Raw genomic sequence first — 57,671 nt, forward strand, 5'->3', positions numbered from 1 at the left:
TCCATTGGCGGGGATTGAGTTACAGCGTCAACTGGAAAGCGCGGCTTATGTGTTGGGTGGTGAAAATTATGATGCCCCTGCACAGTTGGTAGGGGACTATTTGGCGGGTAAATCCTCTTCTCAAGTGGGCAAGGTAGAGCCTTCCTATAAACCGGGCATCAAACTAACGGATATGACCGATATATTGCCTGCTTACTGTCTTGAGGCGATTCGTGAAGCCATTCCGGCTTTCAATAAAAAAATCCGTGGGTTTGCGATGAGGGATGCATTATTGACGGGTGTTGAAACCCGTACCTCATCCCCTGTAAGCATTAAACGTGGCGCGGACTATCAAAGCATAAATACCAAGGGGTTGTATCCTGCGGGCGAAGGCGCGGGTTATGCAGGGGGTATTATGTCAGCGGCCATTGATGGTATTCGAGTGGCCGAAGCCATGGCGCTTGCAATCAATAAAGCGGATTAAATAAAGCTTGTTGTTAAGCGAATGAATGGTTTTTACCGCGAATGCGCAGTCACTTAACTTCAATAGAACATAATTTAAAATAAGGTGATCAAATATGGACTTAAATGTATACCTTTCAGGTGAAATACACACGGACTGGAGAGCGAAAATAATGGAAGGGTGCAAAGCAAATAATCTTTCTATCTCTTTTTCGTCAGCCATCACAGACCATGACGCGAGTGATGCAGCGGGCGATGTATTAGGCGGTGAAGAAAAGGGCTTTTGGCGCGATCATAAATCAGCCAAGGTAAACGCCATTAGGACGAAAACGTTAATTGAAAACTGCGATGTTGCCATTATTCGCTTTGGTGACAAATACAAGCAATGGAACGCTGCTTTTGACGCAGGGTATTGCGCAGCTCTGGATACGCCTTATATTACGCTTCATGGTGAAGATATCATTCATCCGCTTAAAGAAGTAGATGCCGCGGCACTCGCATGGGCAACCACCCCAGAACAAGTCGTGGATGTTTTGAAATATGTGATTGGAAAGTAACGCAGCATCTTGAACAACTATTCATCAAGCCGTCAGAATCATTGGAATAGAGAGTCTAAAGTAATGTGACCAGGCCTGGTCACGGCTTATGAAGCTTATTTTTTAAAAAGGGCAAGGGTTTATAAAGTAATTTATTTTAATAATAAACGGCAGTCAAATGCTTCACTGTGTACATTTAACCTATTGCACTGGCCATGGATTGTAAAGCGCAATGTCTGATGGTCTTACCGTTGGATATCGAATTTTTAGAGGTTAACAGTACTAACTATTTGTTTTACCTATAAAACCCCTTTTAACCCTATTTAAAGTACTGTTTTATGTATTAGTTTTGTGTATGAATAGCAAGATAGAATCTGTTCAAATATGCACTCAGACAGATCTTGATTAAGTATGATGCTTAGCATGTTTAACTGAGATAGAAGTCATATGAAAAAGCAAATCCTAAAAAAAGTCCTACCTGCCGCAATTATTGCAGCCAGCTTATCCACATCCGCACAAGCCGCTAACTGGCTAATGCTCCAAGGCACTGAAAAAGCCAACCAAGCACCCCGTGCAAAAGTATGGGGATTCATGCAACTGGATTACCAAAAAACGGACGATAGCAGACCACCAAGTGGGCTCAAAGCGGCTTTTAACCAAATGGCGCCCAACTTAACGACTTCAGAAGGATTTAATGTTAGACGTGCTCGAATTGGAGTCCGCGGTAATAATTTTCCACTGGATTCGAAGGTGAATTATTTCTTATTAAGTGAGTTTGGCAATAATGGAATCACCACTGGCAAGGGCGCATCTCAAGGTCAACTCACTGATGCAAGTGTTACCTTAAACCACATTAAAGGTGCTCGTATCCGAATGGGGTTATTTAAAACACCTGGCTCTGAAGAAGGCATGCAAAGTGCAACGGTTGGCAACTATATTAACTTTTCAAATGTAACCGATCGTATTTCAAATGAAAGATTTTATGATGAACCTACCAATAACAGTGGACGTAATGGTTCTGTTTCTGCTTTCCGAGATCTTGGTATACAGGTCTTTGATTCATTTGATATAAAAGGCTGGGAAACCAGTTATGCCTTAATGTTGGGTAATGGTAACGGACTTGCACGCACGGATAATAATCAGTTTTTGGATACCTATGCTTATTTGTCTACGGAGAAAGTGTTTGGTAAAAGCGAAGGTGGACGACGTCACGGTTTTAAGCTTTATGCCTGGAATCATGAAGGCAAACGTACGTTTAAAACCACGCCTGGTGAAAAATCATTGAGCCGTTCTGGTTTAGGAACGACTTATGCAGATGGAAAGTATCGTGCTACGGCCGAATATATTATTGCTGACGGCATGATTTACGGTGGGTCAGCGGGCGCTAAAACACCAGCAGATGGTGCACTTTTCAGCACTCAAACAGATCAAAAAGCCAACGGTTATTATGTTGACTTAGGTTACCGCGTCAAGCCAAATGTTGAACTTAACCTACGTTATGATCGCTTAAACAGTGGCACTGAAAAAGATGCTAATTCCGGTAAAAATTCGGATGTTCAAAGAGAGTTTTCAACGACGACTCTAGGCGTTCAATACTTCTTTAATAAGAAAACAACCTTGATGGCTAACTATGAAATTCGTGATGTTAAGGCACCAACGGCCCCTTCGACGGCACCTGTTCATAAAGTACTAGATGCTGTTGATAACCGTATCGCCCTACAAGTGAGAGTTGTCTATTAATAAGATTTTGTGATCCTATTTTCTCTGTCGAGTGCACTGCTCGACTGAAGGGGAACATCTCGACAAACGGCTGATTCATTCGAAATCTAATGGATTAGCCATGATGATTAGCCCCTTTCTCCATTCTCTGCCTCTAACCATCTGAATACTTCTCAATAGACGACCTCTCGACAAGCTAGCAGCATCAGTACTTCTTCGATAGAACCTGTTCAATAGTGGCTCATCTAACCGTTCTCTGTGTCTCAGTACCATGCGTTCGAGTCAAAATGGATTGGTTTTAACTCTTTGTCTGCAAGTACATTTCTTTTTTAAAAAGGACAAGAGCATACACCACTGATTCGTTTACCCGTAATAGGATGGTCAAATTCAATTGTGGTGGCGTGTAACATTAGGCGGTTAGCCATAAAAAATGCCTCATCAGAAGCATACAGGTCGCAGCCCAAAATAGGGTGGCCGAACGCTTCGCTATGCACTCGTAATTGATGGGTTCGCCCAGTGACGGGTTTGAACTCTACTCGAGTAATTCGTTTCTCTTTATCTTCATACCGCTCCATCACTTGATAATTTGTTAAAGCTTTTTTCCCCGTTTCGTAACAGACTTTCTGTTGTGGGAACGTACCTTTACCAATTGGAAAATTCATGCTGCCAGAGTCTTTGTGTAAGTGGCCATGCAAAATTGCCGTATAGCTTTTAGTCACGGTACGCTCTTGAAATTGAGTGCCAATCGCGGCATTAATGGCTTTATTTAAAGCCACAATCATAATGCCAGACGTTCCAAAATCCAGACGATGAACCAGTGTAGGCGTCGGAAATGCCTTAGCTAAACGTGAATGAACCGAGTCTTGATTGTGTGGTGGTTTACTCGACAGGCTTAACAGTCGGGTGGGCTTATTAATCAACAGCAGGTATTCGTCCTGATAGAGAATTTCAATCTCTTCATGGCAAACGGGTACGATAAATGGATCAGCTTGAGGTTGCATAGAGTATCGATAAAGCACTAAGTTTTGGGCAAGAGCGAATTATACCAAAATAAGCACACGGCCTTTTAAGGGAATAGATTAGGCTTATTACTATGGGTGTCCCTCTATTTAAAAAAGAATTCACCAGGCCTGGTCGGTTTATAAAATAATCAGAAATGTACTCATTTATGTCTATTTTGTGTGCATTTTAAGTCATCGTTTTGAATTTATTATGATATGTTTAATCAACTTAAATAGATGCATAAGATCCATGGGGAGAGAAAGTGCAGAGACGAAAAATTCTAAGCCTGTTTTTGTTCCTATTAGGGAGCAGTTGGTTACCTCTGGCGAATGCTCAAAATCCCCAAATTGAACTGCCTAGCTACGGTATAAACAGCCAAAATTTAGCGGTCATTGTGAAGCGGGGTGATTTACTGTCCGAACAAACGGCTGAATACTATCAACAGCAACGACATATTCCCATTGAGCATCTTTATACAGTGGATCTTCCGGACACTGACTCAATGGACTCAACTCAATTCAAAACCGTGTACAGGACGCTTCTACAGGAGATGCCAGATGATATTCAAGGCTTGTTGCTGACGTGGCAAAAACCTTACCGAGTAGAGAGTATGTCAGTGACCAGTGCCTTTAGCTTTGGATTTGATTCTAAATATACTCAGCCCTCTGGGAAAGGCTGTCAACCGACGGCGAAGAGCTCATATTTTAATAGTTTCAGCACACAGCCATGGCAAGACTTGGGCATGCGACCTAGTATGCTGTTAACGGGGCGTAATTTTGAAGACATAAAGCACTTGATTGATCGAGGCGTGGCCTCTGATGGAAAAATGCCAGTAGGCAGTGCATATTTAGTGCGGACCTCTGATCAAGCGCGTAGTACTCGCGCCAGTGCTTTTAAAGCATTGGCTGATCACTGGAACTATAACGATGAGTTACGGGTAAAATATATGGATCGTTCTCAAAAGGATGAGCCGGATTATTTGCAAGGCATAAAAGACATCATGCTGTATCAGACGGGCGGGGTTGATATTCCATTCCTTAATGATAATACCTACCTCCCTGGCGCGATCGCTGACCACTTAACGTCAGTAGGAGGTGCGGGTTTAGGCGTTGAAGGGCAAATGAAAGCGTTTCGCTGGTTGGAGGCGGGTGCAACGGGCAGTTATGGAACGGTGATTGAGCCTTGTAATTTCCCCGCTAAATTTCCAAATCCGATTTACATATTGCCTCATTATTTGGCTGGGGAAACCTTATTAGAGTCTTATTGGAAATCGGTTGAACAACCGGGAGAGGGGTTATTTGTAGGAGAGCCATTAGCGAGGCCTTTTGGCGCTCAAAAATTGCTCTATACGGACAAAACAGTGCTTATTAAAACCCGTTTGTTGAAAGCGTTAATACCCTATCAGGTATTTGTTTGGGATAAACAGGGTCAAAAATATAAGCGTATCAAAGCCAAAGTAGGGGTTGATAGAAAGACTAAAAGTGTGGTGATACAGTTTGACCGTGTACGAGATGATATCAGTGTTGACATCAGGCCTGATCATTACAAAATTGTCGATCCCACGATGGAAACAGTCTCTCATTAAGTTTATTCTTTGCGTTGCCAAGTATGACTGATTTCATTCAGAATCCAGTGTTTGAGATGCGTTTTTAAATCCATTAACTGCTTACCATCAATCACACCAACATTCAGCAGATTGGCTTTATTGAGGTTGGCACCAATGTCTTCAGTCGTCACCAAAAGCCCATGCGCGGTTACGCCTCCAAGTCGATTTTTTAAACTGTCTAGTCTTTGTAAATGTAAGTTTACATTCACGTTCGCCCCGGTTTTACATTCCACAATAAACAGTTGATTGTTGGCTATAAACAACACATCAGCTTCATCATGGGCGTTTTCACGCTGTAGCTTGACGCCAAACGCGACGTCTTTCAGCTTAGGAATTTCTGCTTTGAGTTCTAATATCGCACGATAGGTATAGTACTCTAACCAACCGCCTTCAAAAAAGGTGCGCCTCCATCCATCGTGTTCAGCTCTAGGACTGATTTCATTGTCGTTCATGTTTAAGCAGAGTATGTTTTGATTATGCAGTTTACGCAGAAAGCCCACTAATAAATCGGCGTTGATTCGTGTGTGAGAATTGATTTCATTTAAATAATAGTGCTCATTGTGTAAGATCAATTTAAACGATTTACCTCGCGCAAAGTGCGTTGAAAAAAACTGATAAGTCGTCAGTGCATGTTGTTGCAGAATGATTTTTTGAATGGCATTCACCAAACCATTGGCAAAGCTTGCTTGGCTGGGTGTTAATTTAACGGCATCCATTTGTTCTATTCCATGTGCATGCAAAAACTCTTCAAGCTGAAGGTTGTCAGCAATATTAAACTCAGCCAGACCATTGGGTTGAATCCATTTGAATTGGTCGTTCGGCAACAGGTAATAGAGCCCAACAGGGGTATTTTCAAAGGCCTTGAAGACACTGAGCGTATACATTTTACTGGCACAGCTGATATTAAAGGCGAGCTGTTCGTAGGGTATCTCTTTTACCAGATTTTTGAGGTCACTGACGATGTCGCTGATCTCAAAAGCAGGTTCTATTGGCCGCAGCTCGGCCTTGATGTTATGTGCATTGTAGATCGTTTTGAGTCGCTTGGCATTTTCAATGAGGTTGGGTGTATAGGCAATCAAAACATTCTTAACAATCAACCGTTCATCTAATATAGGTCCTAGATTCGGTGTCATTTCGCGATCGGCGAAAACAAGATGAGTGCTGTATTGATTAATCATGTCGGAGGGCTTGGTCGGCATTTTGAAGGCTTAATCCGTTTGAAACGAGGGGGTTAAAAGTAGCGACCATGACTTGGTTTCTACCAGATTGTTTCGCTCTGTAAAGAAGTGAATCGGCTGTGCGCACAGCTTCGATAATACACTTATCCGGTGTTATATGGATAGAAACACCAATGCTAACAGTGATTTTGATCGGTTGAGTTTTGTCTAAAATTTCCATATTTTCAACCGTTGACCTTATTCGCTCTGCAATCTCTTTTGTTTGGTTAACCTGAGTGTCGGGAAGAAGAATAAGAAACTCTTCTCCGCCAAGACGAAAAATATAGTCGCTGGTTTTAATTGAGTTTTGCAGTAGCCTCGCGATTCTTTGCAAAACGATGTCTCCCGTTTCATGTCCATAAGTATCGTTTACCAATTTAAAAAAGTCGATATCAATCATCAAAGCGGACAGTTGTGTGTGGTGAATCTTATTGGTGAGACTCTGTTCTTGATGGCAAATGTCGTTATAAGCTCTACGGTTGGGCAAATTCGTTAGCGCATCGGTTTTGGCAAAGAACTCAGCAATTTGCTTATCTTTTTCATTGATTTTTACCCGATTGACTAAGGCAAATGATAGTAAGATTGAATCAACGACCATGCCAATTTCTATCGCTTGATAGCCAATGCGAGTGTAAGGAACCAGTGCCATGACAGTGAGTGCTGTTATGGAGGTACCAATCAGCCCAGCAGTGGTTCCAAGTAAAAAGAAAAGTGCAGATTGATTCCCATTTAAAAGTGATAACAGCGCAATAGAAAAGACATAAATGCTAAATAAAATTGCCATAGTGATGGCGAGTATGATGTGTATATGGTATCCAAATAGAGCAGAAAAAAGCATTGTGCCTATAAATATTAAAATAAAAGCATTCATGCTTTTTTGAGCCGAAGGTAGATATTTTTTTAGGTTTAGAAAGGATTTGGCAAACAGTAATCCGGAAATTGAAAATAAAAAGATGGTTGTCGATTGTAGCCAATTTTGAATGGTGGGGTAATCACCCAAAAGAAATTGAAAGGTATAACCATGATAACTGACGTTCGCCATTAAGAAAATGGCTAAATAGAGTGCGTAAAAAGCATAGTAGCGTAACTTAATACTGACAAAAAGAATCAAATGATATAGAAGCATCGCAATAATAATACCGTACATAAATGCAGTTACACTAACGTGTAAAACTTGATCTTTGAACAGGGTTTCACGGTCGATAATCGAGATTGGTACGATAAACGGATCACGGGTCTTCACTTGAACATAAACCGTCGAAATACCGGGTTCAAAAAGATGTTCTATATTTGGGTAAGGGTGGGCCACAGCCCTTTGGCTAAAAGGATAAATGTTTCCTGTCGTGTATTGCTGTATTGTTGAATTTGGCGAAATTACTTTAATTTTAATGTCATCCAACCAAGGGGTTTCAAAGACCAGCAGTCGACTTAAGGATTGAGTTTGAGGGTTGGTGACATCAAATTTATAATAAAAGGTTGAGTTGGTAAATAAGTGTGCGCTAACATCCTGTTTCAGCGGCTTGAAGTTGTCTATTGGCAATTCGGTTATATGGGAGAATTCGACGTGGTGGTTGACATCTTCGTAGAATGAGATGGCATGACCGATTTGATGATTGGGTTGTGTAATGTCCACGGTCGGCAAAGCAGCGCATGCTGGCGATAAGAGTGTGAAAAATAGAATAAAAACACTGAATAATTTAAACATTTGATTGGTAAACAATAAGTTCATGTAGTGACGTTTTAAAATAATAGCATAAGTGATGGTCAAGCTTGGTAACTTTAAAAATCAACTGAAACCTATTTTGGAACTTATAAGGTATTTGTTACACACTTAATCAGTGGAATTTAGTAAAAATATATAGGATTATTTGGCGCTCTGCTTTAGCTAAAAAAGCTTGAACGAGAGGAGTGATTTGCCAAACAAATTGAAACAAGCTTTAAAGCAATCATGGGCGCGTGTATCATATCGTTTACTATTTTCTTTAGATTCTATGGCAGTGCTTTTAAGTTAAAGAAAAGCCCCTAAATATATCCAAATATATCCAACTAAAAGTATTAAAGGTGAGCATTAATGGCTAAAAAGTTTTATGTGGTTTGGCAAGGTAAAGTGCCGGGTATTTACACTGACTGGAATAGCTGTAAAAGTCAGGTTGATAAATTTGCGGGTGCAAAGTATAAGTCATTTCCAACCTTAGCAGAAGCTGAACAGGCTTATGTTGGCGTGCATACGCAATCCCGTTCAACATCCACGGCTTCCAAAACAACGCCGGTCAAAAAGAAAGCCCCCTCAAAAGCAGCTACTGTCAAAACCTATACGGCGGCTGAAATCGCCACCATGCCAATCGACGTTAAGATTTATACCGATGGTGGCTGCGATCCAAATCCAGGTAAAGCTGGTTCGGGGATGGCGGTGTATCGTAATGAAATGATAGCGGAACTTTGGTATGGATTGTATAACCCAATGGGCACTAATAATACAGCAGAGTTAAACGCTTTACATCAAGCTCTCATGTTGGCTCAAATTGAGAGCAATAATGATAAGTCAGTCGCCATTTTTTGTGACTCAAAGTATTCTATTCAGTGTGTGACACAGTGGGCGATTAACTGGCAGAAAAAAGGCTGGAAAAAAGCTGGCGGTGAAATCAAAAATTTAGAGTTGATTAAAGAGATGTTTGCTTTGCATCAGCTGTTAAAAGATAGGGTGCAGGTGTTGCATGTCAATGGTCACGTGGGAGTGGAGGGCAATGAATTAGCGGATAGAATGTCTATTTTGGCGATTAAAACCAAAGAGGCTAAATTCAGCTGCTACCAAGAAAAAATTAACATTGCTGAGATTCTAAAAATGACAACGGGTTAATAATGACGTTATAACTCATTTCATTTGTTTGTCATAAAGCCGTCATCTCTTTGTTATCAACATCTTTTAAACTACGTTGGTCTTTATTTAATGTGATTTAAAAGGTAAGAAAAATGAAAAAATTATTAGTCGCTTTATCCGTTGCTGGCATGATGACCGGTTGTTCTTCTGTACCAGAGAGTAACTCAACTCAAGGTGATGCAAAAGTGGTCGAAAAAACTGCTGCTGCATCAAGTTTGAATAACGAAGATTTATTTGTGGTTTATGAAGAAGGCCGAATGAATATTTTTTATGATGCTGACCTTTATAAAGATTTCCTTCAGCTTGGTGAGACGTCTTTCCGTAAAACGTTCATTGGTGCGGGTCCTAAAGGGGAAACGCTTATGTACGGTTTGACGAAGGCGGATAAGAAAAAGCTAACGGGGATTCCTTCGATCGAAATGATGGAAGGTCGTTTAGCGCCTGCTAATGATTTTTATGGCGAAATTATTGCTGATGGTCGCATTAATGTCTTCGATGATTGGAAGTTGTTCCAGATGTTTATGGCTCATGGTGAAGTTCCATTCCGTCTAACGGATATTGGCGCAGGCCCTAAGGGTGAAACCGTGGTTTATGCTTTGACTAAGGAGACTAAGAAAAAACGTCCTGAAGCATTAATTGCTAAGTTCAAAGCGTTTCGAGCGATGTAATTGTTATTATGATAAAGCTTGTTTAAAAGCTCTATCGTTATGACATAAGAAAGCCGGGTTTATCCCGGTTTTTTTATGTCGGCAATAAAGTCTATGCCGTTTAAGAGATTCACCAGGCCTGGTGGGTCATACGGTTTAATGTACAGTCTATAATCCACTGCTTGTTTAAAGCTTATTCGACACGCTGTTCAATAGATATGTTGTCTTCCACCGCTTCGCTTGGATGATTGACAATCAATTCACCTGCGCTAATGCCCTGAATAATTTGGGCTTGGAGACCGTTACGCTGTCCAATAGTGACTTTGCGACGTTTTGCATGATCACCTTCAATCACAAAAAGCGCCCAGCCATTATTGTATCTAAATAGACTGCTGGCAGGCACTTGCAGCACATCTTCTTCATGCCATAGAACAAAGCTTGCCTCAACTCGATAGCCATCTCCTAAGCGTTGCCATTGCTCGGCGGGCGAGGTGAAGTCAGAGATAATCAGCACACGTTGCTCTTCCACACCCAATGCAGAAGTTTTAGTGAAACCGACCGGTTCTATCACTCGCACTCGACCTTCTAGTGCGTGTGATCCTCCCCAACGGTTTAAAAAGACTTTCATACCCCGTTTGATTTTGACGGCATCAGCGGACAAGACATCGACCTCAATTTCTAAGGATCTTGGGTCACCGACCTCTAACAAGGCTTCACCGGTACTTACAGGACCTTCACAACTGCGTGCTACTTTGAGTATTTGACCGTTGATGGGGGAGCGTACTGAGACACGTTCTACGGGTTGATCAGCAGCCTGTGTATCTGAATACTCTACGGTCATTTTGGCTGATTCTAACTCATGGCGGGCAACTTCTACAGCGAAATCAGTTGAGCGCTTGGTGGCTGATAACCGTTGTGCTTGAGTTTGTGCTGTATCGAAAACACCTTGAGAAATCAAACCTTTTTCTAATAAGGGTTGATAGCGTTTGAGCTCCTTATTAGCGAGCTGTGCCGACACAGCAGTAGCTCGTGCTTGTTCTATTGCTACTTGTAATGCAGACTCGGCGACAAAGACCTGCGTTTGTGCTAAGGCACGACTACGTGGATCAAGTACTTGAGAAGCAAGCGGGGTAATACTTAATAATGTTTGTCCTTGCTCAACGGTATCTCCAACCTTAAGATGTTGCAGGCAGGTAATTCCATTCACCGGTGCGGCAATGGTGTAGTGATCAATAATTCGGGTGCGGCCTTCCTCTTCAATCGTTATGGTCAGAGGAGCGTGTTTCGCTGTTGCCGTCTCAACTAGAATGGGCTGAGGCCAAAATCCCCACACCAATAATGCACTTATCAGCAGACCACTAACGATTACTCCTGGATGATTTCGTAATTGCACAAACATGAATTTATTCCTTCGCTTTAAGGGCGGCAACCATATCAAGATGTGCCAAGTTACGCCAAATCATAATGGCTGAAATCAGTGAGGAAGCAATGACGACCAAGGCGGCAAAAGAATAAACCTGAGGGCTTAATACCAGTGGGATTCGGTAGAGATCAGACTCAAATTGTGATGCTAAATAGGCACACAAGCCATAACCAATTAAAAACCCTAAAGGAATTGCCACCAGCGTCAAAAGAAATTGTTCACCTAATAATATATAAGCAATTTCGCTCCGATGAAAGCCCAATACTCGGAGACTGGCTAATTCTCTATTACGTTCTGATAGCGCGATTCGCATACTATTGTAAACCACCCCAAAAGCAATGCTACCCCCAAGCAGTGTGCTGATAAAGGTAAAGAATAGTATGGATTCATTCATGGTTTCGTAAAAGCCTTTAATGGCTGAGCGTTGCTCTATCACGCCCGCGATTCTCGGCATCTCTTTCAGCTTGTTATAGACAAGAGATTGATCGCGTTCATCAACTTTTAATAAGGCGCCTGAAATAATAGAGCCTTCCTTTAATAAACGATTAAGCATTTTTTGCTGTAAATAAACATTAGCACCTAGATATTGCTTAGCGGTGCCGATAACCGGAACTTGCAGGGTGGTACGTTGACCTTCCAGAACTTCAATGGTGAGCATATCTCCCGGCTTGATGTGTAATAGCTCAGCCAGGTAATCCGTTAAAATGACACCTTTTTCCGGCAGATCAATTTCCTTAAGATCCGTGTTGAGTAATCGCATGAGCTGGCTGCTTTGGGGTATGCCATTGACTGATGTTCGATAAGAACGATGTTCAAAGCTTAATTTAGCTGACACATTACGAAAACCTTCAACATACTCTACACCCTGTAAATTGCGCAATGAATAGAGTGATTTTTGAGAAGTGGGTTCCGCATAGAGTGCAATGATATCCTCACGTTGGCTCATATTGTATTGCACATCAATCATCTGGTTTATGGCACCTTCCTGAAATCCGCCCACCATCATAATGCCACATGCCATACTAATGCCCAATGTTGTCAGTAGGGATTTAAAGGGACGGCGTTCTATGTTGCGTAAAATCATTCGAGAAGGTTGTGAGAAAAAACGTTGAAGACCGAGTCGCTCAATCACTGTCGTATGATAAATGGTCGGTTGTTCGGCACGCATGCCTTGTGCGGGTGCGAGTTTAGCGGCTTTGTAGACAGCAAACAGAGTGCCTAATATAGCGACTAAAACACTAATGAACGCTGCAAAAAAAATGACCTGTGGTTTGAGTGTGTAAATCATGTAAGGCAAACTATAAAAATGCATATAGATATTACTCATGCCAATACCCATCCAAGTACCCGCTCCGATGCCAATGATTATACCTATCGACACAATCATTAAAACGAGCTTAATATAATGTAAACCTATGGACAAGTTGCTGTAACCAAAGGCCTTCAAGGTTGCGATCTGTTCGCGTTCCAGGCTAATAAGACGGCTAATGACTACATTTAATAAGAAGGCTGCAACACTGAAAAAGATGATGGGGAATACGGTTGCAATGGTGTTTTGTTGCTTGAGTTCTTCTGTTAAAAAACGGTTTGAAAGTTGGTCTTTACGTGCGATGGCACCAATGCTGCCATAAGGTCTGAGTATGTCATCCAACCGGTCAATCACATCTTCTGAGTGTGCGCCTTTGCTGAGGGTGAGAGAGATATTATTAAAGGCGCCTTTCATATCATAGGCACTTGCAAGAGGGGTGCGTGCCATCCAGAGAACCCCGTAGCGTTGGTAGTCTGGGAACATGGCGCCAGGTGCGATTTGATAAATGTACTCAGGAGAGAGTGCTGTGCCGACTACGGTTAATGCCTTACGTCGACCATTGATGGTGGCGAATATCTTATCGCCTGCTTTTAACTCGTGTGCCTTGACAAACTCGTCACTCAGTAGAACCTCATTATCCCTACCGGGTTCAAATAAGCGGCCACTGCGCAGATGGACTTGATTGAGCAGGCCACGACTGTTGTTATCAGGTAAGGAGATTAAATGTCCACTAATAGGGTCGTTAAAGTCGGCCACGTCTAAATTGATATAAGCAAGTACTCGAGTTTCAACTTTGTCAACGCCTGGAATTTTCTCAATGCGGGGCACTAGTGATAAGGGTGCGCGTTTGAGTGTAGCGAAGACATCAGCGAAATGATTGTCTCGGTAGTAATTATCTCGAGTTTTGGTGAGTGAGTCGAGCGTGCTCAGTGACATAATAAAAATAGCGACACCACTGACAATCACCATCGCAATAGCCAAAGCTTGCAAACGCATTGCCCAAAGTTCTCGCCATAATTTTTTGTCGAGCGCATTCATAATGGTTTACCAGCTTAACTGATTAGGTTGAACGCGTTGGGCGTTCACGTGAATATCACTAATCAAACCGTCTGTTAAATGAATGACTCTATTTGCCATTTGCGCAATCCCTGCATTATGAGTGATGACGGCAGTAGTTGTGCCCAAGCTTTCATTCACTCGTTGCAACGCTTCAAGCACCATAATTCCTGTTTGAGAGTCCAAAGCGCCAGTGGGTTCATCGCATAATAATACGTCTGGGTTTTTGGCGATGGCGCGGGCAATCGCAACGCGTTGTTGTTCGCCACCTGAAAGTTGGGCAGGGAAGTGGTCCATGCGATTTCCTAACCCTACTAAAACCAAAGCATCTTCAGGTGTCATGGGTGCTTTAGATATTTCGGTCACCACTGCGACATTTTCTCGTGCGGTTAAACTTGGGATAAGATTGTAAAATTGAAAGACAAAACCCACGTGATAACGACGGTATTCAGTTAAAGCATGTTCGTCAGCGAGCGTTAAGTCTTGCTTGCCATAGAGGACTTGACCTGTGGTTGGAGTATCTAAGCCGCCCAGAATATTTAATAAGGTTGATTTTCCACTGCCTGAAGCCCCTAGTAGAACTGTGAACTCGCCACGATAAAGGTTTAAATCAACCCCACGTAGAGCATGCACCTCCACTTCACCCATCTGGTAGGTTTTGGTGACTCCCTTGACATGAAATACCACTTCGCCATTCAATTTTTGAGCTATTTTCACTGCGCCTCAGCCATCTTATTAAGCTTCTCCAATAAAAGTATACCAGAGCATTAAGTGTGGGACTTTACCTAATGCATTAAGCATAATCATTAGGAGTAAACGTAAAGTTACGGAACTATGTAGAGAAGAAGGTGTTATGTATATTATATGTAACATTTAAGCTTTATTCTGAATAAGGGTGGTTGTTTATGTGAGGAGAATTACTTATAATTAATCTGGTTAACTAAATTAATGGTTAGCAAAATCTCACTATTTATGCATTTTGTACCTGAGCACAGTAAATAGTATTTTTACAGGGCAAAATAATAGTATTTACTTAAATAAGTTTAGACGCACTCTTAACTTAGAATGGATTGTTGGAGAATCAGAATGAAACATTTAATGCATACTAGCCTGATGACCGCGTTAGTTGGTTTTTCGAGTCTTGCTCTAGCGGCTCCGGCTCCAGTGTTGACGGAAATTGTCAGTCAGAAGACAGATATCACGGTTGCAGGTCAAAGCTATGCGACTACCTTTAATCCAACAAGTTTTTCATTGAGTGATTTTACAGGGTTAGAAGTGTCCTTTGACATACAGGGTGATTATAATTATTATCAAAATGAAAGTTTGAATTTTAAGCTTGATGGCGGTCTGTATGAGTTCACACTGGATCTAAATTCAGCTCAAACGGTTCAGGCAATCAATACGACCTTGATTGGACCTGGGAATTACTATCACTTAACGGGAACGTACAATATTACTGGCAGTGAATGGGATGCTATTGCAGCAGATAATCAACTCAACATTGCTTGGTTTAATGCACCTAATGTCGGGAATATTGAGACTGAGGAAGGTAATAATCCATACTTTAACTCTCAAGGTGATTTCGTTTCTTACTCCATTGCCGGGATTGCCACGGCAGTACCAGAACCTTCTACATATGCCCTTATGTTAACTGGATTAGGATTGGTCGGCTTTATGGCAAGCCGCCGAAGAAAATTTAAATTTAAGCTCTAAAACCTCACTGAAAAAGCCTTTCTTGGTACGCAAGGAGGGCTTTTTGGGTTTAACACTGACGTCGTATTTATTTATCAAATTACGTTGGCTTCTCTCTCGAAAATTTATTGCTTTTCCTACTGAAGGTTTATAACCTTTAACCGATATAAATATATATTTAGGGGGGCTAGGCATGATAGGTTTTAGCGCAGAATCTGAAAAGAAAGAGTGAGTATGATGACGCTTAATTAAACTAAATATGCTTTTAACCTGCTGTGTGAATAATGGACCAAGCGTCCATCTTGACATGACTCTGATCGCTTTTAATCTAGCCAATCGTAGAGAATATAAATTATTCAGGCAGGACTTTAGAGCCGATGACTATTTTAGTTTGGCTGGTAAATTAGACTGGAGTGTTTATGTTTGGAAGATGTGAAGAAAATAGCGGCCTAGTTTTAGAATCATAGTGGTCACGGTTACTCAAAAAAACATCGATATTCTCTGTTTAATTTTTGTGGTTTGAGAGATGTGTATTCTTAATCACTATAATAATCAGTCAGTTGACCATCAATCACAATCTGCCAAGAGTCATTGATTCCATTTAAAGCTTGAGTGTGTACATCCACGTAAATAGTGCTGATATCTCCGCCTGTATCACTGCCATTTGAATCAACCGTTATGATGGTTTTGTCTTCACCTTGAACACTGGTTTCTTCAAAGTTTAAATACTGACCTAAATCATTACCTGTAACAGTGCCTTCTATAAGGTCTGATAAAATAAGAAAGTCATCATCGAATGCATAATGCGTGATGCACGTGGTGCCGCCGAGGATCAACGTTAGGTCAATGATTTCGATTTCACTTTCACTGGTCGGATAAAGTACACCAAAGAAATCCGCAGAATCCGTGCCGACAATTTCTTTATCACATAAGGGTTCAATCGGGGGTTGAGTTGGAGGTTCAATAGGGGGTTGAATAGGAGGTTCAGTGGGAGGTTGAATAGGAGGTTCAATGATGGCGTCTGGCTCTACAGAAGTCGGATTTTGAGTTTCTGCTAAACCAACTGGAGTCGTTGCGGTCTCAAAACCGCTCGTGACGTCACCCTCTAGTCCCAAGCGATCTACTATGTTTAATGGACCTGCGTTGGCACTTGAATTGGGTGTTGCTTCACCTCCGGCGGCTGTTGCTTCAAGGTCTTCAAAGTTACCTTGCAAAACGGCAAGTTGTAATGCTTTAACATCAATGGCACCTTCGGTCGCTGAATCAGTCATAGCAGCTGTGCCAGTGACATCTTCATTGAGTGTCATTTTCATGTCACGACCCAATGCCAGCAAATCACCGTTAGTCAGATTAATTGTGATGTTACCGTCAGGTGAGGTCATGATGACATCATCAGCAAATACTTTATCGCCTAGTTTTAAAGTCGTTACAACACCTGTGATTGGATTTTTAACTTGAACCATTCCTGTGATGGTAGCGACTTTTCCAGCAAGAGTAGCCATTCCATTTCTCCATTGACTAAAAAGTTATTTGTTTAATGACTTACATTATACGTATTTTTACAGTCATAAGGTTGGGTTTAAAAAAATTTTTATCAAAAATAGTGAAGTCTACTTTTTACCTCAGTGGGAAAGGTTTTTGGTGTCCAGTTGCTTAAAGGGTGTGGAGAGTTGATATTGTATTTAAAACAACCGTCGCGAGGATTTCTCAACGATCTTGACGGTCGTTGGATAAGGCTTTTTGTGAAAGAATAGACGTTATCTTAATTCTCTAGAATAGAGTGTGATCTGTTATTTGTTTATTTCTCATGTCTTTGATTAAACACGGTTTTTATTAAAAAACAATGAATTTCAGCCGCGCATTTTATCTAAACCTATCTCTTTTTATTGAAAAGCGTACAATGAAATTTAGATATTAAATTATCTTTAACACTATTTTTTGGGTTATCAAGTCATTGATAATAAGTTAAATAAACGATTATTATGGAGAGCAGATTATGAAATCAGTATGGATTCTTGTGGCAGATAGTAGTCAGGCACGTATTTTTAGTGCACAAAATTCACAGGCAGATTTGATAGAAATTGAGACATTAATACACCCAGAAGGGCGCTTGCACGATCAAGATCTGGAAAGTGATTCACCGGGCAAAATCAGTGGACCCCAAGGAGCAGGTGGACATGCTTATAGCGATGAAAACTCCCCTAAAGAGCAAGAAGAGATTAATTTTGCCCTCCGCGTTGCGCATCATCTGTCCGATGAATTAAATCAAAATAAATTTGACCGACTTTACATGGTCGCTGCCCCGTCTTTTTTGGGAGATTTACGCAATGCCCTTTCGAGTCGAGTCGAAAAGCATGTTGCTTTCAGTTTAGGTAAAAATATCGTGATGTTATCCCCGGAAGAGATTAGGACCCATTTGCCGCTGTCACTCGCTTCCTAACAAGCGTACTGTGTGATTAGACACAAAAAAACCGCGAGTGAGTCAGCGGTTTTTTGGGTTTCTAAAGTGTTTATTTAAGCTGGCTTTAAAAAATCTAAGCTTTCTTTAGAAAGGCTGAAATGAGTACGATTTGTGTTCCATTAACTTTGCCTTCAATATGCAAAGGATTGTCAGTTAGGTGAATGCCTCTGACCACCGTGCCACGTTTTGCAGTAAAGTTAGCACCTTTAACGACTAAATCTTTAATCAGTGTGACATTATCACCTTCTTGAAGAGTCGTACCATTACTGTCTTTAGTTGGTTCGTTGTCATGATCCGACTCTGCAACTAAGCCCGCGTCCGCCCAAGTTTTAGCTTCATCATCTAGATACATCATATCTAATAAGTCTTGGGGCCACCCTTCACTACGTAAGCTGTGCAACAAACGGTACGACATAACTTGTACGGCAGGAACGATAGACCACATACTGTCATTCAAACAACGCCAGTGGTTTGAATCCATCTTTGCTGAGTCTTCAATTTGGCTTTTGCAAGTGATACAGACTAGAATTGCTTGTTCAGCTGAACCATCAGAAGGTGTTACTTCCATTACGCTCAAGTCGTCTTTTGCGCCACAAAGCTCGCACTTGCTACCACTACGGGTTTGTAAAGTTTCTTCAATGCTCATAATTGTTTACTCATTTTATGCAGGTTATTGGTCGATACTGGAAACCTTTAGTACGTTAGAATCAACCTTTAAATTTTGTGTGCATATTATGCCTTCTTTACAGACAAAAATCAGCATAAGTTCGGTTCTTGTTGGGCTTTTTATGGATGGGTTATGCACTTAATACATAAATCTAAAAGCATTTTTAAATGGAACGGGCTTGGTTAATAGATTTAGACAGAGTTATGCTGGTTTTTGGCTTTTGTTTTGTCCATTCAACGGTTAGAATTTGGATAAGAAAGTTAATAGTTTTGGATGCATTAAAGAGTGCTTGGATAATGGTTGTTTAAAATTGAATAGTACATACGATTTATCAATAGATTATTTTGCTGTCCTTGGTGTGCATTATGGTGCCTGTGAGAAGACGGTCAAGATGATGTATCGTAAAATGGCGCGACGTTATCATCCTGATGTATCAACCATTCACGATGCTCAGAAAAAATTTCAAGATATTTCTGCCGCGTATGAAATTTTAAAAAAACATCGTGATGCGTATTGTCTCGATCATGAACGTCATAAAAAGAGTGTTTCAACTCATCGAAGTCAAGCAAAATCGCAAGCCGGTTCCAGGGCGAACAAAGCTAGTTATACCGAACCACCCGCGAGCTCAAGTCCTCACTCAGAGGGTAGACAGAAGTCTGAAGATTACTCTGGGCAAACTTACCGAGCACAAAAACCAATAAATGGTAAAGACCGAGTTATTGTTTACCCTTTGACGTTGCGGTATGCGATTCGTTTACTAAAATTAGGTACTTTTTATATTCCCGGCTTAAAAGTCAAAATGAAATTCACCCGTGAAGCGTTTGATGGCAAAACCTTTCGTTTAGAGGGAAAAGGGTATAGCGGTGTATTTGGCGGTAAAAAGGGTGATTTTCTAGTACGCTTTAATATTAAGCTTGATAGTGTTCGATTTCATTTAAAAGCAGGTGATATTTATGGCGAATTTTCAGTGCCTACAGGTCTTTTACAAGAGGGTAAGAAAGTAGAGCTTGAGTCACCAAGTGGTCGGTTGAATTTGACGGTACCGATCTCTTACTCCCCCAACGATTATATTAAAGTACCGGCCATGGGCTTGCCTGCAGATGCGATGATCGCCGCCGGTGATTTCTATGCCCGTTTGGTGACGGCGTAATTGGTTGTCTAAATGATGGTTTTTCTAATGTTGGCCACTTTGACTTAATAGGTATAACGGGTACCGTCAGAGAGTACGCTGCTTGAAAAATCTCTGCTAGCCTATATAAATAGAGAGATGATATTTAACACGATGTCTTTATTGTGGAGTCACCCATCGAAGCTTCTTTTAGGGTCTGTTTTAGAAAGAGCTCTACAGCAAAATAAATTTAACATAAATAAATATATAATTATTAAAATAGAAAGGTTTTGAATGCCCCATTCACATGAACATGACGACGGTAATTTACTGTTAGAAACGGCTAAACCCAAAGTGGAACTTCCAAAACGCTATCAAGTCGTTTTATTAAATGATGATTACACTCCTATGGATTTTGTAGTGGATGTCTTACAGCGGTTTTTTGGTTTAGATGAACAGAAAGCAGGCATGATTATGTTGGCTGTTCACCGCGATGGTAAAGGTGTTTGTGGAGTCTTTAGTCGCGAAATAGCTGAGATGAAAGTACAACAAGTAAATAGTTATTCTCGTGAAAGTAAACATCCATTGATGTGTCAGTTGGAGGTCGCTTAATATGTTGAGTAAAGAACTACAAATGACATTGAGCAATGCATTTAGTGTTGCGCATGAGTATGAGCATGAATTCGTCACGTTAGAGCATCTTTTATTAGAGTTATTGGGTGTCCCTTTGGTTCAAGAAGTTATTGTTGCCTGTGGTGCTGAAATATCCGTGATTGAAGAGAGTCTTGAACGCTTTCTCGAGTCTGAGATGATCAGTCGTAAACCGGATGAACTACAGCCAACCATGAGTTTTCAGCGTGTGATTGAGCGAGCGATCTATCTGGTGCAGTCGAATGGCTACCCAGAGGTCACTCCCGTCCACGTACTGGCTTCTCTATATGCCGAACAAGATTCTCAAGCGGTTTATTTATTAGAAAGTAATGGCGTAGAGCGAGTAGATGTCTTGAGTTATTTGTCACACGGCGTCATTGCCTCAGAGGCAGATGACTTTTTATCATCCACCCCGGATGCTGGAGGGGGCGCAGAACTTGGTGAAGATTCAGAAGCTAAACAATCGCCTTTAGAGACTTATACAACGAATTTGAATGCCGAGGTAGAATTGGGTCGAATTGATCCGATTATCGGTCGTGAATGGGAATTGAATCGTACTTTAGAGATATTGAGTCGTCGTCGAAAAAATAATCCTTTATTAGTCGGTGAGCCAGGTGTAGGAAAAACGGCCGTTGCCGAAGGTTTAGCTTATCAAATTGTGCATAACCAAGTACCGGATCTGTTAAGCGATGCGGTAGTCTATAGTTTGGATATGGGGGCTTTATTAGCCGGTACGCGTTATCGCGGTGATTTTGAAAAACGTTTTAAAGCTTTGTTAAATGCATTAGAAACGCAGTCACATGCTATTTTGTTTATTGATGAAATTCATACGGTGATTGGAGCTGGTGCTGTACAAGGCGGCGCTATGGACGCTTCTAATTTGATGAAGCCTGCTTTGTCGTCCGGAAAAATTCGCTGCATGGGTGCCACAACTTATGAAGAGTTTAGAGGGGTGTTTGAGAAAGATCGTGCCCTGGCTCGTCGTTTTCAAAAGGTCGATGTCAAAGAACCATCCATTCAAGAAACCTTTGATATCCTCAAGGGTCTTAAAACCAAGTACGAAGAGCACCATCATGTTAAATATACTCTACCAGCTCTTAAAGAAGCCGTCGCACTGTCAGCACGTTATTTAACAGATAGACATCTGCCTGATAAAGCGATTGATGTGATTGATGAAGCAGGTGCTAAACAAGCATTGGCGATTGTCAGTAAGCGTAAAAAACAGATTGGCGTGCCTGAAATACAGCAGGTCATTGCCAGTATTGCACGTATCCCTGTCGCGCAGATTACTCAAAAAGAAAAAGATAAATTACATGATTTGGGCGATAACCTTAAACGGGTTGTTTTTGGCCAGGATTATGCGGTTGATCAATTAACGTCTGCAATTAGATTGTCACGTTCAGGATTGTCTGACCCTAATAAACCGACGGGTTCATTCCTGTTTTCAGGGCCGACAGGGGTCGGTAAAACCGAGCTGACACAACAGTTGGCCAAACACCTTGGTGTGGAAATGCTACGTTTTGATATGTCGGAATATATGGAGCGTCATACTGTGTCACGTTTGATTGGCGCGCCACCAGGTTATGTAGGTTATGACCAAGGTGGTTTATTAACCGAAGCGGTCAATAAGCATCCTCATGCAGTTGTCCTGTTGGATGAAATTGAAAAAGCCCATCCAGATGTGTTCAATATTTTATTGCAAGTCATGGATCACGGTACCTTAACGGATAATAATGGTCGCAAGGCGGACTTTAGAAATGTCATCTTAATTATGACCTCTAACGTGGGTGCAGAGCAGATGGCTCGCGCTAGTATGGGCTTCTCGGTACAAGATCATACGCTGGATTTTGATGCAGAGTTGAAAAAAGTATTTACCCCAGAGTTCCGTAACCGTTTAGATGGGGTGGTGCAATTTAATCGCCTCACTGCGGCTTCCATGGGCTCTGTCGTTAATAAGTTTATTTATGGACTAGAGAATGCATTAGCAGAGAAAAAAGTGACTTTAAAAGTCACTGATCGCGCGCGTTCTTGGCTGGCTAAAAATGGCTATGATCCTTTGATGGGTGCAAGACCTATGGCGCGCCTAATTCAAGAAAAGGTGAAGCAGCCTCTGGCCGATAAATTACTGTTTGGTGATTTACAGAAGGGCGGTGAAATTGTGGTGGATTGTGAAGAGGATGCCTTAATCTTTAATAAGGTGTAGTCACTTGTTTGCTCATAATTAACCACTAGATTGTTGTTAGCCCAGTCATGATTTATGACTGGGTTTTTTTATGCCTGTCGTGTAGATCACCGACCTAATAGCCATCCATGAAACAGCATGATTAAGGAAGTAACGATCTGTTTCTGTTAACTTGATTGACGGCTGGTGAATTGCTCTTTCGTTGCTAAATGAAATTCCTAATTAGGGTTCGGTGGTCCTTTTTTAAAGTGTGTATATAGACCCTTTTATAAGATAGAATGTAAGTATCTTAAGTGTGTTAAATAGGTTTTTTATGGGAAAAATATTTAAGGATAATCGACTGTCTTGTTTGTACATTATTGACGGTTCAGAGTTGATTGAAGAGCTCAAACTTCATTTAGCAGCACAATTTCAAGATTATAAAATTGCTAAGAGTGGGGCAGAGGCTGAAAAAATTTGTGTCATTGAACAGCCGCATATAATCTTATTTGGGACAAATCACCTTATCAATTCAAGTGAGATTTATCTGGATCTAATGGTCAAACATAAAGATTTAGAGTTTCATCGATCCATCCTTATGGTGAAAGCTGAAGATGCAGCAGAAGCTGCGAAGTTGTGCACTGATCGGGTATTTAATGATTATATTATTGTTAAGCCTTTATATGATAAAGAGGTGTTTAATTCAGTTATTCGCCGTTGTATAGAAGTGATTGCCGAGCATGGTAGCTTGGAAGAGTTATCAGATGTCGAGCTAGAGCTCAGAAATGTACAAATAAATGGTCTTGAAAACCATAAAACAGAAACTCTTTTACAGAATAAAACACGGACGACTCAACAACAGTTTAAAACTGAAATGTCCAGTGATATTGACGACTTCACAGGTAAAGTGATCCATGATCTTGATGATGGCAAAGATGCACAACACATAAAAAAGTCCATTACCAATCTCTCTGAAAAGCTGCACCACTCTCTCGAAAGAGGTGATAAGGATATGAACTCGGCACTGAGTGAGTGGGAAAAACTTTCTGCCATCACCCAGAAACAACTTAATTCAGGGTTATCCTCTGCGATTAAGGCCACAAAAGTACAAAGAACGATTCTTATTATTGAAGACGATGAGTTTTATTTAAATGTATTGGCAGCGGGTCTTGAAACAGAAGGATATTGTATTAAAAAAACGTTAACAGGTAAACTTGGCCTTGAAATGATTAATCAAATTCGTCCGGATTTGATTATTTTGGATTGGAACTTGCCAGATATCATGGGTTCTTTTGTTTTAAAAACCATTAAAAGTAGTATTAAATTTTGCCATATTCCCGTTATTGTCTTAACAGGACACAGTCAAGTTTCAATTATCAAAGAGGCTATGGCTTTAGGCGCTTCTGATTTTATCGTAAAACCTTCGGACAAAAAGCAGATGCTAAATAAAATTCAACAAGCTATTTTTGGTAAAAGCACCACTCATGCAGGGCCAGCCTAGTGTTAAGCAGAGTGTTTAAACGTAAGGAAAAAATCATAGCTTTTATCTTCTTTATTTCTATTGGTAGCGCATTAGCTTTAATTGAATATCAATTATTTACTACGGTCGAAGAAAAAACCGTTGAGTCTGAAGTTAGACAAAAATCAGATGTGAGAAAGTCGGTCATTATTAATGCGTTTCAGAATTAAATTATTGATTTAGGCACATTACTCGTACAGTTGAAACAGAAAAATGATTTAGTATTGGAAGATGAATTTAAACAATTTTTGCATCAAACACACTCTTACACTAAAGCATTGCAGGATGTTTTAATTTTAAATTATAAAGTGGAGCAGGATCATCCAAAAAATCAGGTAATGAGTGAAGGTCAATTGCAAGCACACTATTTTCATGAACATTTTTTTAATCGTGCCACGCCACTTAAAAAGGATGTCGGCCCCAGTAAATCTACAGATTATGAAAGAGCTCACAGTAAATGGTTTGAAAAGTTTAAAAACCCTGTTTTATTACAGAAATTACAGCTTGCTAAAGAAAGTGGAAAAATACAGTTTTATATAGAACATTTAACCCCTCCGATAACGTCAGATCAATCGAGTGTCTTCAAAGTTATTATGCCAATTTACTGGTCTCAAGATAATGAGTTTAAACAAGTTATTGACCCGGAAGATTTCACAGGTTTTGTGATTTTAACCGTAAATTTAGGCGAGTTGGTATTGGATGCTTTGAACAAGTATATTAAAACCCCAGGTGGCTTACATATTTTTATTTATGATCAAGACATTACACCCGAGAATCTTATTGCTTATCATGGTAGTCGAGCCGTCCCCGGGATAGCAGATACCGTCTTGGATGAAGCGATTTTAAGAAAAGAGTCCTTGTTGGAGTTTTCGGATGCGGAATACTTTGTTTCAGAGGTTCAGCTCTTTGAACAGAAATGGAAGTTTGTCTTTATTAATTCTGAAATGGGTTTTATTTCAAAACGAACATTTATTCCATTAATTGCCAGTGGTTTGACTCTTCTATTTACCTTGTTAATGACGGGTTATCTTGTATTTTCAATTCGTGCTAAAAATAAGTTGAAACAACAAGTAAAAGAACAGATTGATGTCGTTAAAGATAAAGAAGCTCGGGTTCGTGGAATTGTGGATACTGTTGCTGATGGAATTATAACGATTAGTAAAGATGGCATTATTGATTCAGTTAATCCAGCAGTTGAAATGCTATTTGGGTATCGATCAGAGGAAATGATAGGCCATAATATCAGCATGCTAATGCCATTATCTTATGAAGGAGCGGATCTTTTTTTGAAATATCAGGAGGAGTTGGCTAAGGAACAAAGCAGTGGTATTGAGAAGAGTGTAAATGGCCGACGCAAGGATGGCTCTATTTTTGCAATGGATTTAGTGGTTGGTAAAATGCGAATCTCTGGGAAAACCATGTTCACAGGCATTATTAAAGATATTACTAAACGCAAGTTGGCGGAAGAAGCTCTCCTAAAAGCGAAAAATTCTGCAGAGCTGGCCAATAGAGCAAAATCCGAATTTTTATCGAGTATGAGTCATGAGTTGAGAACACCCTTAAATGCTATTTTAGGGTATTCTCAAATGATTAAATATGACAAAAGTTTGCCTAAAAGTATCACTAACAATATTTCTGAAATACACCTAGCAGGAGAGCATCTGTTAAATCTAATTAACGATGTATTAGATTTAGCAACGATTGAGACTGGTAATATAGAGCTTCATCTAGAGTGGTGTAATATTGATACAGCCATCCGTCAAGCGAGTTCCTTAGTGAAACCCTTGGCGGATAAACATGGTATTTTATTGGAGTTTAATAACCGCGATTCAGAAAGATGTGTCTATGTTGATAAACGTCGTTTAAAACAAATAATTTTAAATCTGATCTCGAATGCTATTAAATATAACCGCAAAAATGGTTATATTGAAGTGTTCTGTGAAGTAGATGATTCAGAGATGCTTACTTTAGCAGTAAGAGACACTGGTTTAGGAATCTCTGAAGAACGTCAAAAACAATTATTTACACCCTTTAATCGTTTAGGAGCTGAGTCGAGTGACATTGAGGGCAGTGGAATAGGTTTAATCATCACCAAAAATCTGATAGAGGCAATGGGTGGGACGCTAGGTTTAGACACAAAGTTAGGGTTTGGATCGACCTTTAAGGTATCGTTTCTGTCTCAAAAATGCACTCTCAGTGAAACTAATTTACAGCCCAATGATAGCGTTATTGCAGAACATTTCTCTCAACAAGGCATTCATCAATTCAAGATTTTGGTGGCTGAAGATAATGAGATAAACCAACATGTTATAACCCAGCAATTAGCCATGCTTGGTTATAAGTCTACGGTGGCTGATGACGGCTTGGCAGCGTGGGAATTATATCACTCCGGGCATTATGATTTATTGCTAACAGACATGAACATGCCTAGGATGGATGGAAATACTTTAGTCAAAAAAATACGATTATGTGAACAGAACTCAACAGCTCACCTCCCGATCATTGCTATTTCAGCTGATGCTATGGACAACTCAAAAACAACCTCTCATGAAGCGGGTATTGATGATTATTTGGTCAAACCTGTAGACCTTAAAGATTTAGAGCAAAAGCTTAATTATTGGCTGAGTTTTCAGATGGACCCATCGGAAAAGGTTCAAGTATTAGATGATCAAATAGAGTTAACCTCTACCAAGAGTGAATTCAGTCAAGAAACTCCTTGTGTAAATATTAAAGCGTTACATGGATTGGTGGGCGACGATATCGAGCTTAACTGCAAAATTCTCCAAGATTTTAATGAGAAGACTCCTCCTCAAATTGTAGGTATTCATCAAGCTTTATTAGAAGGCGATTTTAAAAAAATTGCTGATATTGCGCATAAGTTGAAATCCTCTACGCGAACCATCGGTGCAATACCGTTGGCTGACATTGCTGATCAAGTCGAAAGTACTGCAAAACAAAGTGATGTCGAAACTCTTCAAGAGCTTGTGCCCTTGTTGGAGCCTAAATTGGGTGAGGTTATTGTGTTTATCAACGCCTATTGTCAGTGTGTTTCTGAGCCCAATTCAGTTGTCGATATTGATTTGAATGACTTTCCATTATCAAACTTGAATATCATGGTCATTGATGATGATTCATTCATATTAACGCTTTTTTCCAATTTCATGGAAGAGCTGCACATTTCAAAGAACTTTTTATCTGCTTCCGGTTCAGATGGATTAACCTATCTGTCACAGCAAACAGAAGCCGTTGATGTTATTTTTTGCGATTTAAATATGCCTGAGATGGATGGCATGGAAGTATTGAACCAACTGGCTTTACATGAGTTTCCAGGCGCTATTGTGCTAATCAGTGGGGAAGGTTTGAACGTTTTAGAAGCCGCCAGTCACTTAGCGAAGCAGCATAACCTTAATGTTATTGCAGAACTGGAAAAGCCGATAAATCTTCCGTCCATTGTCGATTGCTTAACGCAATTAGTATCTCCCACGAAGTCTGTTGCCGTCGAACCGGCGGATGAGATTACTTTTACCCGAGATGAAATTTTTGCCGCAATAAACGAAAATCAATTAGAGGTTCATTTTCAACCCAAAGTCTCAATGAGTAGCAAAGTGCCATTAGGTATGGAGGCTTTGGTGCGTTGGAATCACCCCAAAAATGGCTATATTAGTCCATCAATATTTATCCCAATGGTCGAAAAAGAAGGCTTAATTGGTGAACTTACTGAACAAGTTATTAAGCAGGCCTTTTTGTTTACTGGAGAGTTGATTCGGGAGGGGTATGCTCTAAAAGTTTCGGTTAACATTTCAACCTCTTGTTTAGCCGATTTGTCTTGGTATGATTTCTTGTTATTAGAAGCGGATGAAACACACCTCTTTATCGAAAATATTATTGTAGAAGTTAATGAAAGTTCAATCATGATGAATTCCGAAGTTGCATTGGCGGCTTTAACACGCATCACCCAACAAGGCATGGGGGTCTCTATTGATGGTTTCGGTATTGGATTCTCATCATTAAATAAGTTGCAAAACATTCCTTTTACAGAGTTGAAGTTGAATCATCGTTTCGTTCATAACTCAGATAAAGATGAGGAGTCCAGCAATGTTTTAACAGCAATCATTGAAATGGCAAAAAACCTAAATCTCAGTGTGGTTGCGGAAGGTGTTGAAACACCTGAAGAATGGCGTTTGGTCAGCGAATTAGGTTGTGATATGGCCCAAGGTTATTTAATTGCTAAACCAATGAATAAGTTGGATTTTCGAACTTGGCTATCGTCATGGATGGTGGATATTAAAGGTTCTTGAAATATATAAAATAATTAAAAAAGAGTAAATTATTCGTCGAGAACATTTCACTATATATGTTGATTATTAATGATTGGATGTGGGGATGTTTTTAGTGATCCATCCTTAATGTCATTTAGAATGATAGCCCGAACACCACTGAAATGGACATGGTGTCTTAAAAAATTCTAGATCAGTAGAATGTAGACGAGAAAAAAGTAGCGGGAATTTTTACATAGGAACCAAAGCTTACTGAAGCTTTAATTCCGGCAATGGAAAGCTTACCTGGCTAGGTAAGTCTTGAAAATGTCGATGGTTTGCATTGGTTATTTGATGGCCGTAAACGGGGTTAGTTGTTGATCAACCGTTGTGAACTCAATTAATCGACTATCTGGTAAACCCTTCTTAAACGGGACAGAGCGTTCACCTTGAATCAGTGGGCGTAAGTACTCTAAAGCGGCCTCTGTGACATCCATGCCATCTTCTGTTAAAAAGGCATCTGGTACCGTTTTTTCAAGATTGGCAACCACGTTTAAATCAACGGTTTTATAGCGCCATGTAAAGGGTTCTATACTTGTTAGTTCAATAATAGGCAAGACGCCATGTAACCCCTCTAATGCCGCTTTAACAGCTGCTTTTCCTGCACCATATGCCATCTGCCAGTCCACTTCAGAGACCAAATGGCTGGCAGAGCGTTGTAAATAGTCAGGGATGGCACAATGGGTTTTACGTTTAAAATGCTGAGCGACAATGTGCGATAAGGTGGTACCCGCGCCCCCTAATTGAATGTAGTCGCGTTCATGGGTGTGTTCGATACTGGCAATACTGATGTACTCGCCATTGGCTGTCTGTAAACCTTCTGAAACGGCACAGACACAGTATCCTTTTTCAGTAATCAGGGCTTCAACTTTTTGCAAAAAAGCGTCTTCATTAAAAGCTCGTTCAGCGGGCAGTATGATTAAGGGCACATCTGGAATAATATCTTTAATAAGAGCGGCAGAGAGGGTTAACCAGCCTGTGTTTCTGCCCATCGTCTCCATAATAAAGAATTTAGTGGAGGTTTCATGCATAGAGATGATGTCCTGCGTGGCTTCTAGAAAGCTCGTCGCAAGGTATTTTGCGGCACTGCCAAACCCAGGGCTACAGTGCGATAGATCCAAATCATTATCAATGGTTTTGGGAACACCGACACAGATGACCGGATGACCGTGTTGCCCACAGTAGTCAGCCACTTTTTGTGCGGTTACCATCGAGCCATTGCCACCATTGTATAAAAAATAGCCAATCTCATAGCGTTTAAAGACCTCCAAAACACGCTCATATTGTGCAGGGTTATGATCAAGTGGATCCAAATCAAAACGACAGGCTTTGAACGCTGCGCCAGGTTGGAATTTCAACTTTTCTAAAGTGGCTTGGGAGATGTCGCTTAAATCAACCAACTCTTCTTCTAATACGCCTTTGATACCGTTCAGTGCGGCATAGGTTTTGCCAAAAAAATCGGAATGTTGCTGAACCGTTTCAATGACGGCTGCCGCACTGGCATTGATGACCGCAGTGACACCGCCAGCTTGAGCATAGAGGACATTTTTTGCAGGTTGTTGTCCAGTCTTATGAGGCTTTTTTTGGGAAGAGGGTGCGTTACTATTATGGGCGTTCACTTTGGGAATCCTTGAGTTATCACTTGTGTCACTGGACATTTTAAGGGCATAACAAAATTAGCTCGTAAAAATACAAGTCAAAGGCATTTAAATTTATTTTTCTGGGATGAGCCTAATTTTATTCTGTTCTATATTAAGTGAGGTTAAACCTTTTTTAATTGATATTAAGTCTTTACCTATCAGTTGATTACGCCAACCTTTTAAGAAAGATTCCGCACTGTTTTCCAGGCGCAGTAGAGTGAGTATATCATTGCGATTGATTAAGGATGGTAGGTTTAAACGGTAGTCTATCGCCACTTGTTGAGCGTAGGCCATACACAGCTGTATGAATGCTTCTTCTTGCAGGGTTGGGCTGGCTACTTTAGGCGCAGGTTTTGGCCATTCATCCGGTGATTGCTGAAACACTTCATCAATTAATTCAACCCAGTGTGCTCCATGGACTTTCACTGAAGAAGATTTAATCTGCGGCACTTTGTAAAGTGCCTCCATCGTAATGGGAGGGCGTTTAGCAATATGCGTAATCACGTCATCATCCATAACCCATTTCTTCGGTTGGTTTTGTCTCATGGCAAAATTTTCGCGCCATGTTGCAAGGGTATTAACGATTGCCAATTGTTTGGCTTTAAAGGCCTTGATGCCTTTAACTTTTGCACCGGCATTTTCTGGATCTGGCGTATACAGTGTTTTATCTAATAGTGCGGCACAGTCTTGAGTAACCGCTTCAATTTCATCTGGGGTTAGAGATTTTAAACACTGTTCATAAAGTGGCGAAAGGTAACGGACATCATCTAAAGCATATTCAATCTGTTCAGGCGTCAAAGGGCGATGATGCCAATTAGTGCGTGTTTGGCTTTTATCGATAATGACGCCTAACTCTTCTTTAATGACGCGAGCGAATCCAGCCATTTCACCATGTTTTAAAAACAGCGCGGCGAGTTGAGTATCGAAAATAGAGACCGGCATTTTGTCTTCAAGTTGGTACAATACTTCGATGTCTTGGCGTGCGGAATGGAATACTTTAAGGGTGTTCGGATCGGTCAGTAACGCCGTCAAAGCACGCAGAGGGTTCGTTCCGCTGGTGACATCGGCTGATTGCGTGATCAATATTGGATCAATAATCGCCATTTGTCCCAAGCAGTCTTGAATTTGAACTAAACTAAGTTCAGCAAAATAGGTATCCACTCTGACAAATTCAGTGTCGATAGCCACCCAAGAAATATCAGGGTTATCGATAATTTGCTGACAATAGTGGTGCAGTTGGAATTCGGTTTCTACCGATATATAAGCATTCTTTTTCATAGTGAGAGAGTGTAAGAGAGTGACGTAAGTTGAGCAAGGATAATTGCGTGAAAGTAGAGAAAATTCATATATTAGGTATCGCAGGCACGTTTATGGGGGGAATTGCCCAAATTGCTAAAGCGATGGGCCACCAAGTATCTGGCTCAGATAAAGCCATTTATCCGCCGATGAGTAGTCAATTAGAGCAAGCGGGCATCGCCGTTTCTAATGATGATGACATCTCCTTTTTGAAAGATTCACCTGATTCGGTGGTCATTGGTAACGCCAAAAGTCGCGGGCATGTGGCCGTCGAGGCGACGCTTAATACACTGCAAGCTTATACCTCTGGTCCACAATGGTTAGCAGAGCATGTTTTGCATGATCGCTGGGTGGTTGCTGTGGCTGGAACCCATGGTAAGACGTCTACCGCATCCATGGTGGCCTGGTTACTGGAATATGCTAACTTAAATCCTGGTTTTCTGATTGGTGGCGTGCCAGAAAATTTTGGTGTGTCAGCACGTTTAGGCGATTCGCCTTTTTTTGTGGTCGAAGCGGATGAATATGACACGGCTTTCTTTGATAAACGCTCTAAATTTGTCCACTATCATCCAAGAACATGTGTGTTAAATAATCTAGAGTTTGACCATGCGGATATTTTTGATTCGGTTAAAGATATTCAAAAACAGTTTCATCACTTAGTGCGTACCGTGCCAGGCAATGGTTTGATTGTGATGCCAACTGATGAGCCTTATCTAGACGAAGTCATTGCTTTAGGATGTTGGACGCCAATCGAAAAACAAGGTTCTGCAGGCGAGTGGAGTTATAAACTTTATGCCCAAGACGGTTCAGAGTTTGAGGTGATGTATAAAGGTCATTGCCTAGGGCGTGTAAAATGGACTTTGACCGGATTGCATAATGTGCGTAATGCCCTGAGTGCCATTGCGGCCGCAGTGCATTGTGGTGTACTGGCACGTTTTGCGGTTGAGGGGTTGTCTGAATTTAAAGGTATTCGTCGCAGAATGACGTTGATTGGAGAAGTGAAGGGCATTAAAGTTTTTGATGACTTTGCCCATCATCCAACCGCGATTGAAACTACGTTGCAAGGGGCGAGAAAGCAGCTGCAACATGCCCAAACAAATCGGGCCAGCCCAAGTCGGTTAATTGCAGTATTTGAACCCCGTTCAAATACAATGCGAATGGGCATTCATAAAGCGACGTTGCCATTAGCTTTCAAAGAAGCCGATGTTGTTTATGCTTTTATTGATGACGATTGGAATTGGCCATTACCAATAGAAGAGTTTACACAAACCGTCATTGTGAAAAATAGCTATGAAGCTCTACTGGAACAGTTAGTGAATGATTTACAGACAGGAGATACCGTTGTGATTATGAGTAACGGCAGTTTTGGCGGAATTCATCAAAAACTGTTCGAAGCTTTAAAGGTGAGGTAACCGTTTTATGGTTTGGGTACTTTTGGAACTACTGATATTAGTGGTCATTGTGGGTTGGGTTGTTTGGATGATTCGACCTTCAAAAAAGTGATCTGTTTCTTATAAAATATCTTAAGACATAGATATATTATTGTAGATTAGGCGTTTCGACGGTGGCTTTGTTTATAAGTCTTTTAAGGAAAACTCTGAAATTTGAAGTGGTTTATCCGGTCGGTAAGCTTTAATGAGTCCATCTGACCAGCATTGAGCGCGTGTAGGAAGGCCATTTTTCAGATAGCTTTGTATTTGCCGTAATACAGCTTGTTGAAACTCTGGTGTTGGACCATCGCAATCGCCGTTTAGATTGTCGGCACTGAAGTGAAATTTAAATCCGGCTGAGCGTGAAAAAATCCATTCAAGTGCTTGAGGTTTAACTTCAACTTTTTCAAACTCAGTTTGCTGTTCTGCTGTTCGACCGTCTGGCTGATACCAATAGCCAAAATCCTCCAATAAACGTCTCTCCATGCCTGCGACACACCAATGACTAATCTCATGTAAGGCACTGGCAAAAAAGCCGTGTGCAAAGATAATTCGATGATGCGGGTGATTCTCATCGGCAGGCAAATAGAGCGGTTCACCTTTACCCCGTACCAGTTCAGTTTTATAGGTGTCCATAAAGGTCTGATTAAATAAACTGACAATGGTTTCGGCATTCTGTTGCATAAATGGTTGCATAAATTGCACTATCGATTTTCTGAGAAAGGGATAAAAGCCTCGTCAAACTGATGGAAAATTGGTTTGACCAGGCCTGGGCAGATTGTTTTGATTTTAAAGGGTCGCCATTACCTTACGTGCAGCGGCAATGGTATTATCAATATCGGCATCGGTATGCTGTGAAGAGACAAAACCGGCTTCATAAGCTGAGGGTGCAAGATAAACACCTTCGTCCAACATCCCATGATAGAAGGCTTTAAAGTGCTCCAAATTACCCTTAGCGACTTGGGAAAAACGGCTGATATTCTTCTCTTCCGAAAAGAATAACCCAAACATACCACCCACTTGATTGGTGGTGAAGGGAATGCCTAACTCATCTGCAACGGCTTGCATACCAGTCGTTAAACGCTTGGCTTTTGTATCTAGGTTTTCAAAGAATCCAGCTTGTTTAATCAGGTTTAAAGTCATTAAGCCAGCAGCCATTGCGATTGGATTACCCGATAAGGTTCCTGCTTGATAGACCGGTCCTAATGGGGCGATGTGTTGCATAATCTCACGCTTGCCACCGAAAGAGGCGAGCGGCATACCGCCACCAATGACTTTACCAAAGGTCGTCAGGTCAGGAGTAATGTTGTAAAGCCCCTGTGCGCCTTGCAGACCTGCACGGAAACCACACATAACTTCATCAAAAATCAGCACTGCACCACTTGCATCACAGACCTCACGAAGGGTTTCTAAAAAGCCAGGCTCTGGTGGGATACAGTTCATATTACCGGCAATCGGTTCAACAATAATACAGGCTATTTGTTCACCCACTTCAGCAAAGACTTTGCGCACTTCCTCAGCATCATTGTGCGTTAAAGTAAGTGTTAATTCAGCGAGGCTGTCTGGAACGCCTGGTGAAGAAGGCACACCTAATGTCAATGCCCCTGAACCCGCTTTGACTAATAAAGAGTCAGAGTGACCGTGATAACACCCTTCGAATTTAACAATTTTGTCCCGTCCGGTATAGCCTCGCGCCAACCGAATCGCTGTCATGGTGGCCTCAGTACCAGAACTCACCATACGAACCATGTCCATTGAAGGTATCAGTTCACAGACCAAATCCGCCATTTCCGTTTCAAGTGCTGTTGGTGCTCCGAAGCTTAAACCTTTTTCGGCTTGTTGTTGCACGGCTTTAACCACGTCTGGATGAGCGTGCCCTAAGATGGCTGGCCCCCAAGATGCGACATAATCGATATACACTTTATCATCCACATCGGTTAAATATGCGCCTTTAGCGGTTTTAAAGAAAACAGGATCTCCACCTACGCCTTTAAAAGCTCTAACAGGTGAGTTTACGCCACCTGGAATGTGTTGTTGTGCCGCTTCAAATAGGTCGTGAGATTTGCTCATGTGAATTCCTTTTAATCTGCAAGTTTGTTTAGGAGTGAAATAGTAAAACCGAATTATACCGTGAATTTGTTGTTAAATCATTGCCGAATCACCGCGGATTAAGGCCGGATTAAGGCCGGATTGAGTCTGAGGTCTTAGTGATAAGAATACAGATATGATTATTTAAAATTGTTGGCTGATAGCATGTGCCGCAGCTTTTATATCCGCTTGGCCAAAAACACCTTGAATGACCGCGAGGGAATCTACGCCTGCATCGATGAGTTGTTTGGCATTTATTTGGTTTATTCCGCCAATAGCGACAATGGGAATTCTGAGGTTTTTCTTGGCTTGAATTAAGGTTTGAATACCGGCTTGTGGTGCATTAGGTTTTGTCAACGAGGGGAAAAAACATCCAAATGCGACATAATCAGCACCCAAATTTTGCATCTGTTGAGCGCGTCGTAAATCATTGTAGCAAGTGACTCCTATAATGGCATCAGCGCCAAGAATATCACGTGCAGTTTTCATATCTTCGTCATTTTTACCAAGATGTACCCCATGTGCTTGAGATTGTTTTGCAAGTTGAATATCGTCATTAATAATCAACCAGGCCTGGTGATTTTCGCACAGAGTTTTCAGTTGCTTAGCTAAGCTGAGTTGTAGCTCATAAGCCGAGTGTTTATCACGGAACTGGACAATCCTCGCTCCGCCTTCTAATGCCAAGGAGACATCTGAGATTAACGTTTCTGGGGTTGAGCAACTCGGATCGGTAATGACGTATAGACCTTGAATGGTTTTATGCGTCAGGGGTAATGAGTAATCCATGAGTAAGGTGCTATCTTATTGTTTAAGGAGGACTGTATTAAAAAAACGAGAGTGAGCACATTATTGAGTACTCACCATCAATATGGTCGAAGGAGTCAGTGACTGAATTAAAGTTGTGGACTCATTTGTTTAATGCGCTTTGCGACTAGGTCGAAATGAACTTCACCAATCTGTTTGTAAACAATTTTACCGTTCGGTGCAATTAAGAAGCTGGTCGGGGTCAGTAAAATATTACCAAATGCCTTTGCGATCGCACCGTCTGTATCCATTTTAAAGATGAATGGGTAGGGGTTATTTTGAATGAAGCTTTGCACCTGACTCACAGGATCATAATTCATAGAAATAGCCACTAATTCAAAGCGATCGCCCAAGGCTAATTTCATTTTTGCCAACTCCGGCATCTCTTTAATGCAACCAGGACAAGAGGTTGCCCAGAAGTTCACTAGAATCGGTTTCATCGGCTTGCTGAGGTTAATGCTTTGACCTTGTTCCGTTTCAATCGTAATGTTAGGGCCCTTGCCTAAGCCATCTGCAAATACCGTAAAATAAAGTAAAGTGGCTAGTAGGCCAATGACTAATACCGCAAAGATTTTTCCACCAATATTTTGCATAATTCAGGGCTCTTCTTGTTTTGAAAAAAAATAAAAAAGGGTCATTTGTTCATGACCCTTTAAAAACGCTAACAGAGCTTGTTTGTAGCGTGGATTATTTAGCCGTTAGTGTTTCAACGCCATTGGCGGTTCCACATAGGAATATATCTGCGGGACGAGCAGCAAACAAACCATTTGTAACAACACCCACAATACTGTTTAATTCGTTTTCCATCGCAACAGGGTCAACTATCTCTAAGCGGTGAACGTCTAAAATTAGATTACCATTGTCCGTGGTGAATCCTTCGCGGAGAACGGGCTCACCGCGAAAACGCTTTACGATTTCACGCGCAACATAACTGCGTGCCATTGGAATGACTTCGACGGGCAATGGAAACTTACCTAAGACCGCGACTTTTTTGCTGTCATCCGCAATACAGACAAATTTTTTGGCGACGGCTAAAACAATCTTTTCACGGGTTAGAGCGCCACCGCCACCTTTAATTAGGTTTAGCCCAGCATCGGCTTCATCAGCCCCATCAATATAGACGGAAATTTCAGAAACTGAGTTTAAGTCTAATACGGGAATGCCATAACCGCGTAGGCGTTCAGCAGTGGCTTCAGAACTGGCCACGGCACCTTCGATTGAGCCTTTTATTTTCGCTAATTCGTCAATGAAAAAATTTGCTGTAGAGCCGGTTCCAACACCTATGATGGTATCAGGGACAACGTATTCGATTGCTGCTTGAGCCACTTTTTGTTTTAGTTCATCTTGTGTCATGCTTTAACTCTCTATGTAGTTTGTATGGTTTAGCCAGTAATTTTAATCAAAAAGACATCACTTGTATAGTTACAACTGCGTAACAGCAAAAACCAGGCTGAACATTTTAGCAAAATCACCAGGCCTGGTTTGTTTCAAAAATCCTTTAGATATCCTAAATGGATTTTGTCTGCATTTGGTGATTATTTAGGTGCGACAGGTGGCGCTTGTACCCTTGGTTTTTCAGGGACTAAAGCTGGAGGCATAACGCCTTCTTTACGTTCTAGAATTGCTGTGATCATGCCTGATTGAGTGGTGATATATAAATCATCATAAACATGGACCGTTTTAAAGGTTAAAGGCCTAATCTGGCGTGACTTCTCGGCTAACGGCTTACCTTTTGACATATACATGCCACACATGGTCATACTGTTAGAAACTTTATGCAAAGGAGCCAGTTTGTGATCTTGCTCACTGAGTTGTGAGCGTAAGTCCAATTCTTTGATATGGTTTTGACGTTGCTCTTCTGTTTTTAAGTCATGGTAATCAACACAAAGGTTTAGGGTGTCTACTTTTGATAGTTCACCTTGACGTTCAATGATTCTTTTTCCAGCTGGGGTACTTGGAGTACTGTGCGAGCCTGGCGGCATTGAATAACTGGGAGTCGAGACTAGCGTCCCGAAAATTAAGCCGAATGCGATCGTTGTTTTTTTCATGTTTTAAATCTCTGTTTTAAATTGTGTGCGACATTCTAGCGCATTTGAACAAAAAATTCTGCCATGCTATTTTTGCGGATAACCGAGTGCTTGGTAAAAGGCAAAACTTAGTGCATGTGACCCGACATGTCATGCTTCATTTTATGATCCATGCCATTATTCATATTGCCCATCCTGTTTTTAACAGATTTTACAGGCATATCGACTTGTTTTGTACTGCCATCTTCAAACTGGAGTTGGACACTCACAGTTTGGCCCACTTTAAGGAGCGTGACGGGATTAATCAGCATGATGTGAAAACCACCTGGGTTTAAAACCGTTTGACCATTGGCTGGAATTTCAATAAATTCGACTTTACGCATTCGCATGACACCATTGTCATTCGTATGGACATGTAGCTCTACAATTTTAGAGGCTTCTGATGTGGCCTGTACGAGTTTAATCGCTTGGTCACTCATATTATCCAATGTCATAAAGCTAGCGCTTGCTGGTGCACCAGGAGGGACTTCGCGTGCAAATGGATCACTTACAGAGATGTCATCTGCTTGAGTTGCCATGGCTTGAAAAGAGCTGATTGAAGTTAATAAGCCTAGGGAAAAAGCGGTGAGTGTTTTTTTCATGTTTTTGTCCTTTAATTCTTTAAAAAGTCTTCATTCGAATAATGCATCAGGTTTTTTGATGATCATGAGTGACTCTGATAGTGTCGAATCGTTTTAATCAACTGCTTGGGGCTGGTAGCATGCGGCAGTTGGGTTTGCAATTGCCCTTTTTGATCGACAACATAGGTAAAAGCTGAATGGTCGACGGCATAATTTTTACTATTATCATGTGTGTCCACTTTGGCGTAAATGACCCCATAGCGTTTGGCTATTTCAGCAATCGTTCCAGGTTTGCCTGTTAAACCAACTATGTTTGCTTCAAAGTAATTTGCATACTTTTGTAGGCGGGCAGGGGTGTCACGAGCAGGATCCACTGAGATAAATAAAATCTGTAAATTGTCTTTTTCAGTTTGAGTTAGTCCTTGATAAGCCATGGATAAATTCCCCAAGTCGGTTGGGCAAATATCAGGGCAGAAGGTGTAACCAAAATAGATAAGCACTAACTTACCTTTATAATCACTTAAGCGGTGTTGACCTTCAGAAGAGGTCAGCTGAAAGTCTCCCCCACTGGGTTTTTCATTAATAATGAGTTGGGAAGAAGTGCCACTTTGCATATTGAAGGGCGGTGATAATATGAATGCAGTTCCAAGTATGATGCCGAGAGAGATCGCTAAAATAATAGGTTTTGAATTCATTCAATGTGTCTCATGTAAAGGGCTTTAAGGTGAGAAGCACCTAACATGGAATAGTTTACAGTAAGTTAGGTGACACAATGCTTGAGAAAGTTTTGAAATTTTCGGTTTGAAAGAAATTGTTAACATGTCACATTGAATAGCACCCAGACGTAACAATCAGATGTATTTTCTTAAATGGAGATGGCTTTAGTCATTAGTCAGTCTTTTAGGCTTGAGTAAGCACTAAAGTATAAATTAAGCTCCACACTCTTGTCTCTGCCTATAATCCATAAATGATCGCGCCCTTATTTAGGCAGAGTAGATCATGCCCGTTGTGTTTACTTTGTCAGTTGGAAGGCCATATTAGTTTTTTAAACTAAAATTGTTAACCATGCCGTAACAGTATCAAACGATCCTGTGAAGTTTAATTCCATTCTTGCGAGAGGTTGATACCAAGCGGATGGATGTAAGAACGAAGGAAAGTCAGGGTCGTTGAGTGTTATAATTGTAAATTATTATTGATTACGTTCTAACCTTTCCTCCACTGCTCGCAATGGATAGCCATCATTTATAGGATCAGGAATGCCAGAAGAAATATTACGCCGTGTTTTAACAGCACCGGTATACGACGTGGCCTCTGAAACAGCACTTGAATTAGCACCATTGCTTTCTAAAAGATTGCAAAACCAAGTGTGGTTAAAAAGAGAAGATTTACAGCCGGTATTTTCATTCAAAATACGGGGTGCATACAACCGTATGGTGCATTTGAGCGAATCTGAGCGTAAAGCAGGTGTGATAACAGCTTCGGCAGGAAATCACGCGCAGGGTGTGGCACTTTCCGCAAATAAAATGGGGATTGATGCCACTATTGTCATGCCACGAACGACGCCGCCTATAAAAGTCAATGCAGTGAGACGTTTGGGTGGAAATGTCGTGCTTGAAGGCGACTCATTCGATGAAGCTTCACGTTTTGCCAAAGCGCTTGAAGTCGAAAAAAAGTTAACCTATATTCACCCATATGATGATTTGGATGTTATTGCGGGTCAAGGTACTATCGCTTTGGAAATATTACGTCAACACAGTAAACCATTTGACGTAATCTTCATTCCTGTTGGGGGAGGTGGGCTTATTTCTGGCATTGCTTCTGTGATCAAACAGGTCTCGCCCAGCACCCGTATTATTGGAATCGAACCCGAAGATGCTGCATCTATGACTGAGGCTTTAAAAGCCGGAGAGCGTATCGTACTTGATCAAGTAGGCATTTTTGCTGATGGTGTTGCGGTGGCTCAAGTGGGTGAAATTCCGTTCAGAATTGCACAGACTTGTGTGGATGAAATGTTCACAGTGACCACCGATGAGATTTGTGCGGCGGTGAAAGATATTTTTGAAGATACACGTGCTATTGCTGAACCGGCTGGAGCATTATCAGTCGCAGGTATGAAAAAGTTTGTCGACAAATACGCTGTTTCTGGTTTAGATATGGCCTGTGTTGTCAGTGGCGCGAACATGAACTTCGATCGCCTGCGCCATGTTTCAGAAAGAACCGAAATTGGTGAAAAGCGTGAAGCTCTTTTTGCGGTGACGATTCGGGAAACCCCAGGCAGTTTTAAAAAGTTTTGTGAGCTATTAGGCAACCGCCGTTCTATTACCGAATTTAACTACCGCTATTCTGATAGCAAACAAGCTGTGGTGTTTGTTGGTGTTAGAACAGAAGGTGGACACGCCGAAAAACAAGCAATTCTTAATAGTTTGCACCAACATACCTACCCCGTTCAGGATATGAGTGATAACGAGATGGCTAAGCTGCATTTACGTTATATGGTCGGTGGACACGCTAAAGGGGTTAATAATGAGTTGCTGTACCGTTTTGAGTTCCCTGAACGTCCGGGCGCATTATTGAAATTTTTAATTAATATGAGTGAAGAGTGGAATATTAGTCTATTTCACTATCGTAACCACGGTGCCGCCTATGGCCGTGTTTTGATAGGCGTCCAGGTCCCTCCAGAGCAACAAGCAGACTTTGAAATTTATCTTAAAAGTCTGGGTTATCCATTTGTGAATGAACAAGAAAATCCAGGTTATCAACTGTTTTTAAGACCGACTCATTAAAGAGGGTGGGTCTACTTCAATGCCTTCTGATTCAACTTTTTTATTCAACTCGTTGCTTAAATGGAGCATTATCTGGAGTATTTCGTTTATCGTCTTATTGTGGCGAATGTTCGATTTTATCGATGAAGCTTTGCATGAAGGGTTTCGTTCAACTCGCGCTGGATTGACGATGTTTAATGATCAAGCAGCTGTCTTTCAGTTATTGATTATTATTAGTTTTTTAGCGATCGTCTGGATAGCAACCAGTAAGATAATCCACCTCATTACACTTTTTCGATCACCTTCTAAATGAACTCGTTTAGACTCAAAGGGGCGCTTAGCTGTCATCAGCAGTCCAACGAGGAAAACTAACAATGCTTAAAATTACGCAAAATGTTTCGATAGCCGATGAAGAAATTGAACTCATCGCCATCCGTGCCCAAGGGGCAGGAGGGCAGAACGTCAATAAGGTTTCTTCAGCGATTCATTTACGCTTTGATATTGTTACCTCCTCTTTACCAGAGGTTTATAAAGAGCGACTACTCGCTTTAAATGATAAGCGGGTGACTAAAGAGGGCATTATTGTTATTAAGGCTCAGCAACACCGTACCCAAGAGAAGAACCGTACGGATGCACTTGTTCGATTACAAGAGTTGGTAAAATCCATTACTGTTGTGCAGAAGATCAGACGGCCGACGAAACCGACAAGAGGCTCACAAAGAAGACGTATGGACAGTAAGACAAAACAGAGCAAAACGAAAGCGTTGCGAGGCAAGGTGGTTGATTAGTATTGATAGAGATACTCAGAGGACTATGTCACCAGGCCTGATAACATCGTCCTCTTTCTGGAGGGTTGACGATATTTAGTGCTGTTTCATCGAGTCAGAAGCATTGCTCTCTTTTAACGCTTGTTTTGCTTTATGTTTTCTGGCAATTTCATCCCAATCAATATTGTTACAATCGTAACACTCTTCTTTGATAATCCCCATCCACACGAGTAAAGCATGCACTTTACAGCCTACACAGTAGCCAAAGGTCGCTTCTAACCACATAAAACCGATGCAAACCCAGACCATACTGACGGGTATCCAATAAGGAATAAACTGTTCTGTTTCTGATAATAGTTGACTGCCCCAAAGGTTGTTGATCCAAGAGGCAAAAGTCTCTGGATTAAAAAAAACTAAACAAATCGTCATTAAGGTAACGCCAATACTCCATGCAAAACGTTTAGGCACAAGTGGTTTCCAAACTGGAGGTATGTTTCTGGCTAAATAGGTGCAGAGTATAATCGTTGGTGAAAAACGCGCAGAAAATACAAACATGCCGGCGAGCATTTCGAACAGGCCATACAGCAACAGTGCCGTTTGCACTGAGTATTCATAGGTTCGTTTAACAGCTTCAACGGTATAAAGAATATTTCCATCCCAGTCTGTATCGTAAGTATCTACGGCAGTGTTGCCATCAACTACCCAACTCGACGAGTAAACCACATCAAGCAGTGTAAAGCCCATATAAAGTGGGATAAACAATAAAATACCCGCACGCATACGCATGGCCACTTCATTGATATAGAGGGCTGATTCATTAGGGTCTCGAAACCATAATTGCTTCATAAAATCTAACATAAGTTTTTCCTCGTTAAAGTCGCTATGAGACCTTCGAAATTAAACACCTATAAAATAGTAGTGTGCAGAGTGTTCTCTGAATATAAGAGAACGCTAAAGTGTACATTCTATTTCAAATAAAACAGGAAACAACTCGTTCCTTTTTGACCTTGCATTAGTCTGTTTAATGGAGGACGGTCATTGCCAGTTCCAAGCAAAACAAGAAGAGTCTGCTTAAGGGGGACTCATAATATCACAGATGTTTTGTTTGGCTAAAATGGCAGAGGTTTGTTCCATGAGTGGCATACTGGGTCGCACACCACGCATAGGCTGATTACAACGTTCTATCTCATTAAGCGTTTCTGATTGCTGTAAAAACTGAGTAAATCGAATGGCTTCTTGCTGTGCTAAGTCCCGCTTTTTCTGTTGACAAAAACGAGTGATTTTAACATGTGCTTGAATCATTGCTTGCTCAGCCTGGTTAAATTTTTCTGGATCAATAGCGGATAAACAATTCTGCATTTGATTCATTTTTAGCATGATATTTTGCATTTTCGTAGTGTCCACAGGCGGCATATTGACTGCTTGAGTGGTTGGACTTACGAGTAACAAAATGAGTATGCTCAAGTTAAAAGCCGAACTCAAGTAGAAGTGATAATGTTTCATATTAGACCTTTATATTTGTATTTTTATCTAACGTGCTGATTGCTTGATTAGGTTTAATGCCTATTGAATACCTCTGATTTTACAACTTCAGCAGAGAGCAACGTGCTTTTAATTTGATTCGAGTTTTTTTCTTAGATTTCTAAGAGTATAAAATGGCATGTCGATTACCATTGAGTTGGCCAGCCAGCTCGGAATCTCTCCACCAGGTTCTGCTGCGAGCATAAATTCAACTTGAGTACGACTTGGCGTTATTGGCGTTATTATCCAATACCCCGTTAGTTTTTGGACACGAATTAAATTTTCTTGCAGAGGGTATTCATCGGGACGGCCTTCCAGCGTGATGGTCACTGTGCCATTTTCGCTAATGGTTTTTGTGCCCATTACCACTGAGTCGCGATTAGTCACTGGCCAAGGTGTTTTGGTGACGGTATATTTTAGAAGCTGGTTCGGTTCAGGTGTCTTCAAACGTTTCGCTGTAACCGTATTGTAATACCAGTCAGGCAGTTGTTCGGTGTCTTGAATCAGGCTGACAACTTCGTTGATTGGCGCTTCGATTTGAACATTACCCTTGAATTTTTTAAAGTTAGAGTCTTGGGCGCTTGCTATCCAAATCTGAATGCCTTTATCATCGAGCTGTCGATCCCATTCAGTTGCAGTATTTGCTTGTAATATTTTTAACGCATTCGCGGCAACGGCAGGTAAGCTCGATAGACCTAATAGACTGAAAATAGCAATTACGGTAATCGAGGGGGTGAGAATGGCTTTTATCATGACGAGACTCTATTTCCGATTCATTACGCATTCACTAAAATGCAAAAACACCCCCTGGCTAAGGTGAGGTTTTTGCGCCATTAAAACGGAAGTTTTGTTGTATAAAGTTCAAAAGGGCAAAGGCTATTTTAGCAAATCGAGTTGGTCTTCCTGGTGTGATATGTCTTCATTAATTCGGCTTGAGGTCGGGCCACTTTGGTTTTTATACTTTGCATCAGCGCGTGTGTTATAAGGCTTTTCTGCTGGGCTTGAAAGTGTTTCAAAGTTAATGGCGCAAATATCCATTCCAGGGCGTAAAGCCAGCGGTAGTTTTCCGCTATTAAAAACCTCTAATACAATTTGACCATGCCAACCAGGATCGATTCGGTGAGCAGTCACATGCACCATGAGGCCTAAACGTGCCAGACTAGAGCGACCATCTAGCCAGCCGACTAAGTCATCGGGAATTGTGACAGACTCCAGTGTGGCTGCCAGAGCGAGCTCACCTGGATGCAAAAAAAATGACTGGTCATCAGCGATGAGAATTTCATTCCCCATAACGGTGTCCATAATTTTTTGAACTTCGTCTTTAGGACCGCTTAAATCAATATAGGGTGCGGTATGGTCATTAAATACGCGAAAGCGGTTGTCGAGTCTTAAATCGACACTAATGCCTTTGATTTTTTCTGGACCAGGCTGTGGTTCGATGGCAATTTTTCCAACTTTTAGATGTTGAACAATATCTCTATCACTTAGCTTCATAGTATTTTTTGTAGTTCCGCAAGGTTAAGCGTAATCGCTCGGTCATCTTCTTTATGTGTTACGCGTATTTTACCTGGAAAATAGTGGTAGTTTGGTAATAACCACAACTCTATTTTAGAATTTTGACTGTCGAAGGTGTAACGCAGTGCATCAATCCACTCTTCAGAAAATTCAAAGATCAAGGATTCGACCTCATCACTTGATGTCAATGTTAATTTATCCTGAAAGTTGTTGTCTTGAATATAGAGGTCCGTTAATGGTCGGTTATTTAACTTGTTGTATTGAATGGCATAAACAATCGACATTAAGTCATAAATATTCGCCTGTATGGGCCAGGCCTTTTGTTTTTCTTTATGCCAGATTTGTCCATGGGTTTCATCCAGTGTTAAGGTGGTCTGCTTTTGGATTTTTTCACCATCTTTTTCAGAGATGCCTACCTTGTGATAACTTAGCCATTTGAACTCGTTATCTGTCTGGGTTAGTTTGATTGTTTCAACGGAGGAATCTTTAAAGAATAGCGCCGCTAATCCGCTGGGTTTTGCTATGCTTATTAAAGTACAATCGCTATTTTGACAGTTGAAACTTTGTTTTGCTTCACCTAGATCGATGCCATAGGCATTGACATCATACACCGCTGAAAAATTAGGTAGGGTAGCGGCTGAACTGTTGAGAGAGAAAAACATGATAAACGTCGCTGAGAGTAATCTAAAAAAAATGTTTGAGCGTGTTAGCCACTTTATACCTAAAGATCTACTTGGGCACTTTGAACGATTGAGCGGACTGGATCGTAGATTAAACATTCTTATTCCTTCCGTGAGCTGAAACATACAAAGGATTCAATTATATTAAATAGCCTAGATGATTGTCTTACTTAATACTTGAGGTTGTATTAATCTTTTCTGATCTAACCAGGCCTGATTATCTTTAAAAGAGAGGCGACCTAATGCAAACCATTCAATGACAATTGGATAAGCGATGTGCTCTTGCTGGTGAACCTTTTCTCTTAAGCTGGTTTCGGTTTCATTTGGATCAATCTTGACGACGGCTTGCAATATAACGGGACCATTATCAAGTTCGGGCGTGACAAAGTGAATGCTCAAGCCGTGTTCTTTGTCGCTGGAATCTAAGGCGCGTTGGTGTGTGTGTAGTCCCGTATATTTTGGCAGTAATGAGGGGTGGATATTAATCATTTTACCCAAAAAATGTTGCGTAAATCCTTTTGTTAAAATGCGCATAAAACCTGCTAGAACAATGAAATCAATCTTAGCTTCTTCTAGTGCCTGTTGTAGCTTTGCATCAAATGATTCGCGGTCATTATAGTGGGTATGTTCAATCACCATGGTTGGGATATTTGCCTTTTGAGCCCTAACTAAACCATAAGCATCGGCTTTGTTAGAAATTACCAGAGCAATTTCATATAAATCCGAGTGCAATTTTTGATGGTCAATAATGGCTTGAAGATTGGATCCGCTGCCAGAAATGAGAATAGCGATACGGGAAATAGAGTGAGAATTTTGCATAGGAATTATCTTAAGGGCTTATTGCAATGAAAATAAAAGGGGAGATGAAGCAAGACATACAAAAGGCGATTGATTTGTAGGTGTCGTATTACTCCTTGAAACCTCAGGGTTTAAGGGAGTAACACAATATGGTTTAAACTAGTTTTTAACCAGTTTAACCGAAGGCTCAGATTGCTCTGAAGCTTCAATTTTACCAATCACAGAAACCGTTTCACCAGCCGCTGTTAATAGATCAATAGCGTGTTTTTGATTTTTTTCATCGATGACAATAACAAGACCTATGCCGCAGTTCAGAGTTCGGTGCATCTCTTCAAATTCAACGTTACCATTGGCTTGAATCCAGTCGAATACCGCAGGGCGTTTCCAACTATTGGTATCAATGTTTGCCATAGTGTTTTTTGGCATAACACGCGGTAGGTTCTCTAAGAGACCACCACCCGTAATATGAGATACGGCATGAATTTCGACAGATTTCATTAACTCTAATAAAGACTTAACATAAATGCGAGTAGGGGCCATTAACGCATCAATTAATGGTTGACCATCCATGTCCATATTGAGATCGGCACCACTGACTTCAATAATTTTACGAATCAATGAGTAGCCATTTGAGTGTGGACCACTAGAGGCCAAACCAAGCATGACATCCCCGGCCTTCACCTTAGTGCCATCAATTAAATCTGCTTTTTCCACGATACCAACGCAGAAACCGGCTAGATCATAGTCACCCTTAGGATACATACCTGGCATTTCAGCGGTTTCGCCACCGATTAACGCACAACCTGCTTGTAAACAACCTTCGCCAATGCCTTTAACGACATCAACGGCTACATCAAGCTCTAGCTTGCCTGTTGCGTAGTAATCTAAGAAGAATAAAGGCTCAGCACCTTGGACAATCAAGTCGTTAACACACATAGCGACGAGATCAATTCCGACCTTGTCATGTTTACCACTGTCAATTGCCAGACGTAGTTTGGTTCCTACGCCGTCTGTTCCTGAGACTAAAATTGGATTTTTGTATTTCGTCATATCCAATTCAAACAAGGCACCAAAGCCACCTAAAGAAGAAGGGACTTCAGGGCGGGTGGTTGCTTTTGCAATAGGTTTAATGGCTTCAACTAAAGCATTTCCTGCGTCAATATCCACACCTGCGTCTTTGTAACTAATTGATTGTTTATTTGTTGTCATAGTCTCTTTCTAACTTATTGTTTAAACATTTTGGTTTAAAGTCGTGCAAAACCTTGAAAAAGGCTGACATTACAGGCAAAAGTCTGTACCGACGTAATTAAAAAACATTATGATATTGTAACGAAATTTAAAGGAGCAGATATGAGAAGTTTTCGCCTATTCACACTATTGTTGTTGATGAGTGTGATACAAACGGGTCAAGCGGCTGAAAACTTAGGTGAAAAGACCTCTAGAATTCAGAGCAACGATGCCGATTTTTTTAAGGTTGTTTTACCTTATGACGATACTGTAGATCGCTCCAGTGCGGCTAAAAACCAACAAGTATTAGAACAAGCCATCACTTTAGGTATGGAAACATTATTAGTTAAAATGACCGGTCAAACGAGTTTTCTAGAGAGTGCCGTCGCTCGAGGCTATCTTAAGAGTCCCAAATCTTGGTTAGATCGGTACGATATTAAGCCTAGAATAGACGAAGGTGTTCAAATTGGTCAAGATATTGTATTGCAGTTTTCAGCGTCACGTTTGAATGCAGCATTTAAAAACCATAGAGTGCCCATTTGGCCTTTAGAACAACGCCCTAGGACATTAGTGATGGGGAATTTTCTTCAGAAAGGAGAATTATTAAAACTCACACAAGATAAAATGCGTTATCGTGTGGATATTGAGTTCCGTGACTACCCTGAAAAAATGTCTCTACCGATTGATTTGCCAGTATCAGATCAACTTTGGGTTTTTCCTGTGAGCCCTGAACAGTCTAATTCGACGATATCGGAAGTTTTATTAACGACCAATAATGATTATCTTTTGAGTTTTAAGTTGCAAGTGTTGAGCGATTCCACGTATGAGTTATCATGGTATTTGTTTGCGCCGTCGGCTGTCGTTTTCGCGAAAGGAGAAGGGCGAGGAAATAATCAGCAACAATTGCTACAAACGATGTTTGAGCAGGTTATGCAGCACTATGCGTTATTTGCCCAGCAAAACTCTAGTGAGGCAAAGAAAATTACTTTAAACGTTTCTAATATTGTTAAAGCAGATCAGATTCAAATTATCGAGGCACAGCTAAAAGCCAATCACCCGATGATTAAATCGGCTAGATTATTGTCTTTACAGTCGGGGCTGGCACAGTATGAAATACAGTATCAAGATGATTTTCAAAAGGTCAGTGACTGGATTCGTCAGTGGAAATTGACGGACTTTGTGAGTCAGTCAAAGAATTTACATCAAGTGGATGTTAAGTTAAGTCCTCATATTTATGAGTCGTTAGGTTTGGATAATCCAAGCGCAGATAAAAACCTTCAAGGGGTTCAATAGTGTTTGTACAAATGCCGTTAAAAATCGGTTTACGAGATGATGCCTGCTTTGAGACATTTGTAACTGAACAAGAGTCTCAAGCTGTCGCTTTAAATGGATTACAGAGCGCGTTACAACAAACCAATGGCAATGCATTTTATTTATATGGTGAGAGTGGTGCAGGTAAAACGCATCTATTGCAAGCGTCCTGTCGGTATGTAACTGAAAGAGGGCAGGCCAGTGTTTATTTACCATTTGGTGACCATTCGTTGCCTTTAATTCCAGATATTTTAATTGGTTTAGAGCAGACACCTTTAGTTTGTTTGGATGATATGGCTGAAATTGTTGGCGACTCTAAGTGGGAACTTGCTTTGGCTAATTTGATTACCAAGTCAAGCGTTCAAGGACATACCGTAATACTTGCAGGACAAATCAGTATCAATGATTGGTCTATTAAAACCAATGAGTTGGCAAAAGCATTAATGATGGTATTGCCAATTGAACTGCATGCTGTGATCGAAAAAGAAGAGGTTATCATTGCGCTACAGCGCCATAGTAAACGTTTAGGTTTCGAGTTGCCGAATGACGTAGGTAATTATTTAGTGAAACAGTTTTCAGCAGACCTTCAAGAATTACTCGCAGTCTTACAGTTATTAGAACAAGCTACGTTAGTCGAAAAGAGGCGGTTGACCTTACCGTTTGTTAAACAAGTCTTGCAGAGAGCTTAGAATACAAATTTACATAATTTTTCAAAATTTAGAAAATAGGAACCATTTTATGAATATATCAGCTTTAAAAATACCTTTTGCCATCGCTTTATTAACGGTTTTCAGTTGGAGTCCCGCGACCTATGCTGAGCCACCTAAAGAAGATATTAAGTTTATCGATTTAGATGGTAAAGAATCTATGTTGTCGGATTATAAAGGCAAGTGGGTCATCGTTAATTTATGGGCAACTTGGTGTCCGCCTTGTTTGGTCGAAATTCCAGACTTAGTGATGTTTCATCAAGCACATAAGGACAAAGATGCCATTGTGATTGGTGTCAATTACGAAACGGTTGACGTCAAAAAAGTAAAAGCCTTCGCCGACTCCCAAATGATTAATTATCCAATCGTCCGATTTGAAAGCAAAGCAGATGGTAGAACAACCCCTTTTGGACCCTTGCAAGGTTTACCTACGAGTTATATGGTGGCACCAGATGGTACCGTGGTTGCGGCAAGAACAGGAATGGTTGATCAAGCGATGTTAGAAAACTTTATGAAAACCTACAGTGAGATGAAGGCGGCTAAAAAATAACCAGTCGGAAGGTGGTCTTGCGATCGCATTGGCATGTTCAGCTTATTGGGTTTAAGGAAAATTAAAATGAGAATAACAAACGTTAAACGATTTTTAAGGGTGATTTTAGTATCGTCTTTTTTACCTGTTTTAATGGGCTTAAGCTCTCCGGCCTGGTCGGCTAAGGACGTGTTTTTTGATGAATCGTTCGGTAATTACCAAGAAGAACTCGAGGTCGCGAAAGAGACCGGCAAAAAAGGCATCTTTATGTTCTTTCACATGGAAGAGTGCCCATTTTGTCACCGTATGCGTAGCACAATTATGACTGAACCCGATGTGATTTCGCTTTATAAAAATAATTTTTTGACCTTTATGTTTGATATAGAGGGCAGTCAAACAGTTGTTGATTTTGACGGCACAGAAAGTACCAGTAAGGCATTAGCAAAGAATAAGTATCGCGTCCGAGCGACGCCGGTGATGATGATTTTTGATACGAATGGTAAGCCATTGGTGAAATACACTGGGCCAACGCGCACTAAAGAAGAGTTTAAATGGCTAGCAGAATATGTCCTTGATGGCAGTTACCAGACACAATCCTTTACCGCTTATAAACGAGCTCGTAAATTAGCCGCTAGAGAGTAATTACATTATTATGAAAGTAATGGGCATTAAAAAATCATCTAATCTCAAAAAGGGTATATTGACCACCTTATTTGGTTTAATTGTTGTCTTAGAGGTGCAGAGCACACCAGTATTCGCTCAAGCGATGGACATAAATGAAAAAAAGTCAGTGGCAGCGGATTCAGCCATTAAGGGGGACGACAATGATTTGCCGAATCCTTTAACGTTAGAATATTTGTTGAGCGAATATCCTTTGCATACGCCTCAAATACAATTGCAAAATGCACGACTGCAGCAAGCGAAAGGTGACACTCTTGCGAGCCAGATCACAGCAAATTGGCAAGCGAATATCGAGGGACGATTAGGCTGGAGGGAGTTTGCTCAAGACACGCAAGATCACCATCAATTAGCGTTACATCTAGGTAAGGTTTTATACGATTTTAACCAAAGTGACTTATCCATTAAATCTGCGCAACAAAATGTAGTCGCTGAACAGCTGCTCATCAAGTCGGTATTAAACCAACAAAAATTAGCGGTCATGCAAGCCTTTTTTAATGTTCTACTGTCTGATTTTCAGTTTCGCGTCGACGATGAAGCTATGGCTGTGGAGTATGTAAATTTTGATAAGATCAAAGATCTTCATGCCATCGGCCAACGTTCAGATGTCGACCTATTGGCAGCTGACCTAAGCTATCAGAAAATACTCGTCGATCGAACGCGCTCTGAATCACGGCAATTACAGACCCGTGTTCAGTTAGCCAATATTTTACATCAGCCAAATGCCAGGCCTGGTGAATTTACGTTCCCCAATCTTAAGAGCTTCTCAAAACGTTCCCTTAAGGATGTGGATTTGCAAGAATTACAGGAACAAGTGTTACGTGAGAGTCCTAAATTACATGCTGTATCACAACGTTTAGAGAGTCAGAGATTGGCTTTAGAAAGTGCACTTGCTGTGGGCAGCCCAACGTTAAGGGCAGATGCTTGGGCTGGAAAACTTTCCAGTTATCCTAATGTTCGAGAAGGCACTTGGCGCGCAGAACTTTCTGTGAATATTCCTTTATATGATGGTGGCACAGAAGAGGCTGCAGTCGCAACAGCCAAAGCGAATTTTTCTGTAACAGAAGCTGAATATCAACAATCGTCTCAATCCTTACGGAAAGAAGTGACGGAGCTGTATTTTCAAATTAAACTGCTACAAGCGGAAAAGAAACAACACCAAGCTTTTGGTGATTATGCAGATCTCTATTTAGATTACAGTCGTGCCTTATATGAACATGAGTCGGCGACTGATTTAGGTGATTCCATGGTGCGTTTATCACAAGCGAATTATGACCTAGTGGCATGGCAATTCAAACAGGCCTTATTGTGGTCGCAAATAGATTATTTAATGGGTAAAAAAGTGTGTCTGGATAACGGACAAAAATCGGATGATAGTCCATTCAAACTAAGCTTAAATAAACAGGAAATGCACTCGTGAAATTGCAGCAAAAACTTGGTAGATTATCAATGGTTACGCTGGTTTTAACCGTAGGGTTATACAGCACAACCCTATATGCTGAGACGGTTAAGGTAGGCGCTTTGGTTGCCGGACAAGTCTCTAAAGTATACGTGCAAGCAGGTCAGATCGTTAAGAAAGGTGATCGTCTACTGACTCTAGACGCCGATCGTTTTCAAGCAAAATTAAACAGTTTGCAAGCGATACTGCGTCTGCAAAAAGCCAAATTAGCAGATGCTCAAATTGAGTTGGACCAAGCCTTGGATCTCTATGAGCGAACAGTGACATCCAAACGGACTCGCGATGCCGCACAATTAGCATATGACGTTGCCAGTGCCGCTTTTCAGCAAGCAAAGGCTGATGTTGCCTTGCAACAGGCCTGGTCAAAATATACTTATATTGTCGCTCCAGTGGATGGTAAAGTGCTTAAGATTCATGCGCCATTAGGAACAACGGTTTACAAAGAAAATAGTCCACTGATTGATCTAGAAATATAAACACGTTTTACAATGTGCTGTGCTGAAAGCATTAACACACACCTTTTGGAGAAAATAATGATATCGACCAGAATAGAGTATGGCTTAAAATATTGGCGTTTAGCCATTCATCTAGTCTTTAAAACCAAACATTTTGGTGTGAATAATCTTTGGTGGTCCTCACAACCTTCTGCGATTGGATGGCATTGGTATCAAATTGTCTGGGGGACGCTTGCGGTCATGCCGGTGGTGCGTAATTACCAATCCCTGAAGGTAAGAAGTTGCCTAGGTTGGTTGCCAGAGTCAGAGTGCTTAGCACTTGGCTTTAAGCAATCTTAATAGACGTCGTTTGATAGATGCTGCAGTTGGAGAGTTATTATGATTCAAATGGATCTTGAACAGCGACAATCCTCACGATTTCCGCGCTCTTTCTTAGTCACGGATCACGATGATGAAACGTTTTCTGAACCTTTTGAGGGATTTGATGTCAACCTTACCGGCTTAAGTTTTTGGTTGGATGATGCCGATTTATTTCTACCTGGACAGCAGGTGAGTTTAAGGATTAAAAACACCGAAACCGATGAAATTTACTGTTTAGAAAGGGTTGAAGTGGTTCATCAAAGAGCATCGGGTGAACGATTATTATGTGGTTGTCACATCACCCAGGTCAGCAGTGCACAACTATTATCTCATCACCGAATTGTGATGACTGATGCCAAAAGTGCATTGGTGTCGATGCAGAATTCTGAAATGACAGAGTTTGATTTCATTGATGATGGTTCAGCACTGTCAACGGATGAAGGTGATTTTCAGGAAGCAAGTATGGCTTTGAATTTGGCCGTCTCTCAGCTTCAGTCGAGCCGCCAATGGGGGTCAACGCTTCTACAAGATCTAGAGGATAGTATCAAGCATGCACAAGGTGCAAAACAGGGACAAGTCGATATTGAAACCCTGAATGAGGTCTTTCAGCAGTTCTCGCGCTATTATAACCACATGAGTGACACAACGCTCTCCTTAGGCATGCTTGCAAAGTTATTGGCACACACTCCCGATGACCTGGGTGATCGACAAGGGTGGAAAACGTTAATAGCCGATTTTGAAAATCGCTTTTTAACCGAGCAACAGCAAGTGGCGTATGATTTTATGCATCAAGGTCTGAGTGCCGATGAAGCCTTGAAGATTGCGACAGAATATTTAAACGAACACTAAGGAGCTCTGTTTGTTGCATAATTCATGCTTCTGTCGCCATTTTATTCTTCATTCATACGCCTTCGAGACATTACTATTAAGGTATTGATTTACTCTTCGAGATACCTAAGAAACCACTCTCTTGCTGTTACGGTAACTGCTTTTAAAGTACCTAGTTCCTCAAATAAATGAGTCGCCCCTTCGATAGTGATTAGTTTGCATTCACATTTCATGGCCTGTTTAGCGAGTTGGTTGAGGTGTAAAACATCTATATCTCGACTGCCGACAATCAATAAAGTCGGTGCAATCACCTCAGGTAGAGCGGCTACAGCCAAATCTGGGCGTCCACCCCTTAACACGATGCATTCTATTTCATTTGCCCTGGCTTTGGCGGTCACCAGTGCGGCTGCGGCACCTGTACTTGCGCCAAATAAACCAATGGAGAGCTTTTCCAGGGGTTGCTGGTCCGCTATCCAATCAACTGTTGCGATGGTTCTTTGACTGAGTAAATCAATGTTAAAACGATATTCACGTGTTCTGGTATCGATCGCACTCTCTTCTGAGGTCAGTAAATCAAATAGTAAGGTCGCCAGTCCAGCGCGGTTGAGTCGCTCGGCAACATATTGGTTACGTTCGCTGAATCGACTGCTGCCACTGCCATGGACAAATACAACCAACCCTGTTGCCGATTTTGGTACGGTTAAAAACCCTTCTAACTCAACTGTATCAGTATGAATATTAATGGTTTGCATCGTGCTTTGAGATGTGATTTTATCAGTATTTGATTTTTTTGGTTTAAGACTCATTTGACCAGGCCTGATTAAGTAGATTGATAACGGTTGCATCGCTGACTTGGGGAAATTCTGCATACCACTGTCCAATCGATGACAGTCGTGATGGTTGTAACAAGCAGATAACCTCATCGGCCATTTGGCGTAAGGCCTCGATACTGTCTGGTGAGGCCACAGGAATCGCCACGATTATTTTCTGCGGTGTGAGTTGCTTGACGGCCTCAATTGCAACAGACATCGTTGCGCCTGTGGCTACCCCGTCATCCACGAGAATGACAATTTTATGGTTAAGGTTGGGAAAAGGGCGCTTGCCACGATAAAGTTGAGCACGACGATTAAGTTCTAAACGCTCCCTTTTTTCAACGACATCCAATTCAGGCTGATGAATGCCATAGCGAAGTACGATGTCTTCATTGAAGAATTTAATGCCGTTGCTCGCGATTGCCCCCATCGCCAATTCAGAATAGCCAGGAGTCCCTAATTTTCTGACCAGCAATAAATCCAGTGGAGCATTGAGCTTTTCAGCGATCTCAGAAGCAATCGGTACACCGCCTCTGGGTAAGGCCAGAACAATGACATTTTCTGGGTTCTTATAAGAGGATAACGCTTCTGCAAGTTCATGCCCAGCCACAGTTCTATTGGGTATTATGGTTTGCATAATTCGCACCTCTATTCTTTCAAAGCCACTAAATTTTGTCAGCTCATGGCGTTTAAATTAAGCATAAAAATACCCATACGATTTGTCAATTAAGGGATAAGTAAATTAGCGAATTTTTATCCGTTAGTTGTTTAAAATCAATAATATATGATTAAATTATTTAAGTTTGTCTTAAATTCGACAATCATTATTGATGACAAAATTATATAAGTTAATTGAGGTAGGTTGTTTTGCAGGCAGGAACATCACCAAAGAATGCCGCAATAAGTGTGAAGAAAAAGGAGAGTAATCTCGCTAAACATTCAAAATCAGTTACTGTCTTCAGCTATTTGTGGCTCTTGATTTGAGATAGATTCTTTGAAGTCGCTGTGTGATGAGGGGAATATTATAGCCGGTATCATTATGCTAAAAATTTATATGATGATTACCAGACTACACATTAAATGGAAAATAAGACGAAAACAGTAGGATTAAAGAAGTAGATTTAAACCATTAATGACGAGACTCAGTCAAGGCGAAGAGGGCATGAATGTTGTCTTAAGCTGATTCAAAATAGATAACGGCTCAGGCATTTAGGATAGAGCCGTTAAAGAATGTGTGTGATGTATTGTGGATGTTTGCTTATTTTTTATTTCTTTTATGACGAGCACGTCTCAACTTTTTATCTTCTTCTTTGGCTTTAAGTTTCTCGGCTTTTTTTAGCCGCTGGAGATCAACCTGTTCTAACTCGGTTTCCATCATTTTAGGCGTCTCTAACGTAATATTGCCTAATACATTATCACGATATTCAACAATTAGGATGCGTGATACTTTATCTAAATCCACCATACCACCCGAACGTAGACAACCTCGTTGGCGACCAATAGCTTCTAAGAGTTCTATATCTGTTAAAGGGAGTTCCTTGAGGTTAAAACGTTCTTTTAAAAGTTCTGGATAAGCTGACAATAGATATTCGCAGGCATAAGAGGCAATGTCTGGCAGCTCAAAAGCGGTCTCTTTAATCCCACCAGTAATCGCTAGACGATAACCGCTGTTCTCATTTTCAATATTGGGCCATAGCATGCCTGGAGTATCGATCAACGTAATGCCTTCTTCCAACTTAATACGTTGCTGATTTTTAGTCACGGCGGGTTCATTGCCTGTTTTGGCAATAGTACGTCCGGTAATGTTGTTAATCAGGGTCGACTTGCCGACATTGGGGATGCCAATAATTAACGCATGAATCGTTTTGACAGAGTTGACTTTTTCAGGCACCAGTTTTTTAATCATGCTAATAATCTGTTCGCGCTTATCCCCAATTTGGGAATTGAATGCTAGCGTTTTAACACTTTTTTGCTGTTCAAAATAATCCTGCCAGGCCTGGGTATTTTCAGGGTCAGCCAAATCTGTTTTATTGAGGATTTTAATGGTTGGTTTATCACCACGAATCTCTTCAATCATAGGGTTTTGGCTACTGAATGGAATACGCGCATCTAACACTTCAATAAAGACATCAATCTGGCTAAAAATTTCACGAACTTCTTTTTGAGCCTTGTGCATGTGACCCGGATACCATTGAATGGCCATAATATTTTCCTAACAGATTTGAATAAAAGTATTATAGCATTTGTAGGCTACAAGGCCTCAAAATCATGGGTATTTTGGTTCTGTGAATAGGCATTCAGAAAGCAGTTGATAGATCAAATTGAGGTTAAATGAAGGCGTCTATTTTTAAAGCTCAGTCAAATGCGCATGATACTTAACAGATCGATTTCGCTTGTTATTTTTAGCGTAATATAACGCTTGATCAGCACCATGTATCAGTTGTTCAATGCTCATATCTTGTTGTATGCAATGAACTCCCAGGCTAGCGGTATTCTTGCCTACTGGCTCAACATGATAATTTTCGATAGTGGTTCTTAAGCATTCTGCCAACTTATAGGTATCATGTATGTCTGAGTTTGGGCAAATAATTAAAAACTCTTCTCCTCCCCAGCGACCAACCGTGTCTGTGGTACGGGTTTTGGCTTGGATAATCGAAGCTATTTTTTTAAGAACCGAATCGCCGACTTGATGACCGAAAGAATCATTAATTTTTTTAAAGTGATCAATGTCTAGCATAATAATGGAAAAGACCTGTCCATAACGTTGGAATTGATCAAAATTAAGCTGCAACATTTCATGTACTTTATGACGAGTATAAAGCTGCGTTAAATAGTCTGTTTTGGCATGTTTTTCCAGTTCAGAGATGTCCTCTAATACCACAATATACTTATAATGGTTGTCCAGAGAATAGCGGGTGGCATGCGCTGAGAAAGTGTATTCACAGTCA

General features: G+C 41.0%; 54 protein-coding genes (2 of these 54 cut by a window edge). 25 read left to right on the forward strand and 29 right to left on the reverse strand.

Translation table 11 applies throughout. From position 1 onward, the window contains the following. From F612_RS0102100 to F612_RS0102110, 3 genes are all read left to right on the forward strand, one after another. Window positions 1–463, forward strand: the 3' end of a protein-coding gene (locus F612_RS0102100; protein WP_019556091.1) for an NAD(P)/FAD-dependent oxidoreductase. The gene continues 1,145 nt to the left of window position 1, outside the view; only the last 463 of its 1,608 coding nucleotides appear in the window; the start codon falls outside the window, past its left edge; it ends in the stop codon at window positions 461–463. Window positions 464–557: 94 nt separating this feature from the next. Continuing rightward, on the forward strand, window positions 558–998 hold the full coding sequence (locus F612_RS0102105) for a YtoQ family protein (protein ID WP_019556092.1): 441 nt from the start codon (window positions 558–560) through the stop codon (window positions 996–998). A 426-nt stretch (window positions 999–1,424) separates the two neighbouring features. After that, window positions 1,425–2,717, forward strand: coding sequence for a porin (locus tag F612_RS0102110; protein ID WP_019556093.1), 1,293 nt, complete (start codon window positions 1,425–1,427; stop codon window positions 2,715–2,717). A gap of 308 nt (window positions 2,718–3,025) precedes the next feature. Here the strand turns inward: F612_RS0102110 and F612_RS0102115 are convergent, their stop codons facing one another. Further along, window positions 3,026–3,697 (reverse strand): RluA family pseudouridine synthase, encoded by a 672-nt coding sequence (locus F612_RS0102115; protein ID WP_019556094.1) that lies wholly within the window; start codon window positions 3,695–3,697, stop codon window positions 3,026–3,028. A 263-nt stretch (window positions 3,698–3,960) separates the two neighbouring features. Between F612_RS0102115 and F612_RS12000 the strand changes: the two genes are divergently transcribed. Beyond that, the gene (locus tag F612_RS12000; protein WP_019556095.1) at window positions 3,961–5,283 is read left to right on the forward strand and encodes a TIGR03790 family protein; all 1,323 of its coding nucleotides are present in this window, start codon (window positions 3,961–3,963) and stop codon (window positions 5,281–5,283) included. A 2-nt stretch (window positions 5,284–5,285) separates the two neighbouring features. Here the strand turns inward: F612_RS12000 and F612_RS0102125 are convergent, their stop codons facing one another. Next, window positions 5,286–6,503, reverse strand: a complete 1,218-nt coding sequence (locus F612_RS0102125; protein ID WP_083917266.1) for a Card1-like endonuclease domain-containing protein — start codon at window positions 6,501–6,503, stop codon at window positions 5,286–5,288. Beyond that, entirely contained in the window at window positions 6,475–8,250 is a 1,776-nt protein-coding gene (locus F612_RS0102130) for a sensor domain-containing diguanylate cyclase (protein WP_157760444.1), read from the reverse strand. Before F612_RS0102130 ends, F612_RS0102125 begins: the two co-directional genes overlap by 29 nt. A 342-nt stretch (window positions 8,251–8,592) precedes the next feature. Between F612_RS0102130 and F612_RS0102135 the strand changes: the two genes are divergently transcribed. After that, on the forward strand, window positions 8,593–9,378 hold the full coding sequence (locus F612_RS0102135; protein WP_019556098.1) for a ribonuclease H family protein: 786 nt from the start codon (window positions 8,593–8,595) through the stop codon (window positions 9,376–9,378). Window positions 9,379–9,491: 113 nt separating this feature from the next. Continuing rightward, window positions 9,492–10,067 (forward strand): putative periplasmic lipoprotein, encoded by a 576-nt coding sequence (locus F612_RS0102140; RefSeq protein ID WP_019556099.1) that lies wholly within the window; start codon window positions 9,492–9,494, stop codon window positions 10,065–10,067. A gap of 172 nt (window positions 10,068–10,239) precedes the next feature. Here the strand turns inward: F612_RS0102140 and F612_RS0102145 are convergent, their stop codons facing one another. The 3 genes from F612_RS0102145 to F612_RS0102155 are packed head-to-tail and all read right to left on the reverse strand — an operon-like array spanning window position 10,240 to window position 14,551. Further along, on the reverse strand, window positions 10,240–11,445 hold the full coding sequence (locus F612_RS0102145) for an efflux RND transporter periplasmic adaptor subunit (protein WP_019556100.1): 1,206 nt from the start codon (window positions 11,443–11,445) through the stop codon (window positions 10,240–10,242). Between the two features lie 4 nt (window positions 11,446–11,449). After that, window positions 11,450–13,816 (reverse strand): ABC transporter permease, encoded by a 2,367-nt coding sequence (locus F612_RS0102150; RefSeq protein ID WP_019556101.1) that lies wholly within the window; start codon window positions 13,814–13,816, stop codon window positions 11,450–11,452. A gap of 6 nt (window positions 13,817–13,822) precedes the next feature. Next, complete coding sequence (locus tag F612_RS0102155) at window positions 13,823–14,551, reverse strand: ABC transporter ATP-binding protein (protein WP_019556102.1); 729 nt, start codon at window positions 14,549–14,551, stop codon at window positions 13,823–13,825. Window positions 14,552–14,920: 369 nt separating this feature from the next. Between F612_RS0102155 and F612_RS13320 the strand changes: the two genes are divergently transcribed. Continuing rightward, the gene (locus F612_RS13320) at window positions 14,921–15,547 is read left to right on the forward strand and encodes a PEP-CTERM sorting domain-containing protein (RefSeq protein ID WP_019556103.1); all 627 of its coding nucleotides are present in this window, start codon (window positions 14,921–14,923) and stop codon (window positions 15,545–15,547) included. A gap of 515 nt (window positions 15,548–16,062) precedes the next feature. Here the strand turns inward: F612_RS13320 and F612_RS0102170 are convergent. Then, a complete protein-coding gene (locus tag F612_RS0102170) occupies window positions 16,063–17,028 on the reverse strand; it encodes a retention module-containing protein (protein WP_019556105.1) in 966 nt (321 codons plus the stop codon). A 494-nt stretch (window positions 17,029–17,522) separates the two neighbouring features. Between F612_RS0102170 and F612_RS0102175 the strand changes: the two genes are divergently transcribed. After that, window positions 17,523–17,966: a host attachment protein gene (locus F612_RS0102175; protein WP_019556106.1), complete on the forward strand. Its 444-nt coding sequence runs from the start codon at window positions 17,523–17,525 to the stop codon at window positions 17,964–17,966. 94 nt (window positions 17,967–18,060) lie between these two features. Here F612_RS0102175 and F612_RS0102180 read toward each other — a convergent pair whose 3' ends face one another. Further along, on the reverse strand, window positions 18,061–18,633 hold the full coding sequence (locus F612_RS0102180) for a PhnA domain-containing protein (RefSeq protein ID WP_019556107.1): 573 nt from the start codon (window positions 18,631–18,633) through the stop codon (window positions 18,061–18,063). A 331-nt stretch (window positions 18,634–18,964) separates the two neighbouring features. On the opposite strand from F612_RS0102180, the gene F612_RS0102185 reads away from it, so the two are divergent. The 5 genes from F612_RS0102185 to F612_RS12830 all read left to right on the forward strand — a co-directional run bounded on the left by F612_RS0102185 (window position 18,965) and on the right by F612_RS12830 (window position 28,391). Beyond that, window positions 18,965–19,804, forward strand: a complete 840-nt coding sequence (locus tag F612_RS0102185) for a DnaJ domain-containing protein (protein WP_245539508.1) — start codon at window positions 18,965–18,967, stop codon at window positions 19,802–19,804. 252 nt (window positions 19,805–20,056) lie between these two features. Beyond that, entirely contained in the window at window positions 20,057–20,374 is a 318-nt protein-coding gene (gene clpS / locus F612_RS0102190) for an ATP-dependent Clp protease adapter ClpS (RefSeq protein WP_019556109.1), read from the forward strand. Window position 20,375: 1 nt separating this feature from the next. Then, on the forward strand, window positions 20,376–22,616 hold the full coding sequence (gene clpA / locus F612_RS0102195; RefSeq protein ID WP_019556110.1) for an ATP-dependent Clp protease ATP-binding subunit ClpA: 2,241 nt from the start codon (window positions 20,376–20,378) through the stop codon (window positions 22,614–22,616). Between the two features lie 292 nt (window positions 22,617–22,908). Beyond that, on the forward strand, window positions 22,909–24,075 hold the full coding sequence (locus F612_RS0102200) for a response regulator (protein ID WP_019556111.1): 1,167 nt from the start codon (window positions 22,909–22,911) through the stop codon (window positions 24,073–24,075). A 218-nt stretch (window positions 24,076–24,293) separates the two neighbouring features. Then, window positions 24,294–28,391 (forward strand): EAL domain-containing protein, encoded by a 4,098-nt coding sequence (locus tag F612_RS12830; protein WP_019556113.1) that lies wholly within the window; start codon window positions 24,294–24,296, stop codon window positions 28,389–28,391. 305 nt (window positions 28,392–28,696) lie between these two features. Here F612_RS12830 and F612_RS0102215 read toward each other — a convergent pair whose 3' ends face one another. Beyond that, window positions 28,697–30,028: a 6-phosphofructokinase gene (locus tag F612_RS0102215; protein WP_019556114.1), complete on the reverse strand. Its 1,332-nt coding sequence runs from the start codon at window positions 30,026–30,028 to the stop codon at window positions 28,697–28,699. A gap of 93 nt (window positions 30,029–30,121) precedes the next feature. Beyond that, on the reverse strand, window positions 30,122–31,327 hold the full coding sequence (locus F612_RS0102220) for a ribonuclease D (RefSeq protein ID WP_019556115.1): 1,206 nt from the start codon (window positions 31,325–31,327) through the stop codon (window positions 30,122–30,124). Between the two features lie 47 nt (window positions 31,328–31,374). Here F612_RS0102220 and mpl point away from each other — a divergent pair, with 47 nt between their 5' ends. After that, window positions 31,375–32,757: a UDP-N-acetylmuramate:L-alanyl-gamma-D-glutamyl-meso-diaminopimelate ligase gene (mpl, locus tag F612_RS0102225; protein ID WP_019556116.1), complete on the forward strand. Its 1,383-nt coding sequence runs from the start codon at window positions 31,375–31,377 to the stop codon at window positions 32,755–32,757. 162 nt (window positions 32,758–32,919) lie between these two features. Here mpl and F612_RS0102230 read toward each other — a convergent pair whose 3' ends face one another. The 8 genes from F612_RS0102230 to F612_RS0102265 all read right to left on the reverse strand — a co-directional run bounded on the left by F612_RS0102230 (window position 32,920) and on the right by F612_RS0102265 (window position 39,009). Beyond that, the gene (locus F612_RS0102230) at window positions 32,920–33,471 is read right to left on the reverse strand and encodes an elongation factor P hydroxylase (protein ID WP_019556117.1); all 552 of its coding nucleotides are present in this window, start codon (window positions 33,469–33,471) and stop codon (window positions 32,920–32,922) included. A 93-nt stretch (window positions 33,472–33,564) separates the two neighbouring features. Beyond that, window positions 33,565–34,845 carry a glutamate-1-semialdehyde 2,1-aminomutase gene (gene hemL, locus F612_RS0102235; protein ID WP_019556118.1) on the reverse strand — a complete coding sequence of 427 codons (1,281 nt, stop codon included), beginning with the start codon at window positions 34,843–34,845 and terminating at the stop codon, window positions 33,565–33,567. Between the two features lie 162 nt (window positions 34,846–35,007). After that, entirely contained in the window at window positions 35,008–35,649 is a 642-nt protein-coding gene (gene thiE, locus F612_RS0102240; RefSeq protein WP_019556119.1) for a thiamine phosphate synthase, read from the reverse strand. A 107-nt stretch (window positions 35,650–35,756) separates the two neighbouring features. Further along, a complete protein-coding gene (locus F612_RS0102245) occupies window positions 35,757–36,260 on the reverse strand; it encodes a peroxiredoxin family protein (protein WP_019556120.1) in 504 nt (167 codons plus the stop codon). 94 nt (window positions 36,261–36,354) lie between these two features. After that, window positions 36,355–37,020 carry a ribose-5-phosphate isomerase RpiA gene (gene rpiA, locus F612_RS0102250; protein ID WP_019556121.1) on the reverse strand — a complete coding sequence of 222 codons (666 nt, stop codon included), beginning with the start codon at window positions 37,018–37,020 and terminating at the stop codon, window positions 36,355–36,357. Window positions 37,021–37,202: 182 nt separating this feature from the next. Beyond that, a complete protein-coding gene (locus tag F612_RS0102255) occupies window positions 37,203–37,715 on the reverse strand; it encodes a hypothetical protein (RefSeq protein WP_019556122.1) in 513 nt (170 codons plus the stop codon). Between the two features lie 107 nt (window positions 37,716–37,822). After that, complete coding sequence (locus F612_RS0102260) at window positions 37,823–38,335, reverse strand: copper chaperone PCu(A)C (RefSeq protein ID WP_019556123.1); 513 nt, start codon at window positions 38,333–38,335, stop codon at window positions 37,823–37,825. Window positions 38,336–38,397: 62 nt separating this feature from the next. Continuing rightward, entirely contained in the window at window positions 38,398–39,009 is a 612-nt protein-coding gene (locus F612_RS0102265; protein WP_019556124.1) for an SCO family protein, read from the reverse strand. Between the two features lie 561 nt (window positions 39,010–39,570). Here F612_RS0102265 and ilvA point away from each other — a divergent pair. The 3 genes from ilvA (at window position 39,571) to arfB (ending at window position 41,864) form a co-directional block, all read left to right on the forward strand. Beyond that, window positions 39,571–41,097: a threonine ammonia-lyase, biosynthetic gene (gene ilvA, locus F612_RS0102270; RefSeq protein WP_019556125.1), complete on the forward strand. Its 1,527-nt coding sequence runs from the start codon at window positions 39,571–39,573 to the stop codon at window positions 41,095–41,097. Between the two features lie 19 nt (window positions 41,098–41,116). After that, window positions 41,117–41,389, forward strand: coding sequence for a hypothetical protein (locus F612_RS0102275; protein WP_019556126.1), 273 nt, complete (start codon window positions 41,117–41,119; stop codon window positions 41,387–41,389). A gap of 61 nt (window positions 41,390–41,450) precedes the next feature. Further along, the gene (gene arfB, locus F612_RS0102280; protein ID WP_019556127.1) at window positions 41,451–41,864 is read left to right on the forward strand and encodes an alternative ribosome rescue aminoacyl-tRNA hydrolase ArfB; all 414 of its coding nucleotides are present in this window, start codon (window positions 41,451–41,453) and stop codon (window positions 41,862–41,864) included. 75 nt (window positions 41,865–41,939) lie between these two features. On the opposite strand, the gene F612_RS0102285 is transcribed toward arfB, so the two are convergent. From F612_RS0102285 to purM, 7 genes are all read right to left on the reverse strand, one after another. Further along, window positions 41,940–42,701: a DUF4395 domain-containing protein gene (locus tag F612_RS0102285; RefSeq protein ID WP_019556128.1), complete on the reverse strand. Its 762-nt coding sequence runs from the start codon at window positions 42,699–42,701 to the stop codon at window positions 41,940–41,942. A 213-nt stretch (window positions 42,702–42,914) separates the two neighbouring features. Further along, on the reverse strand, window positions 42,915–43,346 hold the full coding sequence (locus tag F612_RS0102290; RefSeq protein ID WP_019556129.1) for a hypothetical protein: 432 nt from the start codon (window positions 43,344–43,346) through the stop codon (window positions 42,915–42,917). A 108-nt stretch (window positions 43,347–43,454) separates the two neighbouring features. Further along, entirely contained in the window at window positions 43,455–44,117 is a 663-nt protein-coding gene (locus F612_RS12835) for an START domain-containing protein (protein WP_019556130.1), read from the reverse strand. Between the two features lie 123 nt (window positions 44,118–44,240). After that, window positions 44,241–44,858 carry a dCTP deaminase gene (gene dcd / locus F612_RS0102300; RefSeq protein WP_019556131.1) on the reverse strand — a complete coding sequence of 206 codons (618 nt, stop codon included), beginning with the start codon at window positions 44,856–44,858 and terminating at the stop codon, window positions 44,241–44,243. Further along, the gene (locus F612_RS0102305) at window positions 44,855–45,658 is read right to left on the reverse strand and encodes a DUF3108 domain-containing protein (protein ID WP_026329583.1); all 804 of its coding nucleotides are present in this window, start codon (window positions 45,656–45,658) and stop codon (window positions 44,855–44,857) included. The genes dcd and F612_RS0102305 overlap by 4 nt, the downstream gene beginning before the upstream one ends. Before the next feature lie 54 nt (window positions 45,659–45,712). Further along, a complete protein-coding gene (gene purN, locus F612_RS0102310) occupies window positions 45,713–46,378 on the reverse strand; it encodes a phosphoribosylglycinamide formyltransferase (RefSeq protein WP_019556134.1) in 666 nt (221 codons plus the stop codon). Between the two features lie 138 nt (window positions 46,379–46,516). Continuing rightward, the gene (purM, locus tag F612_RS0102315; RefSeq protein WP_019556135.1) at window positions 46,517–47,566 is read right to left on the reverse strand and encodes a phosphoribosylformylglycinamidine cyclo-ligase; all 1,050 of its coding nucleotides are present in this window, start codon (window positions 47,564–47,566) and stop codon (window positions 46,517–46,519) included. A 141-nt stretch (window positions 47,567–47,707) separates the two neighbouring features. Here purM and F612_RS0102320 point away from each other — a divergent pair, with 141 nt between their 5' ends. The 8 genes from F612_RS0102320 (at window position 47,708) to F612_RS0102355 (ending at window position 53,932) form a co-directional block, all read left to right on the forward strand. Next, window positions 47,708–48,877, forward strand: a complete 1,170-nt coding sequence (locus tag F612_RS0102320) for a DUF2066 domain-containing protein (RefSeq protein WP_019556136.1) — start codon at window positions 47,708–47,710, stop codon at window positions 48,875–48,877. Beyond that, window positions 48,877–49,584: a DnaA regulatory inactivator Hda gene (gene hda, locus F612_RS0102325; protein WP_019556137.1), complete on the forward strand. Its 708-nt coding sequence runs from the start codon at window positions 48,877–48,879 to the stop codon at window positions 49,582–49,584. Before F612_RS0102320 ends, hda begins: the two co-directional genes overlap by 1 nt. A 49-nt stretch (window positions 49,585–49,633) precedes the next feature. Beyond that, the gene (locus F612_RS0102330) at window positions 49,634–50,152 is read left to right on the forward strand and encodes a TlpA disulfide reductase family protein (RefSeq protein WP_019556138.1); all 519 of its coding nucleotides are present in this window, start codon (window positions 49,634–49,636) and stop codon (window positions 50,150–50,152) included. A gap of 66 nt (window positions 50,153–50,218) precedes the next feature. Next, window positions 50,219–50,773 carry a thioredoxin family protein gene (locus tag F612_RS0102335; protein WP_019556139.1) on the forward strand — a complete coding sequence of 185 codons (555 nt, stop codon included), beginning with the start codon at window positions 50,219–50,221 and terminating at the stop codon, window positions 50,771–50,773. A gap of 10 nt (window positions 50,774–50,783) precedes the next feature. Beyond that, window positions 50,784–52,229 carry a TolC family protein gene (locus tag F612_RS12015; protein WP_083917270.1) on the forward strand — a complete coding sequence of 482 codons (1,446 nt, stop codon included), beginning with the start codon at window positions 50,784–50,786 and terminating at the stop codon, window positions 52,227–52,229. Beyond that, entirely contained in the window at window positions 52,226–52,744 is a 519-nt protein-coding gene (locus F612_RS0102345; protein WP_019556141.1) for an efflux RND transporter periplasmic adaptor subunit, read from the forward strand. Before F612_RS12015 ends, F612_RS0102345 begins: the two co-directional genes overlap by 4 nt. 57 nt (window positions 52,745–52,801) lie before the next feature. Further along, on the forward strand, window positions 52,802–53,062 hold the full coding sequence (locus F612_RS0102350) for a hypothetical protein (RefSeq protein ID WP_019556142.1): 261 nt from the start codon (window positions 52,802–52,804) through the stop codon (window positions 53,060–53,062). 39 nt (window positions 53,063–53,101) lie between these two features. Continuing rightward, window positions 53,102–53,932, forward strand: a complete 831-nt coding sequence (locus tag F612_RS0102355) for a PilZ domain-containing protein (protein ID WP_019556143.1) — start codon at window positions 53,102–53,104, stop codon at window positions 53,930–53,932. Between the two features lie 89 nt (window positions 53,933–54,021). On the opposite strand, the gene F612_RS0102360 is transcribed toward F612_RS0102355, so the two are convergent. From F612_RS0102360 to F612_RS12840, 4 genes are all read right to left on the reverse strand, one after another. Beyond that, the gene (locus F612_RS0102360; RefSeq protein WP_019556144.1) at window positions 54,022–54,717 is read right to left on the reverse strand and encodes a dienelactone hydrolase family protein; all 696 of its coding nucleotides are present in this window, start codon (window positions 54,715–54,717) and stop codon (window positions 54,022–54,024) included. After that, window positions 54,707–55,360 carry a phosphoribosyltransferase gene (locus tag F612_RS0102365; RefSeq protein ID WP_019556145.1) on the reverse strand — a complete coding sequence of 218 codons (654 nt, stop codon included), beginning with the start codon at window positions 55,358–55,360 and terminating at the stop codon, window positions 54,707–54,709. Before F612_RS0102365 ends, F612_RS0102360 begins: the two co-directional genes overlap by 11 nt. A gap of 621 nt (window positions 55,361–55,981) precedes the next feature. Continuing rightward, window positions 55,982–56,926 carry a ribosome biogenesis GTPase YlqF gene (gene ylqF, locus F612_RS0102370; RefSeq protein WP_019556146.1) on the reverse strand — a complete coding sequence of 315 codons (945 nt, stop codon included), beginning with the start codon at window positions 56,924–56,926 and terminating at the stop codon, window positions 55,982–55,984. A 144-nt stretch (window positions 56,927–57,070) separates the two neighbouring features. After that, window positions 57,071–57,671, reverse strand: the end of a protein-coding gene (locus tag F612_RS12840) for a GGDEF domain-containing protein (RefSeq protein ID WP_019556147.1). The gene runs 1,040 nt beyond the window's last position; 601 of the gene's 1,641 nt are visible here — the last part of the coding sequence; its start codon lies beyond the right edge, outside the window — the gene reads right to left on this strand; its stop codon occupies window positions 57,071–57,073.

It is taken from the genome of Thiomicrorhabdus arctica DSM 13458 (genome assembly GCF_000381085.1).
In the GTDB taxonomy this organism is placed as follows: domain Bacteria; phylum Pseudomonadota; class Gammaproteobacteria; order Thiomicrospirales; family Thiomicrospiraceae; genus Thiomicrorhabdus; species Thiomicrorhabdus arctica.

What these genes read in the sequence shown, in the direction of transcription:
- F612_RS0102105 (WP_019556092.1), top strand. Translation starts at nt 558, where the DNA reads ATGGACTTAAATGTATACCTTTCAGGTGAAATACACACGGACTGGAGA.
- F612_RS0102110 (WP_019556093.1), top strand. Translation starts at nt 1,425, where the DNA reads ATGAAAAAGCAAATCCTAAAAAAAGTCCTACCTGCCGCAATTATTGCA.
- F612_RS0102115 (WP_019556094.1), bottom strand. Translation starts at nt 3,697, where the DNA reads ATGCAACCTCAAGCTGATCCATTTATCGTACCCGTTTGCCATGAAGAG.
- F612_RS0102125 (WP_083917266.1), bottom strand. Translation starts at nt 6,503, where the DNA reads ATGCCGACCAAGCCCTCCGACATGATTAATCAATACAGCACTCATCTT.
- F612_RS0102130 (WP_157760444.1), bottom strand. Translation starts at nt 8,250, where the DNA reads ATGAACTTATTGTTTACCAATCAAATGTTTAAATTATTCAGTGTTTTT.
- F612_RS0102135 (WP_019556098.1), top strand. Translation starts at nt 8,593, where the DNA reads ATGGCTAAAAAGTTTTATGTGGTTTGGCAAGGTAAAGTGCCGGGTATT.
- F612_RS0102140 (WP_019556099.1), top strand. Translation starts at nt 9,492, where the DNA reads ATGAAAAAATTATTAGTCGCTTTATCCGTTGCTGGCATGATGACCGGT.
- F612_RS0102145 (WP_019556100.1), bottom strand. Translation starts at nt 11,445, where the DNA reads ATGTTTGTGCAATTACGAAATCATCCAGGAGTAATCGTTAGTGGTCTG.
- F612_RS0102150 (WP_019556101.1), bottom strand. Translation starts at nt 13,816, where the DNA reads ATGAATGCGCTCGACAAAAAATTATGGCGAGAACTTTGGGCAATGCGT.
- F612_RS13320 (WP_019556103.1), top strand. Translation starts at nt 14,921, where the DNA reads ATGAAACATTTAATGCATACTAGCCTGATGACCGCGTTAGTTGGTTTT.
- F612_RS0102170 (WP_019556105.1), bottom strand. Translation starts at nt 17,028, where the DNA reads ATGGCTACTCTTGCTGGAAAAGTCGCTACCATCACAGGAATGGTTCAA.
- F612_RS0102175 (WP_019556106.1), top strand. Translation starts at nt 17,523, where the DNA reads ATGAAATCAGTATGGATTCTTGTGGCAGATAGTAGTCAGGCACGTATT.
- F612_RS0102180 (WP_019556107.1), bottom strand. Translation starts at nt 18,633, where the DNA reads ATGAGCATTGAAGAAACTTTACAAACCCGTAGTGGTAGCAAGTGCGAG.
- clpS (WP_019556109.1), top strand. Translation starts at nt 20,057, where the DNA reads ATGCCCCATTCACATGAACATGACGACGGTAATTTACTGTTAGAAACG.
- clpA (WP_019556110.1), top strand. Translation starts at nt 20,376, where the DNA reads ATGTTGAGTAAAGAACTACAAATGACATTGAGCAATGCATTTAGTGTT.
- F612_RS0102200 (WP_019556111.1), top strand. Translation starts at nt 22,909, where the DNA reads ATGGGAAAAATATTTAAGGATAATCGACTGTCTTGTTTGTACATTATT.
- F612_RS0102220 (WP_019556115.1), bottom strand. Translation starts at nt 31,327, where the DNA reads ATGAAAAAGAATGCTTATATATCGGTAGAAACCGAATTCCAACTGCAC.
- F612_RS0102230 (WP_019556117.1), bottom strand. Translation starts at nt 33,471, where the DNA reads ATGCAACCATTTATGCAACAGAATGCCGAAACCATTGTCAGTTTATTT.
- hemL (WP_019556118.1), bottom strand. Translation starts at nt 34,845, where the DNA reads ATGAGCAAATCTCACGACCTATTTGAAGCGGCACAACAACACATTCCA.
- thiE (WP_019556119.1), bottom strand. Translation starts at nt 35,649, where the DNA reads ATGGATTACTCATTACCCCTGACGCATAAAACCATTCAAGGTCTATAC.
- F612_RS0102245 (WP_019556120.1), bottom strand. Translation starts at nt 36,260, where the DNA reads ATGCAAAATATTGGTGGAAAAATCTTTGCGGTATTAGTCATTGGCCTA.
- rpiA (WP_019556121.1), bottom strand. Translation starts at nt 37,020, where the DNA reads ATGACACAAGATGAACTAAAACAAAAAGTGGCTCAAGCAGCAATCGAA.
- F612_RS0102255 (WP_019556122.1), bottom strand. Translation starts at nt 37,715, where the DNA reads ATGAAAAAAACAACGATCGCATTCGGCTTAATTTTCGGGACGCTAGTC.
- F612_RS0102260 (WP_019556123.1), bottom strand. Translation starts at nt 38,335, where the DNA reads ATGAAAAAAACACTCACCGCTTTTTCCCTAGGCTTATTAACTTCAATC.
- F612_RS0102265 (WP_019556124.1), bottom strand. Translation starts at nt 39,009, where the DNA reads ATGAATTCAAAACCTATTATTTTAGCGATCTCTCTCGGCATCATACTT.
- ilvA (WP_019556125.1), top strand. Translation starts at nt 39,571, where the DNA reads ATGCCAGAAGAAATATTACGCCGTGTTTTAACAGCACCGGTATACGAC.
- F612_RS0102275 (WP_019556126.1), top strand. Translation starts at nt 41,117, where the DNA reads ATGCCTTCTGATTCAACTTTTTTATTCAACTCGTTGCTTAAATGGAGC.
- arfB (WP_019556127.1), top strand. Translation starts at nt 41,451, where the DNA reads ATGCTTAAAATTACGCAAAATGTTTCGATAGCCGATGAAGAAATTGAA.
- F612_RS0102285 (WP_019556128.1), bottom strand. Translation starts at nt 42,701, where the DNA reads ATGTTAGATTTTATGAAGCAATTATGGTTTCGAGACCCTAATGAATCA.
- F612_RS0102290 (WP_019556129.1), bottom strand. Translation starts at nt 43,346, where the DNA reads ATGAAACATTATCACTTCTACTTGAGTTCGGCTTTTAACTTGAGCATA.
- F612_RS12835 (WP_019556130.1), bottom strand. Translation starts at nt 44,117, where the DNA reads ATGATAAAAGCCATTCTCACCCCCTCGATTACCGTAATTGCTATTTTC.
- dcd (WP_019556131.1), bottom strand. Translation starts at nt 44,858, where the DNA reads ATGAAGCTAAGTGATAGAGATATTGTTCAACATCTAAAAGTTGGAAAA.
- F612_RS0102305 (WP_026329583.1), bottom strand. Translation starts at nt 45,658, where the DNA reads ATGTTTAATCTACGATCCAGTCCGCTCAATCGTTCAAAGTGCCCAAGT.
- purN (WP_019556134.1), bottom strand. Translation starts at nt 46,378, where the DNA reads ATGCAAAATTCTCACTCTATTTCCCGTATCGCTATTCTCATTTCTGGC.
- purM (WP_019556135.1), bottom strand. Translation starts at nt 47,566, where the DNA reads ATGACAACAAATAAACAATCAATTAGTTACAAAGACGCAGGTGTGGAT.
- F612_RS0102320 (WP_019556136.1), top strand. Translation starts at nt 47,708, where the DNA reads ATGAGAAGTTTTCGCCTATTCACACTATTGTTGTTGATGAGTGTGATA.
- F612_RS0102330 (WP_019556138.1), top strand. Translation starts at nt 49,634, where the DNA reads ATGAATATATCAGCTTTAAAAATACCTTTTGCCATCGCTTTATTAACG.
- F612_RS0102335 (WP_019556139.1), top strand. Translation starts at nt 50,219, where the DNA reads ATGAGAATAACAAACGTTAAACGATTTTTAAGGGTGATTTTAGTATCG.
- F612_RS12015 (WP_083917270.1), top strand. Translation starts at nt 50,784, where the DNA reads ATGAAAGTAATGGGCATTAAAAAATCATCTAATCTCAAAAAGGGTATA.
- F612_RS0102350 (WP_019556142.1), top strand. Translation starts at nt 52,802, where the DNA reads ATGATATCGACCAGAATAGAGTATGGCTTAAAATATTGGCGTTTAGCC.
- F612_RS0102355 (WP_019556143.1), top strand. Translation starts at nt 53,102, where the DNA reads ATGATTCAAATGGATCTTGAACAGCGACAATCCTCACGATTTCCGCGC.
- F612_RS0102360 (WP_019556144.1), bottom strand. Translation starts at nt 54,717, where the DNA reads ATGAGTCTTAAACCAAAAAAATCAAATACTGATAAAATCACATCTCAA.
- F612_RS0102365 (WP_019556145.1), bottom strand. Translation starts at nt 55,360, where the DNA reads ATGCAAACCATAATACCCAATAGAACTGTGGCTGGGCATGAACTTGCA.
- ylqF (WP_019556146.1), bottom strand. Translation starts at nt 56,926, where the DNA reads ATGGCCATTCAATGGTATCCGGGTCACATGCACAAGGCTCAAAAAGAA.